We start from the raw sequence: 53,333 nt of genomic DNA, 5'->3' as shown, positions 1-53,333 counted from the left end.
CCCCCCCCCCACGGCCCCTTCCCTCTCCCCCGGCCCCTCTCCCACCAGTGGGAGAGGGGAGAACAGCAAAGGACACCACCATGCAATTCGCCCATCCCCAGGAAGCCCGCGACTTCCTCGAACAACACCCCGACGTGCGCCTGATCGAGCTGATGCTGATCGACGCCAACGGCATTCCGCGCGGCAAGCTGCTGCACCGCGACGAACTGCTGGCGATCTTCGAGAACGGCCGCCCGCTGCCCAGCTCCATCCTCTCGCTGACCATCCAGGGCGAAGACGTTGAAGAAAGCGGCCTGGTCTGGGAAGTCGCCGATGCCGACTGCTGGACCTACCCGCTGCCCGGCAGCCTGACCCTGCAGCCCTGGCGCGCCACCCCGACCGGCCAGGTGCAGGTGAGCATGCACCCGACCCAGGGCGCGCCGGCCGCCGCTGGTGACCCGCGCCATGTGCTGGCACGCGCCATCGAGCGGCTCAAGGCCGACGGCTACCACCCGGTCATGGCGGTGGAACTGGAGTTCTACCTGTTGGATAAACAGCGTGACGCCAACGGCCGCCCACAGCCGGCGCTGCAAGCCAACGGCGTGCGCCCGCAGGCGCCACAGGTGTACGGCGTGCTGGAGCTGGAACAGCAGCAGGCCTTCCTCGACGACCTCTACAGCGCCTGCGAGGCCCAGGGCCTGCCGGTACGCACCGCCATCTCCGAGTACGCCCCCGGCCAGCTGGAGTTGACCCTAGAGCACCGGTTCGACGCGCTGCAGGCAGTCGATGAAGGCATCCGCTACAAGCGCCTGGTCAAGGGCGTGGCCAACAAGCACGGGCTGATCGCCTGCTTTATGGCCAAGCCGTTCGGCGACCTGGCCGGCAGCGGTTTGCACATGCACGTCAGCCTGGCCGACGAGCAGGGCAACAACCTGATGGCCAGCGAAGACCCGCACGGCACCCCGCTGCTCAAGCACGCCATCGGCGGCATGATGGCCACACTCAACGACGCGCTGGCGATCTTCTGCCCCAACGCCAACTCCTACCGGCGCTTCCAGGCCAACAGCTACGCGCCGCTGGCCAAAAGCTGGGGCGTGAACAACCGCACCGTGTCGTTCCGCGTGCCGGGTGGCCCGGCCAAGAGCCGCCACGTCGAGCACCGCATCTGCGGCGCCGATGCCAACCCCTACCTGGCCGCCGCCGCGATCCTGGCGGGTATCCACAAAGGCATTCGCGAGCAGATCGATCCGGGCGAAGAGATCATCGGCAACGGTTACGAGCAGGCCCGCGAAACCCTGCCGACCGACTGGCTCACAGCGCTGCGCAACCTGGAACAGTCGGCCTGGGCCAAGGAAGCCCTGGGCGAGGACTTCCTGAAGATCTTCCTGGCGATCAAGTGGGAAGAATTCCGCCAGTTCGTCGGCGAAGTCGGCGAGCAGGACTGGCGCTGGTACCTGACCCACGCCTGAGCCATCCGCAGTGGTGGGTCAGGCTCTGCCCTGTCCCACCCTGCCCCGCTTTATCCTTCCGGCTGCCGTTCTGCAGCCACTCGCAGCCGCCCAGGACTTATCCGTCACTGCCCCTCTGCGCTGCCCTTTCCTGCAGCACAAGCGTGCAATAAGTGCCTAAACAGGGCGTCGGCAGCGTCAATAACCTCCCGAACACCGGCTTTTCTCCAGGTCGCGAAATTGCATGGTGTTTCCCCGCTGGCAACGCGAAGTAAACAGGCAGCACCTATAACAACAAGCAGACCCCGCAGGAACTGCAACGCCAGCGCCCTAAAAACTGCCTATGAGACAACCATGGATTTTGCCAACAACACCCTGTCGATGACCGTCCTGATGACCCCGGACATGGCCAACTTTTCCGGCAATGTGCACGGCGGCACGCTGCTCAAGTACCTCGACGAGGTGGCCTATGCCTGCGCCGCGCGCTATGCCGGCTGCTATGTGGTGACCTTGTCGGTGGACCAGGTGATCTTCCGCGAGCCGGTGCATGTCGGCGAGCTGGTCACCTTCCTCGCCTCGGTCAACTACACTGGGCGCACCTCGATGGAGATCGGCATCAAGGTGGTCACCGAGAACATCCGTGAACGCTCGGTGCGTCATACCAACAGCTGTTTCTTCACCATGGTGGCGATGGACGACCAGCGCCAGCCGATCCCGGTGCCACCGCTGCAACCGCAGACGCCGGACGAGCAGCGACGCTTCCGCCAGGCCCAGCGCCGTCGGGAAATCCGCGAGGAACTGGTGCGCCGCTACCAGTCCCTCGATGCCGAGATCTAAGGCTCAACCCGCGACTGGCTCGGCCCTACGCCGGGTCAGGCGCTGGCCGAGCCAGTCCAGCGCCAGCATCAACAGCAGCGACGCGCCGACCAGCGGGAACAGCAGGCCCAGGCCGAACATGATCGCCACCCCGCCCTTCCACAGCGGCAGATCGTGGCGCAGCGGCGGCACACCGAAACGGCCCGCCGGACGGCGCTTCCACCACATCACCAGGCCACTGACCGAACCCAGCAGGATCAGCAGGCACACCAGCAGCATGATCAGCTGGTTGGCCAGGCCGAACAGCTTGCCCTCGTGCAGCATCACGCCGGTTTCCACCGTGCGCGCCACCAGGCCGTAGTCGGCCCAACGGATATCCGCCAGCACCTGACCGCTGTATTGGTCCAGGTGCAGGGTGGCGTCGTTACGCGGGTCGTCGGCGAACAGGGCGACGGTGAACACGCCTTTCTCGTCGCCGGGAAAGCTGATGCTGTAGCCCGGCTGCACGCCAAGACGGCTGGCCGTGTCGACCACCTGCTGCAGGCCGATGCGCTCGGGCGCAACCGGCGCGCTGGGCATGGCGTGGCCATGATGCGCGGCATGCGGGTCGGACTGCGGCAGCGGGGTGTTTTCCACCGCCCAGGCCACCGTCTGCGCGGTCGCCGTGTTGAGGCTGCGCGCCTGCACAGTCGATTGCGGCACGTCGTCCCACATGGCCGCCGGGAAGTGGTTCCAGGCGCCGGCGAACTGCGCGCCCCAGAAGCCGGTCCAGGTCATGCCGGTAAGCAGCATGAACAGCAACAGGGCGCTGCCCCAGAAACCACTCACCGCGTGCAGATCGCGCCACAACAGGCGCCCGCGGGCGCTCAGGCGCGGCCACAGCACCCCGGCGCCGCCCTGACCGCGCGGCCACCACAGGTACATGCCGGACACCACCAGGACGATGCCCCAGCCGGCGGCCAGCTCGATCAGGCGGTCGCCAACGGTGCCGATCAGCAGCTCGCCATGCAGGGCGCGGGCGATGGCCTGCAGGTTGTCCTGGGCATCCTGCTGGCCCAGCAGTGCGCCGCTGTAGGAGTCGACGAACAGATTGATCAGGCGGCCATCGAGGCTGGCGACGAACTGCGCACTGCGCTCGGCGTCGACCGGTGGCAGGTATTTGCTCACCTCGGCCTGCGGCAGCACCTGCTGCAGGTGAGTCAGTTGCTGATCGGCGGACAGCGGCGTGCCAACCGGCTGAACATTGAGCAGCTCGGGGTACATCAGCTGATCGAGCTGCGGCTTGAACAGGTAAACGATGCCGGTCACCGCCAGCATGATCATGAAGGGGATGACGAACAGGCCGGCATAGAAGTGCCAGCGCCAGGCCAGGTTGTGGAAGGACACCTTGGGCTTGCTCACGGTGAATACTCCGCAATGGTCGGATCGAGGGGGCTCTGCGGCCCCTGTGCTAACGGATCAGACGTCGGAGTGCGGCGGGGCGCGCGGTGGCGCGTCGTGAGGGGCCAGCCGGCGCATGAAAGTGCCAGCCAGGGGTAGCGGAATGCCGACAGCCAGGACAGCAGCGGCGCCGCCGAGCTCGACCAGGGCGCCGGGCAGGGCCGGGCTGGACAACAGCAGGGTGCAGTAGCCGCACTTGGCCCACAGCGGCTGACTGCCGTGGTGAGCCGGCGCCGCATCGCCGCAGGCCAGCTCGTCCAGCCAGCTCGGCACACCGCCCGCCTGTGCCCGGGCCAGGCCCTGAGACAACAGCGGCGCAGCAAGCAGCAGGAACATGGCCAATAGGGCCAGGCGCGCGGTGCTGTGTAGGTGGCGGGTCGACGGCAAGGACGGCTATCCGATTCGCTCAAGAAAGGGGCGCCAACGCGCCCCGCCGGCAAGCATAGCCGTTATCGCGGCGGCGGTGGCTCGTCCTGTGCCCAGAGCCAGGCACCGGCGCCCAGCGCCGCCAGGCTGCCAAGCAGGACGATCGGCCAGAGCCTCATGGGCACCTCACTCGTGGCCGATGTAGTGCAAAAGCTCGCGGCGCTGCGGATGCTCCTTGAGCCAGGCGCGTACCTCGTCGGCACGGGTGATCGCCTCGGCGCCGGCGATGCGGGTGAAGCGCTCGCGGCGCGCCTGTTCGGCAGCCTCCTGGCGTACCCGGCGCTGCCAGGCTTCGCTGAAGATCGCCGGCATGCGCTGGCTCAGCTCCAGGGCCTTGAGCAGCTGCCATTCGCCACCGTCCAGCCAGGCCTCGTCGCAAGAGGTGCACAGGTCGAGGCGATTGCCGTGGGTGCCGCTGATCTGGAACTTGCTCATCAACTTGGCGCACTTGGGGCAGGTCAGCGCCTGCTGGGTGTCGCTGGCCGGTTCGGCCTGCAGCGGCGCGTCGCTCTCGGCAGGCGGTGCGGTGCGCTCGGCCCAGTCGCGGTAATAGAGCAGCGCCACCAGGGCGCCGGAACAGCGCTCGCAGCCGTGGGCCAGCAGGCCGTCATCGAGCTTGGTGGGTTTCAGGGTGGACGTGCGGCAGGCGGGGCAATGCATGGGAAAGTCCTTTTCGCGGAAGAGATGCCGACCGCGACCCTAGCCAACTTGGGCGAACGGCTCAAGCGCGCTGTGGTGAATCGGTTAAGCTTCTGACACACGCCGAGGATTTGTGATGATCGACCTGCTCGATGTACTGCTGCTGATGCTGTTCGCCACCTGCTGCGCCTGGCTGTGGCGCGGCCACGGCATTCGCGAGCGCGCCCTGCTGCTGGCCAAGCAGCACTGCGCCCGCCTGGATGTCGAACTGCTCGACGGCAACGTCGCCTTCCGCCGCCTCGCTCTGGTTCGCGATAACCAGGGGCGCAGACGCCTGGCGCGCCTCTACGACTTCGAATTCACCGTCACCGGCGAGCAGCGCCTGTGCGGCAGCGTGCAGATGTTCGGCCAGCGCCCAGGCCTCATCACCCTGGACGCCCATCCCTTCCACGCGCCGGAGCCGGCGGACGGCAAGGTGATCCAACTGGACGACTGGCGCCGTACCCACCCCAAACCGGACGAACAGCGCCGCGCCGACTGACCGGGGACTTTGTGAGCGGTGCGAGCATCCAGGCAAGCCTGCTGTTGGGCTTCGCTGCGCTCAACCTACGCGGCCCGACCCAACCTACATCTGACTTGCGCTGCCACTCAGCCCTGCGCCAGCTCGGCGGCGATCAATCGCCATTCCTCGATACACATAGAGGTCATCGGCCCACGCAGCAGCCGACACTTGGCCCGGTGCCAGCGCCCGCGCGTCTGGTTGCGCCGGCAGGCTTCGGCCAGCCACTGAGGATCGAATCCAGTCCATACGCCGGCCACGCTCCAGCCATTGAGCCAGACCACCGGCGCCACTTCGGTGTAGAAGATCCGTTCCAGCTCGGCCAATGGCAGGCCGCTGGCGCGCAATACACGGACGATGTGCTGGCGCCCGGCGGCATCCGGCGCCACATCCAGCCACAGGTCGGACAGCGCCAGCCACACATCCTCGCGACTGGCGCGCATGTCAGTCCTGCGCCAGCAGGAAGGCCCGTACACGCTCGGCAGTCTCTGCTGGGTGTTCCTGCATGAAGCAGTGCCCGCCCTCAACCTCGGCGATAGCCACGCTCGGGCTCAACACTGTCAGGCGCCGCGCCGACTGGCCAACGAAGGGGTAGGTCTTGCTGCCATAGAGCAACAGGCTCGGCGTGGTGATTTTGCTCAGTGACGGCCACAGGCGCTTGGGGAAGGAACTGAAGATATCCACCTCACGGCTGGGCCGGCACTTCAGTTCGACACCACCGTCCTCGGCGTCCTTCAGCGCATGATCGACATAGGCCTGCAGCGCCGCATCGGTCCAGCCACGGAAGATGCCGCGGCCTTGCAGCAGCGAGAATGCCGTGGTCCGGTCCGGCCAGTGACGGCGGCGCGCCGCCGACTTCTTCGCCATGACGTTGCGCCGATGCAGACCGAGCAGTTCGGACAGCGCCATCACGCCAATCATCGACTTGCTGAACAATACCGGGTCGAGCATGACCGCGCGGAGGAACAGCTCGGGGTGGCGCGCCAGGATCAGGCTGGTCAGCACCCCGCCGAAACTGTGGCCGAGGGCATAGCGCGGCACCTCGCCGAACAGGCCACGCCCTGCCTCGAAGGCCTCAATTGCCAGCTCGGCGCTGCGGTTCCAGCCGTGGAAGCGGCCACCGTGCTCGGTTTCGCCATGGCCCTGGGCGTCGCACAGCCACAGGTCGAAATGCTCGGCCAACAGCGCCAGCATCGGCTCGTAGGTACGCCCGCAAAAGCCGTTGCCATGCAGGAAGTGCAGCAGCGGCTTGCCGGAAGGGGCGCTATGCCAGCCGGTCAGCGTGAAGCCGGCGGAAGAGGGATGGGACCAGGGAATCAAGTGCATGGAATGAGCCGCCACCAAAATCAGCGGCTAGTGTAACGATGCGCCTGCGGCTAGTCAGGCGGGCAACGTCGGCGAATGCGCGGCGATAAGCGGCCCCGATAACCCAGGGCCATGGGGCACGAACCGCTGCGCTTGCCGGAAGCGCCTTGAACAGGGAGGATCGGCGCCTCGCAAGGAGGCGCCCATGTTCTATCTGCTGGACTCACCCGATCGGGACTTTCTCGACCAGCTGCACGCGCTGTTCCTGGCCAGAGGTCTGCAGACCCTGGTCACCGAGCAGGGCAGCCTGGACGACGGGCGACCGCGCTATGTCATGCAGGGCGTGGAAGCGCTGGACATGGCCGCCATGCGCACCCTGCTCTACCGCGACCCGGTCTTCCCCATCTTCCTGCCGCCACCCCATCGGGCGCAGTTGCTGGCGCTGCGCGAGGAACCGGTGCAGACCCTGCATGCTGCCCTGGTGTCGCCGCTGGCGCTCAAGGTTTCGGCGTTTGCCTTTGCGATGCTGCTGTTGGGTCTGCTGGCCGAGCGCTGGCTGATCTGACCCGGCACGCCTGCAGGCCGGCGGCCAAGACCGTGTTGTCCTGCGGCGCCGCACAAATCAGCTCCAGTCGCGAATCCTTGCGCCACTCGCTGGCGCGCCACTGCAGTGGCGCCCCGTCCAGTGCGTTGGCCGAGCGCCAACCCGCCTCGCCGTGCAGCACCAGCTTGGCGCGGCGCCACGGCACGGTCGCCAGCCACGCCTGGACCTGCTGCAGGTCGAACTGCTGGCTGGGATGGAAACGCCAGCCGATGCTCCAGCCTTCAGCCTGATCCTGTACCTGGCAGATCGGCTCGCCGGGGTCGCGCCAGATCTGCACCAGCGGCGCACCCTGGGCGGGAGTCGGCGGCAGGGGCGCCGCCGCGCCGTCATGTCCTGCACTGCGTGGCAGCTCGGCGAAGTCCAGCGCACCCTGGCAGGTCCAGTGCAGCGCCCGCTGCGGCAAACGCTCACGTACTCGCTGGCGCGCCGCGTCATCCAGGCCATCAGCCTTGTTCAGCACCAGCAATGCTGCAGCTTGCAACGCCGTCTGCTGACTGGGTGGCAGGGGCTTGCCGGCCGCCAGCGCCGGTGCATCCAGCACCAGTACCAGCGGCTGCAGATCCAGCACACCGGCCCAGGGTGCCTCGCCCAACTGGCGCAGCAGCTCCAGCGGATGGCCCAGGCCCGAGGGCTCGATCAGCAGGCGATCCGGCCGCTCCCTGCGCAGCAGGCGGGTTAGGCCGACCTGAAACGGCGCGCCGGCTACGCAGCACAGGCAGCCACCGGGAATCTCGGCGATGCCGATACCGTCCTCATGGGTCGCCAGCAGCGCAGCGTCCAGGCCGATCTGGCCGAACTCGTTGACCAGCACTGCCCAGCGCTCGTGCGCCGGCTTGTGCGCCAGCAGGTGGCGGATCAGGCTGGTCTTGCCGGCGCCCAGCGGGCCGCCGATCAGATGGGTAGGGATCTGGGTAAGCATGGCGCTATGGTGCGGTTTTAACGATGGGTGGAAAAGGCTAGAGTCGCCGCTTTGTTCCGAGGAGATACGTGATGCGTGCGATCGTTGCCCTGTGGCTGCTGGCAGGCCTGAGCGGCCAGGCCTGGGCCGAAGCCTGCGTGATCCACAGCGCCGGCCAGCAACTGGACGTTAAGCTGTGCCAGCAGAATCGCAGCATACCCGCCAACCTGTTCCGCGAGGGTTTTTGCGCCCCGCAACTCAAGGGGCAGAAGGTCGACGTCAGCTTTGTCGCCCAATGCCCAAGCGGCGCCTTCGGTGAATGCCGTAACGCCAAGGTGCAAGGCACGCCCTATCAGCAGGACATTTTCTACTACGGCGTGGCCAGCGATGCCCGCTACCTCAAGCCCGCCTGCGAACAGCAGAGCAAGGGCGTGTGGATGGCGCGCTAGCGGGTAGCTTGCAACGGTCTGCTAGGCCAGCCAGTCCAGGGTCAGCAGCAGGCGGCGCTCGCCGGGCGGCGGTGTCGGCGAGCGGTGAATCAGCCCGGCGCCTTCGTTACCCGCCCACTTCTCGCCCTTGGCCAGCGCCACCCAGCCAGCATCCAGGCGCTGGATACGTTCACCATCGCGCGGCTCGGCCTGGGCCTCGCCGAGGCGCCGCCGATCCATACCCCCTTCTTCCAGCCACTCGCTGGCCACCCCGGCGTAGGTGCTGATCAGGCGCAGCGGCACATGGTCGACATGAAAACGCGGGCACATCGGCTGGCTCAGGCTGCGCAGGCGTAGGCCGACGCGGCGCGCGTCGAGCAGACAGGCAAAGGCTTCGACCAGCCAGCGGACATCGGCGACAAAGGCCGCGTGCCCGTGAAAATCGGCCAGCGCGGGAAGCAGCGCCGGCATGCGCAGTGACTCGTCCTCGCCCACCTCGATGTGCAGGGTCTCCGCCACTTCCTGCGGCTGGGCCAGCAGCAGGCGACTGAAGTCTTCCACCTGCGGCGGCAGACGGCGTTGCCACACGGCCAGGTTGACCCCGTCGAGCAACGCCTTGCCCAGCACCTCATGATGCTCACCCAGCACCTGGCGTGGCGCCGGGCGCAACTGCAGGGCCTGCATCAGGCTGCCTCCTCGGTCCAGGCACCGAAGGGGTCCGGCAGGCGCTGCCAGGCTTCGGGGCCGGCGGCCATTTCGGCGTCGGTCAGCAGGCAGTCGTCCAGCTCGGCGCGCAAGCGGGCGAAATCGATGTTCTGGCCGATGAACACCAGTTCCTGGCGGCAGTCGCCGACCTCGGCGCTCCATTTGCTCATGACGGTGCGCAGGCCGTCCTCGTCCTCAGGCCACTGCGTTTTAGGCACGAAGCGCCACCAGCGCCCGGCATAGCCATGGCGCATCAAACCGCCAGCCTGCGACCAGCTGCCGGCCTCCTGGTACTTGCTGGCCAGCCAGAAGTAGCCCTTCGAGCGCAGCAGCCGGCCATTGACCCACTCACGGTTGAGGAAAGCGAAGAAACGCTCGGGATGGAAGGGCCGGCGCGCCTGGTAGGCGGTCGAGGCAATTCCGTATTCCTCGGTCTCCGGCACGTGCTCGCCGCGCAGCTCCTTGAGCCAGCCGGGCGCCTGGGACGCGCGGTCGAAGTCGAAGCGGCCGGTGTTGAGGATCTTCGCCAGCGGCGCCTGGCCCATCACCATCGGCACGATCTCGGCTTCGGTGTTCAGCCCGCGCAGGATCGCGGTCAGCTCCTCGCGCTCGGCGCTGGAGATCAGGTCGGTCTTGCTGATCAGGATCACGTCGGCGAACTCCACCTGCTCGATCAGCAGGTCGGTGATCGAGCGTTCGTCCTCCTCGCCCAGGGTCTCGCCACGACTGGCCAGACTCTCGGCCTCATGGAAATCGCGCAGGAAGTTGACCCCGTCGACCACGGTGACCAGCGTATCCAGGCGCGCCAGATCGGACAGGCTCTGGCCCTGCTCGTCGCGGAAGGTGAAGGTCTCGGCCACCGGCAGCGGCTCGCTGATGCCGGTGGACTCGATCAGCAGGTAGTCGAAGCGGCCGTCGCGGGCCAGCCGCGCCACTTCCTCCAGCAGGTCTTCGCGCAGGGTGCAGCAGATGCAGCCGTTGCTCATCTCCACCAGCTTCTCGTCGGCGCGATTGAGGCTGACGTCGCGCTGCACTTCGCTGCCGTCGATATTGATCTCGCTCATGTCGTTGACGATCAGCGCCACGCGCAGGCCGTCGCGGTTCTTCAGCACATGGTTGAGCAGGGTGCTCTTGCCGGCGCCGAGAAAGCCGGACAGCACGGTGACGGGTAGACGGTTATCCATTGGGGTTTCCTCGCATATCACGGACATGTCGCTCACGTTGTTCCTGACGCTCCTTGGCCTCGATGCACAGGTTGGCGGTGGGCCGCAGCAGCAGGCGGCGCAGGCCGATCGGCTCGCCGGTCTCGCTGCACCAGCCGTACTCGCCGCGGGCCAGGCGCTCCAGCGCTTCGTCGATCTTGTCCAGCAGCTTCTTCTCGCGCTCCAGCAGGCGCAGCTGCCACTGGCGCTGTTCCTCGGCGCTGCCCAGGTCGGCCGGATCGCTGGCCGGCTGCTGCTCGCGCAGCTGGCCGAACTCCTCGTCGATGCGCTGCTGCAACTCGGCACGTTGCTCCAGCAGGCGCTGACGGAAGAGCGCCTGCTGCACCTCGTTCATGTAGGTGTCGGCAGGCATGGCAAGCAGGTCGGCTTCGCTGATCACAGGGCGGTCTCGTCAGGGTTGTTTCTATTTTTTGTTATAACATAACATTAAAGACTCACAACGTGCCCTGGAAATCCGATGACTGCCCTGACACTCCCCGATATCGCCGCACAGGCCAACACACAAGCCCAGCCCAGTCTGGACTTCGTGGGCATGCAGCAGATCGCCTTGCCCGTGCTGCTCGATGGCAAGCCGCTGGACTGTCGGGTGGACGCCGGCGTCAGCCTGGACGACCCCAGCGCACGCGGCATTCATATGTCGCGCCTGTACCTGGCCCTGGAGGCTCTGGAGCAGCGCGAGCTGTCTCTACCCGCCATCCAGGCGGTATTGACCCAGTTTCTGCAGAGTCATGAGGGGCTGTCGCGCCAGGCCCACCTCAACCTGCGTGGCGAGCTGCTGCTCAAGCGTCCGGCGCTGGTCAGCCCACTGGCCGGCTGGAAGGGTTATCCGCTGGCCTTGAATACCCACCTGGATGACCTGGGGTTTCACGTGGAACTGCAGCTGACCCTCGGCTATTCCTCCACCTGCCCGTGCTCGGCGGCATTGGCCCGGCAGCTGATCCAGCAACAGTTCGTGGCGGACTTTGCTGATAAAAAGCTCGATCATGCCGACATCCTCGCGTGGATCGGCAGCCCCAGCGGCATTCTCGCCACCCCGCACAGCCAGCGCAGCGAAGCCCGTCTGCAGCTACGCCTAGATCCTGACCAGCAGAGCCTGCCCGTTCGCCAGCTGCTGGACAGCGCCGAGGCAGCCCTCAGCACTGCCCTGCAAACCGCGGTCAAACGTGCCGACGAGCAGGCCTTTGCCCTGGCCAACGGACAGAACCTGATGTTCTGCGAAGACGCCGCGCGGCGCCTGCACCAGTGCCTGCGCGAGCACGGCGGCCTGCTCGGTTTCAGCCTGGAAGTGGTGCATGCCGAGAGCCTGCACGCCCACGATGCGGTGGCCCGCGCCAGCTGGAGGCGGCCGTCATGATCGACTGCCAGGGCCTGCAATGGGGAGCGCCCGGACGGCCACTGACGCCGCCGCTGGATCTGCACCTGGCGGCCGGCAGCCTGACCGGCATCATCGGCCTTAACGGCTGCGGCAAAAGCAGCCTGCTTAAAGTTATCGCAGGCCTGCAGGCCCCACTGGCAGGCCTGGTGCGAGTCGATGCGCCACGTCAGGGCGGCATCGGTTTTCTGCAACAGCAACAGGCGTTCGACCGACAGTTTCCGATCAACCTGCGCGAACTGGTGGGTACTGGGCTGTGGCATAGCACCGGCAACCACCGCCAGCGCCAGGAACGCCTGGATCAGGCTCTGCGCCGCTGGCAACTCTGCGCGCTGCAACGTCTGCCGCTGGAGGCGCTGTCCGGCGGACAGCTACAGCGCGCCCTGCTGGCCCGCCTGGACCTGACCGATGCCGCCGTACTGCTGCTGGACGAGCCGGAGGCGGCGCTGGATCAAGCCTCGCAAGCGCTGTTCTGGGAGCGCGCCAGGCAGTGGCAAAGCGAGGGCCGCACCTTGCTGGTGGTCAGCCATGCCATCGGCCACCTCAGCAGCCGTCTGGACAATGCCCTGCTGGTCTCGCCGCAGGGTTGCATCCTCGCCCCCCTTGCCCAGTTGATGGGGAAATCCCTGGAGCGGGTCGCCTGATGTTTGCAGCGCTGTGGCAACCCTTCGTGGAATTTGCCTTCATGCGCCGGGCCCTGTTCGGCGGTATGGCACTGGCCTGCAGTGCCGCGCCGCTGGGGGTATTTCTCATGCTACGGCGCATGAGCCTGATCGGCGACGCCATCGCCCACGGTATCCTGCCAGGCGCTGCACTGGGCTTCTGGCTGTTCGGCCTGAGCCTGCCGGCGCTGACTCTGGGCGGCCTCGGCGCCGGCCTCGGCATGGCCGCCCTGGCCGCCTGGGTGTCGCGCCGCACCGGGCTGCGGGAGGACACAAGCCTGGCTGCCCTCTATCCCATCTCGCTGGCCAGCGGCGTGCTGCTGCTCGGCCTGGCCGGACGCAAGCTGGACCTGTTGCACCTGCTGTTCGGCTCGGCGCTGGCCGTTGACGCCATCACCCTGCAGGCCATGCTCGGCGTCGCCACCTTCAGCCTGCTGGTGCTGCTGGCGATCTACCGGACGCTGACCCTGGACAGCCTAGACCCGCTGTTCCTGCGCGGCCGCAGTCGCATCGGCCCGCTGGTGCATGGCCTGTTCCTCGGCCTGGTGATACTCAATCTGGTGGTCGGCTTCCAGGCCATCGGCGCCTTGATGGTCGTCGGCCTGATGATGCTGCCGGCAGCCGCCGCACGCTTCTGGACTCGCCGCCTGCCGCTGCTGCTGGCGCTGGCCGCACTGATCGGCGCCAGCAGCGTCTGGCTCGGTCTGTTGTTGTCCTTCTACGCCAGCCTGCCTAGCGGGCCCTGCATCGTGCTGCTGGCAGGTGCCATCTACCTGATTTCCGTCATCGCCGGACCGGTTCACGGCCTGCTGCGTACCGCCCCACTGCCCACTGCAACCTGAGGAAAGTCTCGTCATGCGCGTCCTGCTCGCCGCTCTCGCCCTGCTTTTGCCACTGTCACTGCCTGCCGCGGACAAGCCACGGGTGGTCACCAGCTTCAGCATCCTCGCCGACCTCACCCAAGAGATCGGCGGCGAGCACATCGTCCTGACCAACCTGGTCGGCCCGGAAGAGGACGCCCACCACTTCGAACCCAGCCCAGACCATGTACGCAGCCTGCTCGAAGCCGACCTGGTCGTCGCCAACGGCCTAGGCTTCGAACCCTGGCTGGAGCGCCTGCTGGCCAGCAGCGAGGCACGCGGCAAACGCATCAACGCCAGTCAGGGCGTAGTGCCGCTGCAGGTGCAAGAAGACGGCGAGACTGTCTCCGACCCGCACGCCTGGCAGAGCCTGAGCAACGCCGAGCTGTACGTGCGCAACATCGCCAAGGCGCTCAGCGAGGTGGACCCGGCAAACGCCAAGACCTATGCCAGCAACCGCGACGCCTACCTGACCAAGCTGCACACCCTGCTGAAGACAGCCAACCAGCGCACGGCCACCCTGCCGGCCAGCCAGCGCAAGGTGGTCACCAGCCATGACGCCTTCGGCTACCTGGGCCAGGCCTGGCAACTCGAATTTCTCGCCCCGGTCGGTCTGTCCACCACCGACGAGCCTTCGGCCGCCGAAGTGGCTGCACTGATCCGCCAGCTGCGCACGGAAGGCGCGCGCGCCGTATTCGTCGACAACATTCAGGATCCGCGCCTGATCGAGCAGATCGCCGAGGAAGCCGGCGCCCGCGTCGGCGGCACCCTGTATTCCGATGCCCTGGCCAGCGAGGGGCCGCCCAGCACCTACCTGGGCATGTTCCAGCACAACCTCGACACCCTGTTGGCCGCGCTCAAACCATGAACCTGTGGCTGCAACTGGAGCAGGCCGGGCTGGGCGACAGCCGCCCGCTGGCCGAGGTGCTGGCGGCCATCCCCTGGAATGCCGACGGCCTGATCGCCGCCATCGCCCAGCAGCACGGATCAGGCGAGGTGCTGATGCTGGCCTGGATGAACCGCGCGGCATTGGAGGAAACCCTTGCCAGCGGCCAGGTCTGCTACTGGTCGCGCTCGCGCCAGCAGCTATGGCGCAAGGGCGAAACCAGCGGCCACCGCCAACGGCTGGTCGAGGCCCGCCTGGACTGCGACGGCGACGCCGTGCTGCTACTGGTCGAGCAACAGGGCGCGGCCTGCCACACCGGTCGCCCCAACTGCTTCTACAACGCCATCCGCAATGAACGGGTGTGCGTGATCAGCGTGCCGCAATGAAACGCCTGCTGCTCAGCCTGGTACGGCTCTACCAGTACCTGATCAGCCCCCTGCTCGGGCCACGCTGCCGCTTCCATCCCAGTTGCTCGCACTACGCCATCGAGGCCATTGAACGCCACGGCGCGCTGCGTGGCGGCTGGCTGGCCGTGCGGCGCCTGGGCCGCTGCCATCCCTGGCATGCGGGCGGTTATGACCCCGTGCCACCCATCCATCGCTGCAATCAGGAACATCCCCATGACTGATCTGCTGATCCGCAACGCCCGCCTGATCAACGAGGGCCGCGAGTTCGAGGCTGACCTGCTGGTAAGCCACGGCCGCATCGAGAAGATCGCCAGCAGCATCAGCGGGCGCAGCGCCGAGGTGGAGATCGACGCCGCCGGGCAGTACCTGCTGCCGGGCATGATCGACGACCAGGTGCACTTCCGCGACCCCGGCGCGCCGCACAAGGGCAGCTTCGCCACGGAATCCCGCGCGGCCGTGGCCGGCGGCATCACCAGCGTGATGGACATGCCCAACACCCACCCGCCGACCCTGACCCTGGAAGCGCTAGAGGCCAAGGAAAGGCGCGCCGCCAGCTGCTCCATGGCCAACTTCGGCTTCCATTTCGGCGTCAGCCACGAAAACCTCGACATCGTCGCGGCGCTCGACCCCGCCCGGGTGGCAGCGGTGAAGGTGTTCATGGGCGCCAGCACCGGCAATATGCTGGTCGACGACCTGCCCTCGCTGGAGCGGCTGTTCCGCGACTGCCCGACCGTACTGCTGACCCACTGCGAGTACACCCCGCGCATCCGCGAGCGCGAACTGCTCTGGCTCAATCGTTACGGCCAGGACATCCCTGCCGACCAGCACCCACTGATTCGTGACGCCGAGGCCTGCTACCAGTCATCCAGCCTGGCGGTGAGCCTGGCGCGGCGCTACGGAACGCGCCTGCACGTGCTGCACCTGACCACCGCCCGTGAGCTGAGCCTGTTCCAGCCCGGGCCGCTGGCCGGCAAGCAAATCACCGCCGAGGTCTGCGCGCATCACCTGTACTTCGATGACCGCGACTACGCGGCGCTCGGCCACCTGATCAAGTGCAACCCGGCGATCAAGACCCAGGCCGACCGCGACGCGCTGCGCCAGGCCCTGCTGTGCGGGCGGCTGGACATCATCGGCACCGACCACGCCCCGCACACCCTGGACGAGAAGCAGCGGCCCTACCTGCAGGCGCCGTCCGGCCTGCCGCTGGTGCAGCACGCCCTGCCGTCCCTGCTGGAACTGGTCGCCGACGGTCTGCTGCCCCTCACCACCCTGGTGGAAAAGACCAGCCATGCGGTGGCGCAGCGCTTTGCCATCGAGCAGCGCGGCTACCTGCGCGAAGGCTACTGGGCCGACCTGTGCCTGATCGAACGCCCGGCCGAGCCACGCCCGGTGGCCGCCGACCCGATCCTCGCCCACTGCGGCTGGACGCCCTTCCAGGGCCGCGCATTCCGCCATGCCGTACGCAGCACCGTCGTCTCCGGCCAGCTGGCCTGGCACGAAGGTCAGCTGCAACACGATTGCCAGGGGCTGCCGCTGCGCTACCAGCGCGGCTGAGCGCCCTGTTAACCGACCTGATCAGAGAACCGACATGCCCAGCATCACCCTGCCCGATGGCAGCCAGCGTCACTATGCCCAACCCCTGAGCGTGGCCGAAGTCGCCGCCGACATCGGCCCCGGCCTGGCCAAGGCCGCCCTGGCCGGCCGCCTGAATGGCCGCCTGGTGGACACCAGCGCCTTGATCGACCACGACGCCCAGCTCAGCCTGATCACCGCGCGCGACCCCGAGGGCCTGGAGCTGCTGCGCCACTCCTGCGCGCACCTGCTGGCCATGGCGGTCAAGCAGCTGTACCCCAGCGCCCAGGTGACCATCGGCCCGGTGATCGAGGACGGCTTCTACTACGACTTCGCCTTCGAGCGCCCCTTCACCCCGGATGATCTGGCGCTGATCGAGACGCGCATGAGCGAGCTGGCCGCCGCCGACCTGCCCGTCAGCCGCCGTGAGCTGCCACGTGATGAAGCCATCGCCCATTTCGCGGCCCAGGGTGAGCACTACAAGGCCGAGCTGATCCGCGACATTCCGGCCGGCGAAGTGCTGTCGCTGTACCGCCAGGGCAACTTCGAAGACCTCTGCCGCGGCCCGCATATCCCGCGCACCGGCCATCTGCAGGCGTTCAAGCTGACCAAGGTGGCCGGCGCCTACTGGCGCGGCGATGCGAAGAACGCCGCGCTGCAACGCATCTACGGCACCTGCTGGGCCAACAGCAAAGAGCTCAAGGCCTATCTCACCCGCCTGGAAGAAGCCGGCAAGCGCGACCACCGCAAGCTCGGCCCGCAACTCGATCTGTTCCATTTCGACGACTGCGCCCCGGGCTCGGTGTTCTGGCACCCCAAGGGCTGGACCCTGTTCCAGCAGTTGATCGGCTACATGCGCCAGCAGCAGGATGCCGCCGGCTATGTCGAGGTCAACACCCCGGACGTGATGGACCGCAGCCTGTGGGAAACCTCCGGGCACTGGTTCAACTACCGCGACGCCATGTTCACCACCAGCACCGAGGACGAGCGCGTGTTCGCCCTCAAGCCGATGAACTGCCCCGGCGCCGTGGCGCTGTTCGCCCGTGGCCTGAAGAGCTACCGCGACCTGCCGCTGCGCATGGCCGAATTCGGCAAGGTGCACCGCTACGAGCCGTCCGGCGCGCTGCACGGCCTGCTGCGCGTGCGCCACTTCACCCAGGACGACGCGCACATCTTCTGCACCGCCGCGCAGATGGAACAGGAGTGCGCCGACACCATCGCCCTGGTGTTCGCCATCTACCGCGACTTCGGTTTCAACGAGGTGGCGGTGAAGCTGTCCACCCGCCCGGCCAACCGCATCGGCAGCGACGCCACCTGGGACCAGCTGGAAGGCGCGCTCTCCGGCGCGCTGCAGCGGATGGGCATCGACTACCAGCTCAACCCCGGCGAAGGCGCGTTCTACGGGCCCAAGCTGGAGTTCGTGCTGCGCGATGCCATCGGCCGCGACTGGCAGTGCGGCACCCTGCAGGTCGACCTCAACCTGCCGGAGCGTTTCGACATCGGTTACATCAACGAGCAGGGCGAGCGCGAGCGCCCGGTGATGCTGCACCGCGCCCTGTTCGGCTCGCTGGAACGCTTCACCGGCATCCTCATCGAGCACTACAGCGGCCTGTTCCCGCTGTGGCTGGCGCCGCAGCAGGCGGCCGTGCTGACCATCTCAGAAGGGCAGAACGACTACGCCCGCCAAGTACTCGCCGCCCTCAAGCGCGCCGGCCTGCGCGCGGCGGCAGACCTGCGCAACGAGAAGATCGGCTACAAGATCCGCGAAGCCACCCTGCAGAAAGTGCCCTACCTGCTGGTGATCGGCGAACAGGAGAAGGCCGAGGGCCGCATCACCCTGCGCAGCCGCGCCGGCGACAACCTCGGCAGCCTGCCGCTGGCCGAGCTGGTCGAGCGGCTGCGTGGAGAAGGGCGTATTCCGGGGCTGCCACAGGACTAGCCCCGGCAGCGATGAACGGTCGAACCCAGCACCAGGCAGCGACTAGCCTGAAACGGGTCGACCTCCGGAGGACGCCAACATGGGTACCTGCAACCAGCACCCGCATCACGACCACCAGCACCGCCCGGGCTGCGGGCACACCGCAATCCAGCACGAGGGGCATGTCGACTACCTGCACGACGGTCATCTGCACCATATGCACGGCGATCACGTCGACGAGCATGTGCTGGAGGTCAGCGCCCAGAACCCTGACCGCTGCACCCCCAACCATCAGTGTGCCGGGCACGCACCCGACCATGTACACGGCCCCGGCTGTGGTCATGAGGCGGTGCCGCACGGGGATCATGTCGACTATCTGGTCGATGGTCACCTGCACCACCCGCATGGCAACCATTGCGACGATCACGGCCCGGTCACACTGGTACGCTGAGTCCCCTCGGGGCGGCCCCTACCAGCCGCCACCCCCTCCGCCGCCGCCACCGCCACCCGAGGAACCGCCGCCGGACGAGCCACCGGATGAAGACGAGCTCGACGGCGGGCTGGCGGCGCTCGCGGCGATGCCGGCCAGGCCCGAGGACAGGCGGCTGGAGAACTGTTCCGGGCTGCTGAAGGCGCGCTCGCTGGCATACCAGGTCGGCCGGTAGCTGTCGCTGCTGGCACCCGAGATCAGGCCCGCCGCCAGGGCGCGGGTGAAGCGTGCACTCCATTCCTTCTCCACGCCCAGGGCCATGGCGTAGGGCAGGTGTTGTTCGTACAGGGCGATGCTCATGGCCGGGGCCTTGCCGGCGCCGGCCAGTTCCTCGCGCTCGGCCAGGCTCAGGTATTCGCGGTAGCCGGCGAGCTCGTCGAGCAACTGCCGGCCTTGCAGGGTCGGCGCCTCCAGCCACACGCGAAACAGCGCGCAGCACAGCACGAAGGCCAACACCAACAGCAGGTTCAGCGGCGCCACCGCCCCCGCCATCATGCCCAGCGCGGCGAGGCCGACGCCGAAGAACGGCAGGCCGAACAGCACCATGACCAGACCGCTGCCGACCCCGCCCTCGCCCATGCTGCGCACCCCGGTGCCGATGATGAACAGCCCGGCGCCACCGAAGCAGACCATGAACAGGCTGGCCACGCCGATCAGGGCCAGGCCGTCGCCGTCTCGGGCACCCAGCAGCAGGCAGGCGGCGATGCCGGCCAGAGCCAGCAGCACGCCGCGCCACCAGATGCCGCGATTGAGGTGGAAGCAGCGCTCGTGCTGTTCCTTGTGCAGCAGCTTGTCTAGCACGCCGACCGCGTCACCGAGACGCGGCTCGTAGTCGCTGCCGATTTCCAGGTAGCCGATGTCGCCCTTGAGCAGGCTGGCCAGGACCTTCCGCTCGCCGCTGAACAGCGCCTTGTCGTCCACCTGGCCGCGATGCACGGCGAAACCCTTGCCGCCGTTGATGTCCTCCAGGCGCACCGCCTGCTTGATCGCCATCGAGGTCAGCGCCACGGTCAGCGCGCGCACGCTGCTGTAGCCGCGCGCGAAACCACGGTGCCAGATGAAGCCGGCCGCCGCTGGCGACAGACCCTCGGGCGCGGCGAAGCGGGCGATCACCACGCCGGCCTCGGGATCGCGGCCGACCCGCCGCCACTGGTGGCCATAGAAGCCCAGCAGCGCCAGCAACAGGGCCAGACCGAGCAGCGCGCCGGGGTTGTCGTCGATCAGCCAGCCAAGTCGCTGCAATGCACCAGGCCGCTGCACCAGGCCCTCGGGCCAGGCCAGGGCGATGGTGAAACCCTCGCCGGGCTGCAATTCGCGGGTGGTCTCGTAGCTCGGCGGCGCGTCGTCGACCTTACGGTAATCCTCGCCCTGCTCGCCCGCCCAGCCGGTGTAGCCGTGTGCGGCCGACACCTCGGCACCCGCCGGCAGCAGCACGCGCACGCTGGCATGGCGAATGGGGAAGGCCCAGTCGTTGCCGGTGACGTTCCAGTACAACTCGTCCTCGCCGGGGCGATGCAGCAACTGGCGATTGCTGCGGTAGCGCAGCAGGTACTGGTAGCGCCCCGGCGCCAGCTGGCGGTCGTGACGGCCAATGTAGACCCGCTGCATCGGCCCCTGGGCCTGCTCGAAATAGGGTTCGGGCGCGCCGTCGCGCTGCACCTCGAGCAGCTCGAAGCCGACCTTGCGTTCGAGCAGCCCCGCCAGCCGCGTGCGTACCGGGAAGTCGCGATAGATGCCGCGCTGGATCTGCTCGCCCTCGGCCTGCACGGTGATGCGCTCGCTCACCAGCAGACCGCCGTCGGCCTCGACCTGCACCTCGACGGCGAAGTCCTCGATCACTTCCTGTGCCCGCGTCACGCCGGGTAGCAGGCAGCACAACAGCAACAAAGCTTTCAGCCATCCCGGCATGTTCAGAACTCCAGCTTCGGCGACAACCCGTCGCGGGCGTCGTCCAGGGTGAAATAGGCGGCGCAGCGGAACGCGAAGGCGCGCGCCAGCAGGTTGCTGGGGAAGGACTCGACCAGCACGTTGAGCTCGCGCACGGCGCCGTTGTAGTAACGCCGGGCCATCTGGATATGCTCCTCGACCTCGCTGAGGTTGCGCTGCAGGTCGAGGAAGGCGGCATCGGCCTTGAGCTGCGGGTAGTTCTCCACCAGGGCGAAGGTGCGCAGCAGCGCGGCCGTGAGCTGGGTTTCGACCACCGCGCGATCCACCGCACCGTCGCGCTCATGGGCCTGGGCCGCACCGCGGCGGCTGGTCAGTTCTTCGAGGGTTTCCCGTTCGTGGGCCATGTAGGCCTTGAGACAGGCCACCAGCTGCGGGATCAGGCTGGAGCGGCGCTTGAGCTGCACGTCGATGCCGCTCCAGGCCTCGGCCACCCGCGCGCGGTTGAACACCAGGCGGTTGTAGCCATAGATGATCGCCAGCAGCACAGCCGCCACCAGCGCCAGTGCGATCCAGCCACCCAGTCCTTGCATGCTTACGGCTCCCCCGCCCTGTCAGGCGGGCAGTGTACCCCGGCCACCGAATCAGCGACTGGGCAGCCCGCCACAGTCCTCACCCAGCCATTTCGCCTGGCTGTGCATGCTGCTGGGCTGGCCGTCGTAGACGCCGTTGACCGTGGTGGTGAAGGCGGTATCGCCCTGGAAGCGGGTCTCGCCCTTACCCTCGCCATTCGGGCACTTGAAGTGGAACTTCCAGACCTCGGCGCTGCGCTCGGTGATTTCATGGCTGCAACCGGAGTCTTCGTTCTGCAGAGGGATGTCGCCGGCCTTGAGGCGTTCGGCACTGAGACACAGCTGCACGCCGCTGCCACCGAGCTTGATGCCCTGCTGGGCCAGCATCCCCTCCATCATCTGGCGCTGCTCGGGCGGCAGGTTCTGCAGCTGCCCGAGCATCTGCTGCATGTCCGGCATGGCCTGGCCACCATGCTGCATCTGGCTGGTGAACTCCCACAGGCCAGCACGCGGCTCGGCGCAGGCGAGGGCTGGCAGGGCAAACAGCAACACGATCAAAGGGCGCATGACGGAGTTTCTCCAGAGGACAGTCCTGCCAGCTTAGACCCCAGACGAACAAAACCCCCGCAGGCGAACCTGCGGGGGTCGGGTCCATCCTGACGCTTGTGGCGCCGGGATCAGCGATGGAGCGTGCAGCTCCAGAGTTCCAGTGCCGGCCGGTCCGCTCGTGGCGGCCCCAACCACTCGCCAAGGGTATGGCAGCGCTGGTCGAAACAGAGTTGATAGTCGCCGGCCTCGGGCGTACGCCCGACACGCAGCGGTTGTAGCGGCGGCATCTGCCGGCGGTAGTGCCAGCTGCCGTCACGCAGTTCGGCGCCGTCCGGTATCTCCATGCCGGCGCCTGTCCCGCGTACCCGCGCCTCGCCGAGCAACAAGCCCTCGGCGGTGACGCGGTAGTCTTCTTCCCAGCGGATCTTCTCGATGGTGTGATTCCAGGCCAGGGTGAACCCGGCCTCCGGCAACGCCACCTGAGCCCAGACCGCTCCGGCCAGGCCCATGCACAGGCCGATCACGCGGCAGCCAGGCTCGCGCGCCGTGCCCGCCAGAAGTGCTGGACAAGGAACAGCGCCGCCAGGGCAAAGCCGATTTCATCGGTGATCGGCGCCGCGATGATCAGCGCCGCACCAGCGGCGAAGCCGAGGATGCGCTCCCACCAGCTCAGGCTGCGCTGCAGGTAGCCGGTGAACACCGCGCCCCAGATGCCGATGGCCAGCACCGCCTTGAGCACCACGTAGGCGGTGGCCAGCAGGCTGTCGCCCTGCAGCATCAGGCCGGGCGAATACACCGCCATGTACGGCACGATGAAGCCGGCGACGGCGATGCGGATCGCCCACAGGCTGATCTTCAGGCCCTTCTCCTTGGCGATCGGCGCGGCGGCGAAGCAGGCCAGCGCCACCGGCGGCGTGAGGTCGGCCATGATGCCGAAGTAGAAGACGAACATGTGCGAGACGATCAGCGGCACGCCGAGATCGAGCAGTGCCGGCGCGGCAATCGAGCTGGTGATGATGTAGTTGGGAATGGTCGGGATGCCCATGCCCAGCACCAGGCAGGTGAGCATGGTCAGCACCAGCGAGAGGAACAGGTTGTCCTGGCCGATGGCGAGGATGTAGCCGGCGAAGGTCGAGGCCACACCGGTCAGCGACACCACGCCGATGATCACTCCGACCAGGGCGCAGGCGATGCCCACCGGCACCGCGTGGCGGGCGCCTTCGACCAGCGCGTGCAGGCACAGGGTCAGGGTCTCGCGGCCGCCCTTGACGAACCAGCAGACCGCCACCAGCGCCGCAATGACGCCGAATACCACGCCGATGCCGAGCTGGAAGAAGCCGGCACAGAGCACGCCCAGGGCGATCCAGAAAGCGAAACGCATGGCCTTGGACGATACCCGCAGGATGATCGCCGAACCGATGATGACGATGGCGGTCAGGGCCAGGCCCACGGTGCCGGAGAACAGCGGCGTGCGCCCGGAGAACAGCAGGTAGATGAGGATGGCCAAGGGGATCAGCAGGAACCAGCGCTCGCGTACCGACTTCCAGGGGTTCGGGCACTCGTCCTTGGGCAGGCCGACCAGGTTGGCGCGCTTGGCTTCCAGGTGGACCATCCAGAACACCGAACCGAAGTACAGCAGTGCCGGGATCAGCGCGGCCTTGGCCACTTCGTAGAAGGGCACGTTGATGGTCTCGGCCATGATGAAGGCCACCGCGCCCATGATCGGCGGCATGATCTGGCTGCCCATCGACGAAGTGGCCTCCACCCCACCGGCGAAGCCGGCGCGATAGCCGAAGCGCTTCATCAGCGGGATGGTGAACTGGCCGGTGGTGACCACGTTGGCCACGCCCGAACCGGTGATGGTGCCCATCAGCGCCGAGGACACCACCGAGACCTTGGCCGGGCCACCGACCTTGTGGCCGAACAGGCCCATGGCGAAGTCGGTGAACAGCTTGATCATGCCGGCCTGTTCGAGGAAGGCGCCGAACAGGATGAACAGGAAGATATAGGTGGCCGAGACATAGGTCGGCGTGCCGTACAGGCCCTCGGTGCCGAAGGACAGCTGGTTAACCAGCTGATCCAGGGCATAGCCGCGGTGCATCAGGTCGCCCGGCAGGTACTGGCCGAACAGGCCGTAGACCAGGAACAGCGCGCAGATGATCGGCAGGGCGATACCCATGACCCGCCGCGCCGCCTCGAACACCAGCACGATCAGCACCAGGCCGATGACCATGTCGCTGCTGGTCAGATCGCCCGAGCGCTGGATCAGGTCGGCCTCGAAGTACCACTGGTACGCCGCCGTGGCCATGCCGGCCAGGCCCAGCAGCCAGCCCAGCGGCTGGAACGGGCGCTTGCTGCCGAAGGCCGGGATGCTGATGAACACCACCAGCAACAGAAAACCCACGTGCACCGCGCGCAGCACCTGGGTGGACACCGGGTGAAAGGCGGCGGTGACGATCTGGAAGATGGAAAACAGCAGTGCCACGGCGAAAAGCGCCTTGGGCCAACTGCTCGGACTGGCCGAGAGCCCTTCGTGGTGCTCGCTCATGAACCTAGTACCTCAATGACCATGGGACTAGAGCTGCCGGCAAAGGGCAAACGTGGGTTCAGCCTTTGCCGGTGTCTCTAAGCAGAATAGTTCTGGCCGCCCTTGGCGGGCCGACGGTGGCACGCCGGGGAGGCCGCTGAACGGCCCACCCGGCGCGCGTGGGGATCAGAGTGCGCCGGCTTCCTTGTAGAAGCGCTCGGCACCCGGATGCAGCGGAATCGGCAGGTTCTTCGCCGCGCCTTCCAGCTTGATGTCCTTGGCCGCGGAGTGGGCATTGCCCAGGCGGTCGAGGTTGTCGAACATCAGCTTGGTCATCTGGTAGGCCACCTCGTCGGACACGCCTTCGTGGCTGACCAGGATGTTGGTGATGGCCACGGTCGGCACGTCTGCAGCCTGGCCGTCGTAGGTGTTGGCCGGGATGGTGGCGGCCTGGTAGGCGGCGTTGCCGATCTTGCCTACCACGTCGGCCGGGATGGCGACGAAGCTGACCTTCATGGTCGAGGCCAGGTCACGGATGGCGGCCATGCCCAGGCCGGAGGACTGCAGGGTGGCGTCCAGCTGACGGTTCTTGATCAGCTCGACCGACTCGGCGTAGGGCAGGAACTGCACCTCACCCATGTCCTCGTAGCTCAGACCGGCGGCCTTGAAGATGGCGCGGGCATTCAGCTCGGTGCCGGACTTCGGCGCGCCGACGGAGATGCGCTTGCCCTTGAGGTCGGCCAGGGTCTGGATGTTGGCATCGGCGTTGGCCACGATCTGGATGTAGTTCGGGTAGGTGCCGGCGATGGCGCGCAGCTTCTTCAGCGGCGCCTTGAAACCGGCCTCTTCCACGCCGTTCCAGGCATCGGCCACCGAGTCGCCGAGGGCGAAGGCCAGCTCACCACGACCGGCCTGCAGCAGGTTGAGGTTTTCCACCGAGGCCTTGGTGGCCTGCACCGACGTCTTCGAACCTTCGATGCCATTGCCGTACAGCTGCGACAGGGCAACACCGATCGGGTAGTACACGCCGCTGGTGCCACCGGTGAGGATGTTGATGAAGGTCGGGGCGGCGATGGCCGCGGTGCTGGCGGTGAACGCTGCGGCGGCGGCGAACAGGCTGAGACGCTTGGTCAGGGTCATGCGGATGTCTCCATTGTTGTTGTCGGTGGGTCGCGCCCGTGGAGCTGGGCAGCAACCTGGCAACAAGAACGGCGAGCGTCCCCCGGCGGGCCGGGCTGGATCAGAAGTCGGCAGACTCCAGGCAGGCAATGCCCACTCGGTCGTTCTTGTTCTCACCCTCGAGAGGGCATGGCAGAAACCATAGCAGCCAGCGTGCCAGAGGCTGAAAAGGCCGATCTAGAGGGGTTCCCCCACAAAATCAGGGTGTTGATAAGCGGAAATCCGCCGATCACGCATCGCACATCAGCAAGAATCCGCCTACTCCTCGCCCGCCCCGCCTTCACCGAGGAAGTCCACGCGGCTCAGGCCATGGCGCTGCATCTTCTCGTTGAGGGTTCGCCGCGGCAGCTGCAGCAGCGCCATCACCTCGGCGATATTGCCCTGGCAGCGCTGCAGGGCCTGACGCAGGCATTGCGCCTCGAACGCCTCCATCTGCTCGGCCAGCGACTGGCCGCCCGCCGCCTCCACCGCCGGTGCCGAAAGACCAAGCGCATGGCGCTCGGCGGCGTTGATCAGCTCGCGTACGTTGCCCGGCCAGTTGTGGGCCAGCAGCCGCGCCAGCTCGCCCGGCGGCAGCGGCGGCGCCTCGCGGCCATGGCGCCGGGCGGCCTCGGCGGCGAAGTGTTCGAACAGCAGGGGAATGTCCTCGCGCCGCTCGCGCAGCGGCGGAATATGCAGCTCGGCGACATTGAGGCGATACAGCAGATCCTCGCGGAAGCGCCCGCCGCGTACTTCGTCGCGCAGGTCCGGCTTGGCCGCGCTGATCACCCGCAGGTCGACGGCGATACTCTTGTTCGAACCCAGGCGCTCCAGGCTGCGCTCCTGGATCACCCGCAGCAGCTTGACCTGCTGCGCCAGCGGCATGCTCTCGATCTCGTCGAGGAACAGCGAGCCGCCGTCGGCGTGCTCGATGCGGCCGATACGTTTGGCCTGGGCACCGGTGAAGGCGCCGCTCTCGTGGCCGAACAGCTCGCTCTCGAAGATGGTCTCGGGAATCGCCGCACAGTTGAGGGCGACGAAAGGCTTGGCCGCCCGCGGGCCGAACTGGTGCAGGCAACGCGCCACCCGCTCCTTGCCGCTGCCGGTGTCGCCACGGATCAGCACGTTGACCGAAGTCTGCGCCAGCTCCAGCACCTGCCGGCGCAGGGTCTGCATGGCCGGCGACACGCCGAGTAGCTCGGCTTCGATACGCCCGGTGGCAGCCACCTGGGCGCGTAGCTGGCGGTTCTCCAGCACCAGCCGGCGCTTGTCCAGGGCACGGCGCAGGCTGTCCAGCAAACGCTCAGGGGTAAAAGGCTTCTCGATAAAGTCGTAGGCGCCCTGGCGCAGCGCCTTCACCGCCATGGGCACATCGCCGTGGCCGGTGACCATGATCACCGGCAGGTCGCGGTCGCGCTGCAGCAGGGCATCGAGCAGTTGCAGGCCGTCCGTGCCGGGCATGCGCACATCGCTGACCACCACGCCGGCAAAGTCCGCCTCGACCAGCGCCAGCGCCGCGGCCGCCGACTCACAGGTGCATACCTCAAGCCCGGACAGCTCCAGCCACTGCTGCACCGCCTCGCGGATCGCCGCCTCGTCGTCGACAAAGATCACCTGGCCGTTCATGCCACCTCCCGTTGCGAAGGGCCGCAGTGTAGCCCGGATGGACTAGGCCGCCGCCAGCCGCAGGCTGAAGATCGCCCCGGCCTCACCATTGCGCGCCGTCAGGCTGCCGCCCAGTTCGTGGACGATGCCGTAGGACACCGCCAGGCCCAGGCCCAGCCCCTCGCCCACCGGCTTGGTGGTGAAGAATGGCTCGAACAGGTGCGTCAGGTGTTCCTCGGCGATGCCCGCGCCACTGTCTTCCACGTCCAGTCGCCAGGCCTCGCCTTCGCGTTCGATACGTAACCTGAGTTGCCGCTGCGCACACTCGGCCATGGCATCCAGGGCGTTGTGCAGCAGGTTGAGCAGCACCTGCTCCAGGCGGATGGCATCACCCAGCACCCAGGCCGGCTCGGCCTGCTCGCGGGTGATCTCCACGCCCTCGGCACGCATGCGTGGCGCCAGCAGTTGCAGAGCCTGGTCCAGCACCTGGCCCAGCTCCAGGCGCTCGCGCAGGCCACCCGGGCTCTTGCGCGCGAAGGTCTTGAGATGGCCGGTCAGCCCGGCCATGCGCTGCAGCAGACCCTCGATACGCTGCACGCCAACTCGTGCCGGCTCCACGCGATCCTGCTCCAGCAGCAGGCGCAGGCTGCCGAGCTGCATCTGCATGGCGGTCAGCGGCTGGTTCAGTTCATGCGCCAGCGCCGCCGACATCTGCCCCAGCGCCGCCAGCTTGGCCGCCTGCACCAGCTCATCCTGGGCCGTGCGCAGGGCCGCGGTGCGCTCTTCCACCAGGCGCTCCAGCTCCTCGCGGCTGCGTTGCTGCAGGCGCTGGGTCTTGCGCCGCTGCAGCAGCCAGAGCAGCAGGAACACCGCGGTGGTCCACAGACCGGCGGCAGCCAGGCGGTAGCTGCGCACCACGCCGGCCACGGCAGCGGGCTCGACCAGCAGGTGCAGGGTCCAGCCCTCGTCGTTCAGCTCGCGGCGCTGCCAGAGATAGTCGCGGCGCCCGTCCGGACCCTCGACGCGGCGCTGCTCGGCCAGTGCCGAGATCTGTCGCAAGGTGGTGCTGGGCAGCGGCTGCAGGTTTTGCCGGGCAAACTTGCGCGCCTGCTCCAACTCAAGCCGCTGCGCCTCGGCCAGCGGCCGCAGCTGGCGAAAGCGCCAGGCCGGGCGGTTGCTGAGAATCACCACGCCATGCCGATCACTGACCAGCAGCACATCGGTCTGGCCGACCCACTCACGCTGCAGTTCTTCCAGCTCGAGCTTGACCACCAGCACGCCGAGCACCTGGCCGCTGGCGTCCTTGACCGCATGGGAAAGGAAATAGCCGGGTACGCCGGTGGTCACGCCGACAGCAAAGTAGCGGCCGGAATCCTCGCGCACGGCGTCCTGAAAATAGGGGCGAAACGCATAGTTGTTACCGACGAAGCTGCTCCACTCACGCCAGTTGCTGGCGGCGATGGCTTCGCCGGAACTGTCGAGCAGGTACAGCACCGCGGAGCCGGCAGCTCCGTTGAGCGACTCCAGGCGACGATTGATCGCCTGGCGCAGCAAAGGGTCGCCGGGCGCGTTCAGCAGGTCGCGAATCGCCCCATCCTGCGCCAGCAGCGCCGGCACAGAACGAAAGCGCTCGACCAGGGTGTGCACCGACTGCGCATACAGCTCCAGCTGTGCAGCCGCCTCCTCGCTGCGCTGGCTCCAGGCCCGCCGCTCTGCCAACAGGCCGGCCAGCCAGACACACAGCGCCAGTCCGACCAGGATGCCGATGACGACCATAAGGCGATGACGTGGAAGGACCGAAGGCATGGAGGGGCTCGCACCGACGCAGAGCCGGCATGGTAGCAAAGGCGCCCGCAGGCCGAGCGACTGCAGCGGAACCGACGAAGAAGCCTGTCGGCATGTTCAGCCGCGCACACCAGAATCACTACAGGTTCACACTACGAGGCATTCGTCGCCACACTTTTGTGAACTGCAACTTACTAATCGGTAAGTCATTACTTACATATATCGGCGAACTTTCCCACACCTCATTAATACACTTTTTATTGACGCCATAATTGCAACTTCCCATTCGCGACATTGCGTCTTGCTAATCGCTCCGCTTGCCGAACTCATCACACTTCTTGCCTTGTCGATCCTTTCCTCCGGGACTAGGATGCCCACCCCATAAGGACTTTGCGCAATTTGTTGCGCATGGAAACTGCGCAAGAAGTTGCGCATAGCGAATGAGCCAGCGGCGTTCTTCATATATATGGAAACGCCCTCAAGTTGCTCACTGCCTATATAGAGTCAAGGAATGACTGCCTTTACCCCACTGGCCGAACATTATCTGAAATTGGCGAAAAACCCCGTTGAGGAGGGTAACTTCGCCGGTGCCGATATGCGTTATTCCAGTGAATACGAAGCCCTCGAAAGCGAGCTGGAAAAGGCCGGCGCGCTGCACCAGACCGAGGCCATCGACTGGCAAAAAATCCGCGACCTGAGCGAAGCCCTGCTGCGCCACCAGTCCAAGGACCTGCGCGCCGCCTGCTGGCTGGTCTGGAGCCTGCACCAGCGCGAGGGCCTGAACGGCCTGCAGGCCGGCCTGGGCCTGCTGCTGGAGCTGTGCCAGCAGCGCTGGGACGACCTGCACCCGCGCAAGGATCGCACCCGCGCCGCCGCCCTCACCTGGCTCATGCCACGCGTGGAGAAGGTGCTCGGCGAAGACATTCCGATCGCCGCCCAGTTGCCGTTGTTCCGCAGCCTGGCCGAACTGCTGCGCGGCCTGGAAAGCTGCCTGGGCGAACGCCTCGGCGAAGACGCTCCGCTGCTACTGCCGCTGTGCCGGCGCCTGGACGAACAGATCGCCCGCGCCGCCCAGGGCCACAGTGAGCCCGGCACGGTCGGCGCCGCCATCGCCCAGGTCAAGCAGGCCGCCGCGCAGGTGTTCAACCCGGCCACCCCGCTGGACAACGAGCGCGACGCGCACAAGTCGCTGCGCGCCCTGCAGGATGGCGCCCGACCGCTGTGTGCCTGGTGGCTGAAGCAGAAGGCCAGCGACCTGCGCGCCCTGCGCCTGTCCCGCACCCTGCTGTGGCTGCCGATCGATGGCCTTCCACAAGCCAATGCCGAACAGATCACCGCCCTGCGCGGCCTGCCAGCGGACAAGCTGGCCAGCTTCGCCGAGCGCTTCGCCGCTGGCCAGTACGCCGACCTGCTGGTGGAAGTGGAGGCCAGCATCGCCCGCGCGCCCTTCTGGCTGGATGGTCAACGCCTGGCCTGGGAATGCCTGCAGGAACTCGGTGCCGAGGCGGCCATGGTCGAAGTGGAGATGCAGCTGGCGCTGTTCCTCCAGCGCGTGCCCGGCCTGGAAGAACTGCGCTTTCACGACGGCGCGCCCTTCGCCGACGCCGAGACTCGCGCCTGGATCGGCGCCAGCGTCATGCCGCACCTGCAGGCGCCGAGCGCCGAGCCAACCGTGCAGGTCGGCTCCGGCGGCGAGCTGCCAGCCTGGGAAATCGCCCTGCAAGCCGCCTTGCCGCGCCTGCGCAAGGACGGCCTGAAGCCCGCCGTGCAGCAGCTCAAGCAGGGCATGGCACAGGCCCAGGGCGGGCGCGCGCGGTTCTTCTGGCAGCTGGCCCTGGCGCGCCTGTGCAGTGCGGCGAAGAAGCACGAACTGGCCAAGACCCAACTCGAATCCCTCGACCAGACGCTGCAGGCCTCCGGCCTCGGCGAGTGGGAACCCGATCTCGCCCTGGAAGTGCTGCGTCTGCTGCACAACTGCTACGAGCTGCTGCCGCAGAACCACGCGATCCGCGAGCGCAAGGAAGAGATCCACCGCAGGCTGTGCCACCTCGACCTCGAAGTGGTGCTGGATTGAGGCCGCAAGGCCTCCGAACGTAAAGGAGAACAACCATGGCCAAAGAAGGCTCGGTAGCCCCCAAGGAACGCATCAACGTCACCTTCAAACCCGCGACAGGCAACGCTCAGGAAGAGATCGAACTGCCGCTGAAGCTGATGGTGCTGGGCGATTTCACCCAGCGCGCCGACGAGCGCAAGATCGAGGATCGCAAGCCGATCAGCATCGACAAGAACAACTTCGACGAAGTGCTGGGCAAGCAGGAGCTGAGCCTGACCTTCGCCGTACCCAACCGCCTGCAGGACGAAGAAACCGATGACGAACTGCCGGTCGAGCTGAAGATCAACTCGCTGAAGGACTTCAACCCGGCCGCCGTGGTCGAACAGGTGCCGGAGCTGAAGAAGCTGATGGAACTGCGCGACGCCCTGGTCGCCCTGAAAGGCCCGCTGGGCAACGCCCCGGCCTTCCGCAAGGCCATCGAAAGCGTCCTCTCCGACGACGACTCCCGCGACCGCGTGCTGGGTGAACTGGGCCTCGCCGCCCAAGCCCCGCAAGACGCCTGATTTCTCGACAAGGAAGCCCGAGCATGAGCACCAGTGCAGTAGTGGAAAGTACCCGGAATGTCGCCGACGCCGGCATTCTCGACCGCATCATCGCGGAAACCCGCCTGACCCCGGACGACGAGGCCTATGACATCGCCAAACGTGGTGTTTCCGCCTTTATCGAAGAGCTGCTGAAGCCGCACAACCAGAACGAGCCGGTGAAGAAGGCCATGGTCGACCGCATGATTGCGGAGATCGACGCCAAGCTCAGCCGGCAGATGGACGAGATCCTGCACAACCCGCAGTTCCAGTCCCTGGAATCGGCCTGGCGCGGTCTCAAGCTGCTGGTCGATCGCACCGATTTCCGCGAGAACACCAAGCTGGAAATCCTCAACGCATCCAAGCAGGACCTGCTGGACGACTTCGAGGACAGCCCGGAAATCACCCAGTCCGGCCTGTACAAGCACATCTACACCGCCGAGTACGGCCAGTTCGGCGGCCAGCCGGTAGGCGCCATCGTCGCCAACTATTTCTTCGACCCCAGCTCGCCGGACATCAAGTGCATGCAGCATGTGGCCTCCGTGGCCTGCATGTCGCACGCGCCCTTCATCGCCGCCGCCGGCCCGAAATTCTTCGGCCTGGAGAGCTTCACCGGCCTGCCCAACCTGAAGGACCTCAAGGATCACTTCGAAGGCCCGCAGTTCGCCAAGTGGCAGAGCTTCCGCGAGCGCGAGGATGCGCGCTACGTCGGCTTGACCCTGCCGCGCTTCCTGCTGCGCAACCCCTACGATCCCGAAGAGAACCCGGTGAAGACCTTTGTCTACAAGGAGAGCGTGTCGGCCAGCCACGAGCATTACCTGTGGGGCAACACCGCCTACACCTTCGCCTCCAAGCTGACCGACAGCTTCGCCAAGTTCCGCTGGTGCCCGAACATCATCGGCCCGCAGAGCGGTGGCGCGGTGGAAGACCTGCCGCTGCACCACTTCGAGAGCATGGGCGAGATCGAGACCAAGATCCCCACCGAGGTGCTGGTCTCCGACCGTCGCGAGTACGAGCTGGCCGAGGAAGGCTTCATCGCCCTGACCATGCGCAAGGGTAGCGACAACGCCGCGTTCTTCTCCGCCAACTCCACGCAAAAGCCGAAGTTCTTCGGCATCAGCGAGGAAGGCAAGACCGCCGAACTGAACTACAAGCTCGGCACCCAGCTGCCCTACCTGTTCATCGTCAACCGCCTGGCGCACTACTTGAAAGTGCTGCAGCGCGAGCAGATCGGCGCCTGGAAAGAGCGCACCGACCTGGAGCTGGAACTGAACAAGTGGATTCGCCAGTTCGTCGCCGACCAGGAAAACCCCAGCTCCGAAGTCCGCAGCCGCCGTCCGCTGCGCGCCGCACAGGTGATCGTCAGCGACGTGGAAGGCGAGCCGGGCTGGTACCGCGTCAGCCTCAACGTGCGCCCGCACTTCAAGTACATGGGTGCCGATTTCACCCTGTCGCTGGTCGGCAAGCTGGACAAGGAATAAGCACATGGCCTACGGCAGCCTGTTCGAGCGCCTCGGCGGCGACACCGCCAATCGCGCCCGCCTCGACCACGAGGTGGCCGTGATGGCCTCGGTGGCTGCCCATCTGGCCAAGATGCTTAGCACCCGGGCGGGCAGCGTGCAGACGCTGCCCGACTACGGGTTGCCCGATCTCAACGACATGCGCCTGTCGCTGCACGACGCGTTGCAGCAGGCCCGCATGGCGATCGAACGCTTCATCGAACAATACGAGCCGCGCCTGAAACAGGTGCGGGTCATTTCCCTGCCGCGCGAGCACGACCCCCTCAGCCTCAACTTCGCCATCGAGGGGCTGCTGCAGGTCGATGGCATCAAGCGCCAGGTCAGTTTCGCCGCGCAGCTGGATGGCAGCGGGCAAGTGAAGGTCAGGTAAGGGCCTGTTCAAAGGAGAGCATGGATGTCCGGTAAACCCGCCGCCCGCCTGGGCGACCCCACCGCTTGCCCGATCCCCGGTCACGGCACCAACCCCATCGCCGTCGGCTCGCCCAATGTGCTGTTCGACAGCCTGCCGGCGGCCCGCCAGGGCGACGCCTCCGCCTGCGGCGGCGCCTTGAGCGGCAACGTGATCCCGACCGTGCTGATCAACGGCAAGCCGGCGACCACAATCGGCACCGTGGGTAATCACGGCAATGTGGTGGTGGCAGGGTCGGGGACGGTGTTGATCGGGGCCAGTGGGGGGGGCGCGGCGTTCAGCGCTCCCATGCCGCTGTCGATTCAAAAACTGGTTACTCACACCCAAGCGCTCAACCAAGCCTCGGGTATGACGGTACTTGGCACCCCCACAGAAAGCTTCGACATTCGAGTACAGATACTCGACCAGGCCAGCGGCCAACCGCTAGCAAACATGGCCTATACCGCCGCTCTGGAAGACGGCAGTGAAGTACATGGAACTACTGACCAGAGTGGCCTCACCCAAACCTTGGGACATAAAGGCGCACCTCAGCAAGTAGCCATTGTCGCCAAGCCAGGCTGGCTACTACGAGGCGAATGAGATGGCCAAACCACAAGCAGTCAAGGTAGGCAGCGTTGCCACCACTCCATCCGAAGATCAATCGCCGGCCCGGCTTTACCTGGTAGGGCAGGAAGACTTCGTCATACCTGTGGTTTTCCCTGACTACCTAATTCACATCGACGGTTACGAAGCCGAGCTCTTTGGCCGAAAAATCAAAATTCCTTCGCAAAAAGCTCCATATCTAGGCCACGCCGGAGTCCTGATCGTTAACGGTAAAACTGGGCTAACCAAATATTACGAATACGGTCGATACGGGCCTAACGGAAAGACACGCTCGGGGTCGATCCCGGATGTAAGCCTGAAAGGCGGAATGATCATCGAGTCTTCACTGAAGAGAACTTTGCGCGCGATATCCAGCCAGCACGGCCAAGCAGGTCGAATTGTTGGGGTCGTATTACGCGGTCAGGTATTCGACCAGGCGCTTGCCTGGCTCAAGGCCAAAGAGGCCGAGAACTCTAATCCCAAACGAAAGGCATATGACCTCAGCGATCACAACTGCATGACTTTTGTCGCGGACTTAGTCGATCACATCGGACTGGACAGCCCCTTTAGGCCACCTGTCGTAGTTCCCAGTGCCTACATGATGCAATTTCAAATCGGCAACCCTGATCTGGAGTACGACTATGTAAACGACACCCTGGAGATATCGGATTGAAGGTGCTCAAGTGGATATCTCTGATAGCAGCAGCACTGCTAATCATCCTGACGTTGGCTGTAGTGCTCTTCCTTCAGCTGGAGCCAATTGCCGCTACACCACAGCCACTGCGTGATCACCCTAACGCTCAGTGGAGCGGGGGTGTGGATGGTGGCTCATTCTTTGAAATTACGGATGTCGATCCGCCGCGTTACTTCGTTGAAATTCGCTATGAGAGCGGCACTATTTGGGCCCAAGGTTGGGTAAACGGGCAGGGCCAAGCCCTGACCAGCAGTGACTTCCTCGGCTACTACGGTGGGGATACCGTCGAGCTCAAAAATGGCCAGCAGCTTCGCCTGGAGAACAGAGATGGCAGCTCTATTCTCGCGGAGTAAGGCGATGGCCCATTTGGCAATCTCCTGTGCAGCGCCTTTGATTTTTAGCGCCTGCGTACCCTACCCCCACTCGGTCACCCGCAACCCGGCCATCGAGGGCCGTGTGCTGTCCGCCGAAACGGGCCAGGCGATGGTGGGCGCCAGGATCGAGCTGAATATCGGCAGCGACGAGTCCTGGCGCTACGAAACCCGCAGCGACGCCGAGGGCCGCTTTGCCTTCGACGAGCATAACGACTATCGCCTGTTCGCCCTGCTGGCGGATGCGCCGCGCTGCGGCACCACGCTGTCGATCAGCGCCCCCGGCTACCAAACGCGCCACTGCATCTGGATGAACATGCATTGGTGCTCGTCGACGCCAATCAAGCTGCCGCCCATCACGCTGCAGCCGAAGCACATCGCAGTCTCGCAAGAAGACTCCACAGAGGATCTCTGGCGCTGTATCGAATCGGCCAAGGAGCAGGCCCACTAATGTCCTTCAACCACCACTACCAGAGCGAACTCTCCGCCCTGCGCCAACTGGGCAAGCGCTTTTCCGAGCGCAGTCCGGCGTTGGCGCCGTTTCTCGGTCAGGCCGGGCGTGATCCGGATGTGGAGCGCCTGCTAGAGGGCTTCGCCTTTCTCACCGGGCGCCTGCGGCAGAAGCTCGATGACGAGCTGCCGGAGCTGACTCATTCGCTGATGCACCTGCTGTGGCCGAACTACATGCGCCCGCTGCCGGCCTTCAGCATGCTGCAGTTCGACCCGCTCAAGCGCCCCGGCCCGGCCCTGCAGGTTCCGCGCCATACGCCAGTGGAGGCCAAGGCCATCGAAGGTGTGACCTGCCGCTTCCGCACCGCCTACGCGACAGAAGTGCTGCCGCTGGCGCTGAGCGGCCTGGACTATTCGGTGAAGGGCGATGGCGCGCTGCTCAGCCTGCGCCTGGCCATGAGCGCCGACGGTCACCTCGGCGAGGTCGGCCTCAAGCAGCTGCGCCTGCACCTGGCCGGCGAGCGCTATATCGCCCAGCTGCTCTACCTCGGCCTGCTGCGTCATCTCGGGGGCATCCATCTGGTGCTGCTGGACGACGCCGGCCAGGCGCTGACGGACGACTACGGCCTGCCGCTACCGACCATCGGCCTGGCGGCCAATCAGGTCGAGGCGGTCGGCTTCAGCGAAGAACAGGCGCTGATCCCCTACCCGCACAACACCTTCCGCGGCTATCGCCACCTGCAGGAATACTTCGCCTTCCAGGACAAGTTCCTGTTCGTCGACCTCAAGGGCCTGGAGGCCATCGGCCGCCAGCCCGCCGAGGTGCTGGAGCGCGCCCGCGGCCTGGAACTGCGCTTCGATATCCGCAAGACCGGCCTGCAGCGCATCCGCCCGACTCAGGACAACGTGCGCCTGTACTGCGCGCCGGTGGTCAACCTGTTCGCCCACGACGCCATTCCGATCCGCCTGGACGGCAAGCAGGACCAGTACCTGCTGCTGCCGGCCGAGCTCGACCCGCAGCACTGCGGGGTGTTCTCGGTGGACCGGGTGACGGGCTGGAAGCCCGGTGGCATGGGCTACGAGGAGTACGTGCCGTTCGAGTCGTTCGAGCACGACACCAGCTTCGACCAGCCGCGCGCGCGCCCGCACTACAGCGTGCGCCAGCAACCCTCGCTACTCGGCGACGGCCTGGAAACCTGGCTGAGCTTCGGCGCGCGCAACGGCGAGGTGCAGGAGACCCTGTCCATCGAGCTGACCTGTACCAACCAGAGCCTGGCGCGCCAGCTCAAGCCGGGTGATATCTGCCTACCCAGCGAGGACACCCCGGAGTTCCTCACCTTCCGCAATATCGGCGCCGTCACCCCGAGCTATGCGCCGCCGCTGCACCGCGACTATCTGTGGAAGCTGATCTCCAACATGTCGCTGAACTACCTGTCGCTGGCCGACGTCGAGGCGCTCAAGGTCATCCTGGAGACCTACGACCTGCCGCGCCACTACGACCAGCACGCGCTCAAGGTCAGCCAGCGCATGCTCGGCGGCCTGAAGAAGATCGCCCATCAGCACGTCGACCGCCTGCATCGCGGCCTGCCGATTCGCGGCGTACGCACCGAACTGACCATGGATCCGGATGGCTACCTGGGCGAAGGGGACCTGTTCCTGTTCGCCTCGGTACTCAATGAGTTTTTCGCCCTCTACGCCAGCCTCAACAGCTACCACGAGCTGCGCGTACAGAGCACACAGGGAGAGGTGTACCAATGGACGCCGCGCATGGGGCAACAGCCCCTGCTTTGAGCAAATTCAGCTCCGGCATCCGCGAATACAGCCTCTTTCAAGGCGTATTGCGGGTACTGGAACGCCTGCGCGCCGCTCATCCCGAACTGGATGAGGAGGCGCTGTACGAGCGCCTGGAGTTCCAGGCCAACCCCAGCCTGGGCTTCCCCGGCAGCGACAGCGATCGCCTGGAGTTCTTCGAGGAGCACGGCGAGCTGCGCGCGCGCCTGCGCATCAACCTGGTCGGCCTGTTCGGTGCCGGCTCGCCGCTGCCCGCCTTCTACAGCGAGCAGGCGCTCGGTGACGGTCCGGACGGCAACACCACCCGCGACTTCCTCGACCTGTTCAATGACCGTTTGCAGCGCCTGCTCCTGCCGATCTGGCGTAAATACCGCTACTACGCGCACTACGATGCCGGCGCCCGCGACGCCTTCTCGGCACGGCTGTTCGCCCTGATCGGCCTGGGCGGCGAACAGATGCGCGCCAGCGAAGACCTCAACTGGCGCCGCCTGCTGCCCTACCTCGGCCTGCTCAGCCTGCGTGCCCACTCGGCGGCGCTGATCGAGTCGGTGCTGCGCTACTACTTCAAGCATGCCGACCTGCGCATCGAGCAGTGCGTCGAGCGCCGCGTCGAGATCATCGCCGAGCAGCGCAACCGCCTGGGCCTGGCCAACAGCCAGCTGGGCGAGAGCCTGGTGCTGGGCGAAGCGGTGCGCGACCGCGGCGGCAAGTTCCGCATCCACATCCGCCAGCTGAGCTGGGAGCGCTTCCACGAATTCCTGCCGATCGGCAGCGGCTACCAGCCACTGTGCGCGCTGGTGCGCTTCACCCTGCGCGACCCGCTGGACTACGACATCCGCCTGGCCCTGCGCCACGAGGAAATCCGCGAGCTGCGCATCGGCGCAGACAACCCCTGCCACCTGGGCTGGACCAGCTGGCTGGGCCACGAACAGGCCGACGGTGTGGTCACCATCGGCAGCAAGACTCACTAGGGAAAGAGAGAACGATGATCAACGTCGACCTACAACAGCTGGTCCAGGCACTGGACGCCGAGACCCGCCGCGAACTCGAAGCCGCCGCCGAACGCTGCCTGCAGCGCGGCGGCAGCAAGATCCTGGTCGAAGACCTGCTGCTCGGCCTGCTCGAACGTCGCGACGGCCTGCTAGCCCGTGCCCTGCAGGACGCCGAGGTGGACGCCGGCGAACTGGCCGCCACCCTGCAACCACGCGGCGAGGCCAGCGAGTCGCGCAACCCGGTGTTCTCCGCCGAACTGGTGCAGTGGCTGCAGGACGCGCTGCTGGTCGCCAATCTCGAGCTGGGCGCCAGCCAGATCGAACAGGCCGCGCTGCTCCTGGCCCTGCTGCGCAACCCTCTGCGCTACGCCGGCACCCGCTACCAGCCGCTGCTGGCGAAGATCGACGCCGAGCGCATGCGCGATTTCGCCCTGAGCCAACAGTCGCAAGCCGCCGCCGGTAAGCCGGTGGCGCCCGGCGAATCCAATCTGCAGCGTTTCACCCACAACTTCACCCAGCGCGCCCGCGACGGCAAGCTCGACCCGGTGCTGTGCCGCGACGACTCGATCCGCCAGATGATCGACATCCTCGCTCGCCGCCGAAAGAACAACCCGATCGTGGTCGGCGAGGCGGGCGTCGGTAAAAGCGCCATCGTCGAAGGCCTGGCCCTGCGCATCGCCGCCGGCGAAGTGCCGGACGTGCTCAAGGGCGTCGAGCTGCTGTGCCTGGACATGGGCCTGCTGCAGGCTGGTGCCAGCGTGAAGGGCGAGTTCGAGCGCCGCCTGCAAGGCGTCATCGATGAAGTGAAGGGCGCCGCCAAGCCGACCATCCTCTTCATCGACGAAGCCCACACCCTGATCGGCGCCGGCGCCCAGGCCGGCGGCTCGGACGCCGCCAACCTGCTCAAGCCGGCCCTGGCCCGTGGCGAGCTGCGCACCATCGCCGCCACCACTTGGAGCGAGTACAAGAAGTACTTCGAGAAGGACCCGGCCCTGGCCCGGCGCTTCCAGCCGGTGCAGCTGCACGAACCGACCGTGCAGGAAGCCGTGACCATCCTCCGTGGCCTGGCCCCGGTGTACGAGAAGAGCCACGGCATCTACCTGCGCGACGACGCCGTGGTCGCCGCCGCCGAGCTGTCCGCCCGCTACCTGGCCGGTCGTCAGCTGCCGGACAAGGCGGTGGACGTGCTGGACACCGCCTGCGCCCGTGTACGCATCAGCCTGGCCGCCGCGCCGCAGGCCCTGGAGCGTCTGCGCGGCGAGCTGGCCGAAGGCGAGCGCCAGCGCCTGGCCCTGCGTCGCGACCTGCAGGCCGGCCTGAATATCGACGAAGCGGCGCTGGCCGCGCTGGAACAACGCCTGGCCGAAGCCACCGTGGAGCTGGAGCAGATCGACGCGCGCTGGAGCGCCCAGCGCCAGTTGGCCGAGCGTCTGCTCGAACTGCGCCAGCAATGCGCCGAAGCACGCGCGAGCGACAACCAGGACGAGCTGGCCGCCCTGGAGTGCGAGCTGCGCGACGTGCAGGCCGAACTCGGCGATGCCCAGACTGCCGAACGCCTGGTCAGCTTCGAAGTCTGTCCGCGCCTGGTGGCCGAGGTGATCAGCCACTGGACCGGCGTGCCATTGAGCCAGCTGGCCCGCGAGCACAACGCCAAGGTGGCCAGCTTCGCCAGCGACCTGCGCGCCCGCGTGCGCGGCCAGGAGCAGGCGGTGCAGGTGCTCGACCGCGCCATGCGCGCCAGCGCTGCCGGGCTGAACAAGGACGACGCACCGGCCGGCGTGTTCCTCCTGGTCGGCCCCAGCGGCGTGGGCAAGACCGAGACGGCCCTGGCCCTGGCCGACCTGCTGTATGGCGGCGAGCGCTTCCTCACTACCATCAACATGTCCGAGTTCCAGGAGAAGCACACCGTCTCCCGCCTGATCGGCGCGCCACCCGGTTATGTCGGCTATGGCGAGGGCGGCATGCTCACCGAGGCGGTGCGGCAGAAACCCTACTCGGTGATCCTCCTCGACGAGGTGGAGAAGGCCGACCCGGACGTGATGAACGTCTTCTATCAGATCTTCGACAAGGGCGTGGCCAACGACGGCGAGGGCCGCGAGATCAACTTCCGCAACTGCCTGATCCTGCTCACCTCCAACCTGGCCAGCGAGCAGATCGAGGCACATTGCGCCGGCGAGCAACGGCCGCCGGTGGAGCAACTGGAAGAGGCGATCCGCCCGACCCTCAGTCGTCACTTCAAGCCGGCGTTGCTGGCACGCATGCGCGTGGTGCCTTACTACCCGGTGGCCGGGGCTGTGCTGCGCGAGCTGATCGAACTCAAGTTGCAGCGCCTCGCTCAACGCCTGGGCAAGCGCCGGCTGGACTTCAGCCACAGCCCGGCGCTGATCGAGCATCTGGCCGAGCGCTGCACCCGCAGCGACAGCGGCGCGCGGTTGATCGACCAGCTGCTGGAGCAGAGCCTGCTGCCGCAGATCGCCGACCGCCTGCTGGACGCCATGGCCAGCGGCAGCCACATCACCCGCGTGCACGCCACCCTGGACGGCGAAGGAGCGCTGAGCTGTGAGTTTGCCTGAGCGCATCCCCGAGGCCGTGCCGCTGCTGGGGCAGATCAGCCAGCCGCTGGCCTATGCCGAGCAGCTGCTGCAGCAGTTCACCCGCCTGGCCCGTCTGGCCGGCGCCGAACACCTGCCGGCGGCCCTGACCGAGGCGGCGGCGCAACTGAGCGGCTGCCGCCTGGCCCAGCTGTACCTGCTCGACAGCACCCACACGCGCCTGACCCTGGCCGCCGAGTGGCTGGACGGCCAGCTCGCCGAGCACGAAGCCAGCCTGCCCAGCGACTACGACGGCGAGCAGCTGCTGCAATACTGCCTGTGCCAGAACCGCCCGCTGAGCCTGGCCAGCCTCGACCCCAGCCTGCACGAGACCAGCTTCCTGCCGGTGATCAACAAACCCTGGCGCAGCCTGCTGTGCCTGCCGCTGCAGGATGAGCAGGCTCGGGTCGCCGGGCTGCTGCTGGTGGCCAGCAGCGGCACCCGCGACCTGGAAGGTTTCGCCGCCTCGCTGGCCAATCTGGGCACCTTCGCCCTGGCCCAGCACCAGCTGCTGCAGCGCCTGCGCGCGCCCCAGGCGAGCCAGCCCGAACCGAGCCCGGCGCTGCCCAGCGACTACGGCCTGATCGGCAGCAGCCCGGCCATGCGCGGCGTGTATCAGCTGATCAGCAAGGTGCTGCACAACCCCACCAGCGTGCTACTGACCGGTGAGACCGGCACCGGCAAGGAACTGGTCGCCCGCGCCATCCATGACTGCGGCTTCCGCCGCAGCCAGGCGTTCATCGTGCAGAACTGCGCCTCGCTGCCGGAGAACCTGCTGGAGAGCGAGCTGTTCGGCTACCGCAAGGGCGCCTTCACCGGCGCCGACCGCGACCGCAAGGGCCTGTTCGACGCCGCCGACGGCGGCACCCTGTTCCTCGACGAGATCGGCGACATGCCGCTGGCCCTGCAGGCCAAGCTGCTGCGCGTGCTGCAGGAAGGCGAAGTCCGCCCGCTCGGCAGCACGCAGACGCACACCGTCGACGTGCGCATCATCGCCGCCACCCACCGCGACCTGCGCGCCCTGGTCGAGGAAGGGCGCTTCCGCGAGGACCTGTTCTATCGCCTGTCGCACTTCCCCATCGAGCTGCCGCCGCTGCGCGCCCGCGCCGAGGACATCCTGCAACTGGCCCGGCACTTCGCCACCGAAGCCGCCTGTTTCCTGCAGCGCGATCCCTATCGCTGGTCCGAGGCGGCGCTGGACCACCTGGCCGGCTATGCCTTCCCCGGCAACGTACGCGAGTTGAAGGGGCTGATCGCCCGCGCCGTGCTGCTGTGCGAAGGCGGCGAACTGCTGCCCGAGCACTTCAACCTGCAACCGACCCACCTGCCCGAGGACAGCGGCATGAACCTGCGCGAACGCCTCGAACAGGTCGAACGCAACCTGCTGCTCGACTGCCTGCGCAAGAACCGCGGTAACCAGAGCCAGGCCGCCCGCGAACTGGGCCTGCCGCGCCGCACCCTGCTGTACCGCATGAGCCGGCTGCAGATCAGCCAGGCCGATGTTTAAGGAAGAACACTCATGAGCAAAGCCAAGGACATTCTGTTTCTGCTGACCCTGGAGCCGCTGGTTTCCAGCGGGCGCATCGGTCGCCTCAAGTACCTGCTGTTCTCGATCTGGAGCTGGTGGGCACTGGTTTTCGCAGTCCTGCTCGCCCAACTTCTTCCGCAGTCCTGGACTGACATTGGCGACGAGCTACTCGCCGCTGCCGCACTCTTCTACATCTTCGCCGCCGGCCTCTGCCTGGGTATCCGCCGCCTGCATGACATGGGCACCAGCGGGGTGCTGGTAGTGCTGTTAGGCATCATCTGGCCGCTGCTGCTCTGGCCGGGTCAGCCCAAAGACAACCGCTACGGCCCCCGGCTATCGCCAGTGACCGCCTGAATCCGACTTCCTCAAAAACGCCAGTGGAGAACCCGCGATGTCCCACCGCCTACTGACACTCACCCTGCTCGCCGCCCTGCTCGGCCTGGCCGGCTGCAATGGCAACTACAAGTCCAGCGACGACGACTATCGCCCGCTGGGCGACTCGCAAGTGCAACAGCGCGACGACTGAGCGCAAGGAGCCCCTACCATGGAACTGGTATTCGATATCGTCAGCGCCCAGCAGTACGCCCCGGGCCTGCTGACCAGCAAGAGCTTCCTCAAGGCCGGCGGCGTGATCGGGCGTGGCGAGGACTGCGACTGGGCCATCCCGGACAGCAAGCGCATCCTCTCCAACCGCCACGCCCAGGTCAGCTACGCCGACGGTCACTTCTACCTGACCGACACCAGCAGCAACGGCGTGACCCTCAAGGACAGCGGCGCCCGCCTGCCCAAGGGCGAGCCGCAGCGCATCGAACACGGCAACGTCTACTGCCTCGGCGAACTGGAGATCCGCGCCCGCGTGCTGCAGGACCCGTCGCAGTTCGAGGACAGCATCGGCCAGCGCCAGCACGCCGGCAGCATCATCCCCGACGACGCCTTCCTCGACCTCGACCCCATCGCCGCCCTGCAGCAGCAACCACGCGGCTACACCCCGCTGGACGAGTTCGCCGGCCTGGTGCAGTCGCCAGAAGAACAGCAGGCACGCACCCAGTACGCGCGCATCGACATGGAAAGCCTGCTGGTGCCCGAGCTGGTCGAGGACGTCACCCCCGAACCCGTGGCGCCGCCCCAGCCACAGCCGCGCCCGGCCCCTGCCGCCGAGCCACTGCCGGACGGTTTCTGGCAGCGTTTCGGCGAGGCCCTCGGAGTCAAGCTCGACGATCTCGATGCGGCCGCGCGCGAAGCCCTGGCCGTGCAGGCTGCACGCCTGCTCAAACAGAGCGTCGGCGGCCTGCAGCAGAGCCTGCGCACCCGCAGCGAGCTGAAGAACGAGCTGCGCCTGGCCCTGACCACCGTGCAGAGCGCCGGCAACAACCCGCTCAAGCAGGTCGGCGATGCCGGCGAAACCCTCAGCGCCCTGCTGCGCGGCAACAAGCCCGGCCAGCTGCCCGCCGAACAGGCCGTGGGCCGCGCCTTCCGTGACCTGCAGGCACACCAGGTGGCGCTGTACGCCGCCAGTCGCACGGCAGTGCAGGGCCTGTTCGAGCAGTTCGCCCCCGAGCAGCTCGCCCTGCGCTTCGAGCAGGAACGCAAGCCGCTGATCGCCACCGCCGGCAGTCGCTGGCGTGCCTACCAGCGCCACTTCCGCGCGCTGGAGAAGGACGACGACTGGAGCCAGCGCCTGTTCGCCCGCGACTTCGCCAAGACCTACGAAGAGCAGGTTCGCCTGATCGCCACCCTCAACACCGACTACCAGCCTTCCTAAGAAGCAAGGATGAATGCCATGCGCCGTCTTATCAGCCTTAGCCTGTTGACTCTGCTCGCCACCCTCGGTGGCTGCTCCAGCCTGTCGCCGTTTTCCGACACCACCAAACTCGACCTGAAGCTTGCGGCCAGCGAGGACCTCAACCCCGACCTGCACGGTCGCCCCTCGCCCATCGTCGTGCGCCTGCTGGAGCTGAAGAATCCCTCGTCGTTCAACAACAGCGACTTCTTCTCGCTGTACCAGCGGCCCAAGGAATCGCTGATGCCCGACCTGGTCAGCTTCGAGGAACTGGAAGTGCGCCCCGGTGAAGCCCGCGAGCTGAAGCTGTCGGTACAGCCCGGCAGCCGTTACGTCGGGGTGATCGCCGCCTACCGCGACCTGCCGGAGGCCAGCTGGCGCTTCGTCGTCAGCCTGCAACCCAGCGAAATCAACCGGGCCGGCCTGCGCCTGGACAAACACGGCATCGCGCCGCTCAAGGAAGAGGACTGAGCAATGGAAATGCTCAAGGTTGTCTGGCAGGAAGGGATGCTCCTGCGCCCGCAGCACTTCCAGCAGAACGATCGCTACTTCGAGCACCAGCTCAAGTCGCGCTCGCGCCTGCAGGACGTCTATCCCTGGGGCTTCTTCAGCCTGGAGATCGACCGCCAGTTTCTCGGCATGGGCAAGCTGGTGCTCAGCCAGGCCAGCGGCGTGCTGCCGGACGGCAGCCTGTTCGAACTGGACGCCAGCCGCGAACCGCTGGCCCTGGACGTGCCGCCGAACACGGCGGCCACCCCGGTGTACCTGGCCCTTCCGCTGGTCACCGGCAACCATATCGAGAGCCGTCGCCCGGAGCAGCAGGACGTACTGGCGCGCTACCGCGCCCATGATCTGGACGTGGCCGACTCCAACGCGGGGGACGCTATCGTCAGCCAGGTCAGCTGCGGCCGCCCAGACTTCCGCCTGCTGCTCGGCGACCAGCAGCACGACCAGGCCTTCGTCACCCTCAAGGTGGCGGAGATCTTCGACACCAGCCCGGACGGGGTGATCAGCCTCGACCCGGAATTCAGCCCGACCTTCCTGCACACCCAGGCCTCCAGCTACCTGCTGTCGTGCCTCAAGGAAGTGATCAGCCTGCTCGGTCACCGTGGCGACATCCTCGCCGAGCGCGTGCGTGCCGCCGGCAAGCTGGGCAATACCGAGGTGGGCGACTTCCTCATGCTGCAGCTGGTCAACCGCTACGAGCCACAGCTGCGCCACTACCTCAGCCTGGAGCAGATGCACCCGGAGCTGCTCTATCGCGAGCTGGTCGGCCTGCTCGGCGAGCTGGCCACCTTCGCCGCCGACCACAAGCGCCCACGCCTGGACAGCCGCTACCTGCACAACGACCAGGCCGGCAGCTTCCGCAAGCTGATGGAGGCCCTGCGCCAGGTGCTGTCGATGGTGCTGGAACAGCACGCCATCGAGCTGCCGCTGCAGCAGCGCCAGTACGGCATCCAGGTGTCGCCGCTGCAGGACCACAAGCTGCTCGGCAGCGCCACCTTCGTCCTCGCGGCCAACGCCCAGTGCGAGTCCGAGGAACTGCGCAAGCGCCTGCCGGCGCACCTGAAGATCGCCGCGGTGGAGCGCATCCGCCAGCTGGTCAACCTGCACCTACCGGGCATCAAGGTCAAACCGCTGCCCGTGGCACCGCGGCAGATCCCTTTCCATGCCGGCAAGAGCTACTTCGCCCTGGAGTTCAGCGCCGAGGAACTGGCGCAGCTGGAAAGCTCCGGCGGCTTTGCCTTCCACGTGTCCGGCGACTTCGCCGGGCTTGAGCTGAAATTCTGGGCGATCAGGAGCTGAACATGATCAGGGAAGCACAGGACACCACCGTCGTCCTCAGCCGCCAGGGCGAGAGCAGCGCACCGCGCGGCCCGCTCACCGACTTCAATGCACCGCGCTTCGAGCAGCTCGAAGAGCGCATGGTCTACGCCGCGCGCATGCGCCCGGCGGAGGTCTTCAACATCAGCTTCAACCCGCTGGTGGCCGCCGCCTCGCTGCTGCTCTCGGAGGTGGTGCGGCTGAAGACCAGCGCCGCCGCGGAGAACTTCGACGCGCTCAACGAGCGCCTCAACGTGGCGATCAAGCTGTTCGAGCATCGCGCCCTGCAGGAAGGGGTCGACGGCGGCCAGGTCATGGCCGCGCGCTACGTGCTGTGCACCGTGGTCGACGAGGCCGTGGTCACCACCCCCTGGGGCAACGAGAGCGCCTGGTCGCAGATGAGCCTGCTGTCGACCTTCCACAACGAGACCTTCGGCGGCGAGAAGTTCTTCCAGCTGCTCGAGCACCTGTCGCGCAACCCGGTCAAGCACCTGCCCATGCTCGAGCTAATGTACATCTGCCTGTCGCTCGGCTTCGAGGGCAAGTACCGCGTGCTGCCACGCGGCATGCTCGAACTGGAGGCGATCCGCGACAGCCTGTACCGGCAGATCCGCCAGCTGCGCGGCGACATCCCGCGCGAGCTGTCGCCGCACTGGGAAGGCCTCAAGGAAGGTCGCCGCCGGCTGGTACGCATCGTCCCCGGCTGGCTGGTGGCCGTCGCCACCGTCGCCGGCCTGGCACTGCTCTACGCCGGCTTCAGCTGGGTGCTGCACGAGCAGCGCGGCACCGTGCTGCAACCCTATCAGGCGGCCGAGGTTGCCCCGGCCCCCGCACAAAACCATCAGGGATGATCTGAGATGAAGGACTTTCTCAAGAAAACTGCGGCCTTCTTCCGCAAGACCTGGGTCTGGAGCCTGTGCCTGGTCCTGGTGCTGGCCCTGCTGATCTGGTTCGTCGGCCCGCTGCTGGCGGTGGCCGACTCCAAGTTCTGGGAATCGGCGGCCAGCCGCCTGGTCAGCATCAGCCTGCTGTTCCTGGCCTGGGGCCTGTTCATCGTCTTCATCAGCTGGCGCGCCAACGTGCGCAAGAAGAAGGAAGCCGAGGACGTCGACGCCCAAGAACGCCTGCGCCGCGAAGGCCTGATCAGCGAGGAGCAGGTCGAACTACGCGGCCGCTTCAAGCAGGCCCTGCGCACCCTGAAGACTTCCAGCCTGTACCGTGGCCGCAGCGAAAAATGGCGCAACGAGCTGCCCTGGTACCTGCTGCTCGGCGCCGAGGGCAGCGGCAAGACCAGCCTGCTGGAGTTCTCCGGCCTCGACTTTCCGCTGAACAAGGGTGACGAGCGCCGCCTGACCAAGGACGTCGGCGGCACCCGCTATTGCGACTGGTACTTCGCCGACCACGCCGTGCTGCTGGACACCGCCGGCCGCTACCTGACCCAGCCCGACGTGGCGGTGGACAGCCGCGCCTGGCACACCCTGCTCAGCCTGCTGCGCAAGCGCCGCGCGCGGCCGCTGAACGGCGTGCTGGTGGCTGTGCCGGTCGACACCCTGCTCTACGCCAGCGAGCTGGAGCTGGAGAACTTCGCCCGCCAGTTGCGCCAGCGCCTGCACGAGTTGCACGCCGAGCTGCGCGCCGAGGTGCCGGTATACCTGGTGCTGAGCAAGGCCGACAAGGTCATGGGCTTCGACGAGTTCTTCGACCAGCTGAGCCGCGAGGAAAGCGACCAGGTGCTCGGCGCCAGCTTCCGCAAGGGCCAGGTGGCTACCGACGCCAACGTGGTGCGCCAGGAGTTCGAAGAGCTGCTGCGCCGCCTCAACAGCCAGGTAATCATGCGCCTGCACCAGGAGCGCGACACCCAGCGCCGTGGTCATATCCTCGACTTCCCGCACCAGCTCGGCCAGCTCGGCGAGCGCCTGTGCCTGCTGGTGGAACTGGCCTTCAGCGGCAACCGCTACCAGCGCGCCAGCCAGCTGCGCGGCTTCTACCTGACCAGCGCGCCGCAGCTGCAGGAACTGCTCGACCCGAGCACCACCGGCATCGGTCGCAACCTCGGCCTGGCCGGCAGCAGCCTGCCGACCTACCGCAGCGGCCGCGCACGTTTCATCCATCAGCTGCTCAGCCGGGTGATCTTCCCCGAGGCCGAACTGGCCGGGCTGGACGACAAGGAAATCCGCCGCATCGACTGGCGCCAGCGCGCCCTGTACGCCGGTGCCGCCTGCTGCCTGCTGCTGTTCGGCCTGCTCTGGGGCACCAGCTACTCGGCCAACCACGGTCGCCTGGAGCAACTGCGCGAACTGGCCCTGCAGCTGGGCCGCGACGGCGAGAGCCTGAGCGCCCAGGACGAAGCCAAGCAGGTACTACCGCTGCTGGACGGCAGCTACGCCGCGACCCAGGTGTTCCCGAGCAGCGACGACGCCCACCTGCTGGAGCGCGGTGGCCTGTACCAGGGCCCCAGCGTGCAGCCCGAAGTGCATGCCGCCTACCGCCGTCAGCTGGAAAGCGAACTACTGCCACGCGTGGCCCGTCAGCTGGAAGGGCAGATCCGCGCCAACCGCGACGACCGTGAGCTGCTGCTCGGCAGCCTGCGCGCCTACCTGATGCTCAACCTGGAAGAGCGCCGCGAAGCGCCGTTCATGCAGGACTGGCTGGCCGCCGACTGGTCGCTGCGCTACGCCGGCGACGAGCCGACGCAGAAAGGCCTCAACGGCCACTTCCAGCGCCTGCTGGGCGAACCCTTCAGCGCCTATCCGCTGAACGATCAGCTGGTGGCCGAGGCACGGCAGATCCTGCGCAGCGAGTCGCTGGCCAAGGTGGTTTACCGCATGCTCCGTGACCAGGCCCGCAGCCTGCCCGAGTACCGCATCGCCCAGGCCCTCGGTGCCCAGGCACCGCTGCTGCTGGGCAGCGACTACGCGATTCCCGGCCTGTATACGCAGAAGGGCTACCAGCAGTACTTCGTCGCCCAGGGCCTCAGCCTGGTACGCGACATCCTCGAAGACAACTGGGTGCTGGGCGAAGGCAACCAGCTCAGCGACCGCGACCTCGGGCGCCTGATGGTCGAGCTGGAGCAGCTGTACTTCCGCGACTACGCCAACTACTGGGGCGAGGCCGTGGCCCAGCTGGGCCTGGAACCGATCGGCAACACCGCCCAGGGCATTGTCACCCTCACTGCGCTCACCGCGGCCAACTCGCCGCTGCTGCAGGTGCTGGTGGAAGTGCGCGACAACACCCGCTTCGACCTGCCGGCCGCCGCCGACCAGGTCGACGACCTGGCCGCCCAGGCCAAGCTCGGCAAGAAGGGCAAACTGGCCGCTGCTGCAGCCGGAAAAGGCCTGGATGCCGTCGCCAAAAGCCTGCCGGATACCGCACGCAAGGCTCTGCAACGCCGTTTCGAGCCGCTGCACCACCTGCTCGACAGCAACAGCGGCGCCGGCCCGGAACTGGCCGCCACCCTGCAGGCGCTGGATGCCCTGCAACTGCAGCTGAGCAGCCTAGCCCATGCCAGTTCGCCGGAACAGGCCGCCTTCGAAATGGCAAAGGCGCGCATGCAGGGCCGTCCGGATGCGATCAATCAGGTGCGCGGCAGCGCCGCACGCCTGCCGCAACCGGTGGCCAACTGGCTGACCCTGGTCGCCGACGACAGCTGGCAACTGGTGCTGAATGACGCCTACGGCTACCTGAACAAGCGCTACCGCAGCGAGCTGTACGGCTTCTACAAGGAGTCGCTGCTCAAGCGCTATCCGTTCAGCGCCAAGAGCGAGAGCGACGTGGCCATCGCCGACTTCCGCGAGTTCTTCAAGGCCGATGGCGTGGCCGATGCCTTCGTCGATCGCTACCTCAAGGCCTTCGTCAGCGACAGCGACGGCAAGTACCAGCTGCGCCGCATGGACGGCCAGGGCCTGCCGTTGTCGCCGGTGTTCCTCAGCCAGATGAACCGCACCCAGGTCATCCGCCGCAGCTTCTTCGCCGAGAACCCGGCCGAGCCGCAGGTGCTGTTCAAGCTGGAGCCCTTCGCCCTGGACTACAGCCTCAACCGCGCCGACTTCAAGTTCGGTGGCCAGCAACTGGAATATCGCCACGGCCCGATCGTCGCCAGCGCCTTCCGCTGGCCGGCCGAAGGCGCCAGCGAGCGCACCAGCCTGGTACTGGAAGAACAGGGCGGGCGCCGTGTCGGCATCGAGAAGAACAGCGGACCCTGGGCGCTGTTCCGCCTGATCGACATGATGCAGGTGGAGCAGCACAGCGGCCGCGACGTGCTGCTGCTCAAGGCCAATCTGGACGGTCTGCAGGCCAAGTACCTGCTGCACAGCCAGCGCTCGCCGAACCCCTTCGATGCCAGCCTGCTGCGCCAGTTCAAGCTGCCGGCGACCCTCTGATGAAGGTCGCCCAACGCCTCTGGTCCAGCGCCGCGCGCAGCGATACCGGCAAGGTGCGCGCACGCAACGAGGACGCCTTTCTCGACCAGCCGCAGATGGGCCTGTGGGTGGTCGCGGACGGCATGGGCGGGCACCAGGCCGGCGACCTGGCCAGCCGCCTGATCGTCGAGAGCCTGGCCGAGCTGCCCGCCGGCCTGGATTTCGAAGACCGTCTGGACGCGGTGCGTGACAGCCTGCACCGCATCAACCGCCACCTCAGCCTGGGCCTGACCCTGACCGGCGAGACCCAGGACCTGCTGGTCGGCAGCACCGTGGTGGCGCTGCTCGCCGAGGGCAGCCAGGTGGCTTGCCTGTGGGCCGGCGACAGCCGCTGCTACCTGTTGCGCGGGCGCCAGCTGTTCCAGCTGACCCGCGATCATTCGCTGCTGCAGCAACTGGTCGCCGAGCGTGGCATGAGCCCGGAGCAGGCCGTATGCCAGCCTGGTGCGCACGCCTTGACCCGCGCCGTCGGCGCGGCCGAGGAGCTGCAACTGGATATCCTCGAACTGGAAAGCCTGCCCGGCGACGTGTTCCTGCTGTGCAGCGACGGCCTTTACCAGGACCTCGACCATGACCTGCTGACCGCGGCCCTGCTGCGCCCCAGCCCGCAGCTGGCCCTGCAGCGCCTGTTCGAGCTGGCCCTGGCCGGTCCGGCACGCGACAACCTAAGTGCCGTGGTGATCAACCGATGAATGCCGAAGCCCAGGCCTGCAGCGCCGATCTCACCGTCATGGCAGGGGCCAGCCCGAAGCGCATCGCGCGGCCGCTGCCCGAGGGCTTGCCGCAACTGCTCGGTGGTCGCTACCAGATCGAACGCCTGCTCGGCGTCGGCGGCATGGGTGCCGTGTACCGCGCCCGCGACCTGCTGCGCGAACAGTTCGGCGAGCCACAACCCTGGGTCGCGCTGAAGACCCTCAGCGAAGACTTCGCCGAATACCCGGACGCCAGCGCCCTGCTCTACAGCGAGTTCGCCCTCACCGCACGCCTCAGCCACCGCAATCTGGTGCGCTTCTACAGCTTCGAGGTCGACCCGGCCTGCCAGCGCGCCTTCATCACCATGGAGCTGCTCAGCGGCAACACCCTCGACCACGTGCTGCACCAATATCCCAGCGGCCTGCCCTGGGCCGAGGCGCAGCGCATCATCGTCAGCCTGCTCGAAGCCCTGCGCTACGCCCATGAACAGGGCGTGCTGCACGGCGACCTCAAACCGAGCAACCTGATGCTCGGCGACGACGATATCCGCTTGTTCGATTTCGGTCTCGGCCAGGCCCGCGAAGGTTTCCTGCAGGGCCTGCCACGCCTGGCACGCAGCCGCTTCGCCGCCTGGACGCCGCGCTATGCCGCCCCGGAACTGCTCGATGGCGCGCCGCTCAACGCCTGCGCCGACGTCTATTCCGTGGCCTGCGTGATCTACGAACTGTGCAGCGGCCAACATCCTTTCCGCCGGCAAAGTGCTAAACAGGCACTGGCAATGGAACTGCCGCTGGAAGCCCCCGCAGACCTGCCCCGTGCACACTGGCCGGCCCTGCGTCGCGCGCTGGCATTCGACCCCGCCCAACGCGGCACTCTGGGCGAACTGCTAAGCACCTTCAGCCCCCAGCGCCCGACGACTTCGCTGCTCGCGCGCCTGCTGCGCCGCCCGGCCTGACGCGGCCCCTCGACAAGGACGATCACATGTTCAACCCCGCCAACCAGACCCACTTCAGCCTGACCCTCGACGGTATCGAGCACGACCTGCAGGTGCTCGAGTTCAGCGGTCGCGAGTCCCTCGACCAGCCTTACCGCTTCGAGGTGGAACTGGTCAGCGAACGCCCCGACCTGGACCTGGCCGAATTGCTCGGCAAACCGGCCTTCCTCGCCTTCGCCCCGGACGGCAGCGGCATCCACGGCCTGGTTCACAACGCCGGCCAGGGCGAGTCCGGCAAGCGCCTGACCCGCTACCGCCTGACGCTGAGCCCCAAGCTGACCTGGCTCGGCTATCGCAGCAACCAGCGCATCTTCCAGCACCTGACGGTGCCGCAGATCATCGCGCAGGTGTTGGAGGAGCACGGCATCCTCGGCGGCGCCTACCGCTTCCAGCTCGGCCCGACCGTCTACCCCGAGCGCGACTACTGCGTGCAATACGACGAGACGGACCTGCACTTCATCCAGCGCCTATGCGAGGAAGAAGGTATCCACTACCACTTCGAGCATGCGCCCAAGCAACACGTGCTGGTGTTCGGCGACGACCAGACCGGCTTTCCCAGACTCGGCCAGCCCACCGCCTATGTTCAGGACAGTGGTATGGTCGCCGACGAGCCGGTGATCAAGCGTTTCTCCTTGCGCCTCGCCACCCGCACCAATCAGGTCAGCCGCCGCGACTACGACTTCGAGCAGCCGCGCCTGCTGCTGGAGACCAGCGCCAAGGCCGAGTTCCAGCCCAAGCTGGAAGACTACGACTACCCCGGCCGCTACACCGAGCGCACGCGCGGCAAGCACCTCAGCCAACGCGCCCTGGAGCGCCACCGCTCCGACTACAAACTGGCCGAAGGCGAGAGCGACCAGCCACGCCTGGTGAGTGGCCATCTGCTGGAAATCTCCGACCACCCGCGCCGCGAATGGAACGACCTGTGGCTGCTGCAGGAAGTACTGCACGAGGGCAAACAGCCGCAGGTGCTGGAAGAGTCCATCACCAGCTTCCTTGGCGGCCGGCTCCCCTCTCCCCCCGGGAGAGGGGTCGGGGGTGAGGGTCAATCCACCAACGCGGACGACTTCAAGCAGGGCTACCGCAACCGCTTCACCGCCACCCCCTGGGATGTGCTGCACCGGCCCGCCCTGCGCCATCCCAAACCCAAGGTACTGGGCAGCCAGAGTGCCGTGGTCACCGGCCCCAAGGGAGAGGAAATTCACTGCGACCCGTACGGCCGCGTGAAGGTGCAGTTCCACTGGGACCGCGAAGGCCAGGCCGACGACACCACCAGCTGCTGGCTGCGCGTCAGCTCCAGCTGGGCCGGTGACCGCTATGGCGGCATCGCCATCCCCCGCGTGGGCAT

53 protein-coding genes are annotated in these 53,333 nt (G+C 66.9%); 36 read left to right on the top strand and 17 right to left on the bottom strand.

Translation table 11 applies throughout. The features are described from left to right. Positions 1-80: 80 nt before the first annotated feature. Positions 81-1,448 (top strand): glutamine synthetase family protein, encoded by a 1,368-nt coding sequence (locus P7A97_RS19345; RefSeq protein ID WP_277692040.1) that lies wholly within the window; start codon positions 81-83, stop codon positions 1,446-1,448. 333 nt (positions 1,449-1,781) lie between these two features. Beyond that, entirely contained in the window at positions 1,782-2,264 is a 483-nt protein-coding gene (locus P7A97_RS19340) for an acyl-CoA thioesterase (RefSeq protein WP_277692039.1), read from the top strand. A 3-nt stretch (positions 2,265-2,267) separates the two neighbouring features. Here the strand turns inward: P7A97_RS19340 and P7A97_RS19335 are convergent, their stop codons facing one another. The 3 genes from P7A97_RS19335 to P7A97_RS19325 form a co-directional block, all read right to left on the bottom strand. Continuing rightward, positions 2,268-3,644: a PepSY domain-containing protein gene (locus P7A97_RS19335; RefSeq protein ID WP_277692038.1), complete on the bottom strand. Its 1,377-nt coding sequence runs from the start codon at positions 3,642-3,644 to the stop codon at positions 2,268-2,270. A gap of 57 nt (positions 3,645-3,701) precedes the next feature. After that, positions 3,702-4,070, bottom strand: coding sequence for a DUF2946 family protein (locus P7A97_RS19330; protein ID WP_277692037.1), 369 nt, complete (start codon positions 4,068-4,070; stop codon positions 3,702-3,704). A gap of 165 nt (positions 4,071-4,235) precedes the next feature. Beyond that, the gene (locus tag P7A97_RS19325) at positions 4,236-4,769 is read right to left on the bottom strand and encodes a zf-TFIIB domain-containing protein (protein WP_277692036.1); all 534 of its coding nucleotides are present in this window, start codon (positions 4,767-4,769) and stop codon (positions 4,236-4,238) included. Positions 4,770-4,884: 115 nt separating this feature from the next. On the opposite strand from P7A97_RS19325, the gene P7A97_RS19320 reads away from it, so the two are divergent. Then, positions 4,885-5,289 (top strand): DUF3301 domain-containing protein, encoded by a 405-nt coding sequence (locus P7A97_RS19320; RefSeq protein WP_277692035.1) that lies wholly within the window; start codon positions 4,885-4,887, stop codon positions 5,287-5,289. A 107-nt stretch (positions 5,290-5,396) separates the two neighbouring features. On the opposite strand, the gene P7A97_RS19315 is transcribed toward P7A97_RS19320, so the two are convergent. Together P7A97_RS19315 and P7A97_RS19310 are read right to left on the bottom strand one after the other, a co-directional pair. Next, complete coding sequence (locus P7A97_RS19315) at positions 5,397-5,750, bottom strand: hypothetical protein (RefSeq protein WP_277692033.1); 354 nt, start codon at positions 5,748-5,750, stop codon at positions 5,397-5,399. Between the two features lies 1 nt (position 5,751). Then, the gene (locus P7A97_RS19310; protein WP_277692032.1) at positions 5,752-6,633 is read right to left on the bottom strand and encodes an alpha/beta hydrolase; all 882 of its coding nucleotides are present in this window, start codon (positions 6,631-6,633) and stop codon (positions 5,752-5,754) included. 184 nt (positions 6,634-6,817) lie between these two features. Here P7A97_RS19310 and P7A97_RS19305 point away from each other — a divergent pair, with 184 nt between their 5' ends. Beyond that, positions 6,818-7,177, top strand: coding sequence for a hypothetical protein (locus P7A97_RS19305; RefSeq protein WP_277692030.1), 360 nt, complete (start codon positions 6,818-6,820; stop codon positions 7,175-7,177). Here the strand turns inward: P7A97_RS19305 and P7A97_RS19300 are convergent. Continuing rightward, entirely contained in the window at positions 7,110-8,135 is a 1,026-nt protein-coding gene (locus P7A97_RS19300; RefSeq protein WP_277692028.1) for a CobW-like GTP-binding protein, read from the bottom strand. The genes P7A97_RS19305 and P7A97_RS19300 overlap by 68 nt on opposite strands. A 71-nt stretch (positions 8,136-8,206) precedes the next feature. Here P7A97_RS19300 and P7A97_RS19295 point away from each other — a divergent pair, with 71 nt between their 5' ends. Then, positions 8,207-8,563: an NADH:ubiquinone oxidoreductase gene (locus P7A97_RS19295; RefSeq protein ID WP_277692027.1), complete on the top strand. Its 357-nt coding sequence runs from the start codon at positions 8,207-8,209 to the stop codon at positions 8,561-8,563. A gap of 21 nt (positions 8,564-8,584) precedes the next feature. Here P7A97_RS19295 and P7A97_RS19290 read toward each other — a convergent pair whose 3' ends face one another. From P7A97_RS19290 to dksA, 3 genes are read right to left on the bottom strand one after another with little or no spacing between them, the layout of a single operon-like run. Beyond that, positions 8,585-9,226 (bottom strand): DUF1826 domain-containing protein, encoded by a 642-nt coding sequence (locus tag P7A97_RS19290; RefSeq protein WP_277692025.1) that lies wholly within the window; start codon positions 9,224-9,226, stop codon positions 8,585-8,587. Then, on the bottom strand, positions 9,226-10,431 hold the full coding sequence (gene zigA / locus P7A97_RS19285) for a zinc metallochaperone GTPase ZigA (protein WP_076423576.1): 1,206 nt from the start codon (positions 10,429-10,431) through the stop codon (positions 9,226-9,228). Before zigA ends, P7A97_RS19290 begins: the two co-directional genes overlap by 1 nt. Then, positions 10,424-10,846: an RNA polymerase-binding protein DksA gene (gene dksA / locus P7A97_RS19280; protein ID WP_277692044.1), complete on the bottom strand. Its 423-nt coding sequence runs from the start codon at positions 10,844-10,846 to the stop codon at positions 10,424-10,426. The genes zigA and dksA overlap by 8 nt, the downstream gene beginning before the upstream one ends. 81 nt (positions 10,847-10,927) lie before the next feature. Here dksA and folE2 point away from each other — a divergent pair, with 81 nt between their 5' ends. The 9 genes from folE2 to P7A97_RS19235 all read left to right on the top strand — a co-directional run bounded on the left by folE2 (position 10,928) and on the right by P7A97_RS19235 (position 18,598). Further along, positions 10,928-11,824 carry a GTP cyclohydrolase FolE2 gene (gene folE2 / locus P7A97_RS19275; protein WP_277692022.1) on the top strand — a complete coding sequence of 299 codons (897 nt, stop codon included), beginning with the start codon at positions 10,928-10,930 and terminating at the stop codon, positions 11,822-11,824. Next, positions 11,821-12,486, top strand: a complete 666-nt coding sequence (locus P7A97_RS19270) for an ATP-binding cassette domain-containing protein (protein WP_277692020.1) — start codon at positions 11,821-11,823, stop codon at positions 12,484-12,486. The genes folE2 and P7A97_RS19270 overlap by 4 nt, the downstream gene beginning before the upstream one ends. Then, positions 12,486-13,346 (top strand): metal ABC transporter permease, encoded by an 861-nt coding sequence (locus P7A97_RS19265; protein WP_277692019.1) that lies wholly within the window; start codon positions 12,486-12,488, stop codon positions 13,344-13,346. Before P7A97_RS19270 ends, P7A97_RS19265 begins: the two co-directional genes overlap by 1 nt. Positions 13,347-13,359: 13 nt before the next feature. Next, positions 13,360-14,232, top strand: a complete 873-nt coding sequence (locus P7A97_RS19260; protein WP_277692018.1) for a metal ABC transporter substrate-binding protein — start codon at positions 13,360-13,362, stop codon at positions 14,230-14,232. Further along, positions 14,229-14,636 (top strand): phosphoribosyl-AMP cyclohydrolase, encoded by a 408-nt coding sequence (hisI, locus tag P7A97_RS19255; RefSeq protein ID WP_277692016.1) that lies wholly within the window; start codon positions 14,229-14,231, stop codon positions 14,634-14,636. Before P7A97_RS19260 ends, hisI begins: the two co-directional genes overlap by 4 nt. Beyond that, entirely contained in the window at positions 14,633-14,878 is a 246-nt protein-coding gene (yidD, locus tag P7A97_RS19250; protein ID WP_277692014.1) for a membrane protein insertion efficiency factor YidD, read from the top strand. The genes hisI and yidD overlap by 4 nt, the downstream gene beginning before the upstream one ends. Then, a complete protein-coding gene (locus P7A97_RS19245) occupies positions 14,871-16,211 on the top strand; it encodes a dihydroorotase (protein ID WP_277692013.1) in 1,341 nt (446 codons plus the stop codon). The genes yidD and P7A97_RS19245 overlap by 8 nt, the downstream gene beginning before the upstream one ends. A gap of 34 nt (positions 16,212-16,245) precedes the next feature. Beyond that, positions 16,246-18,168: a threonine--tRNA ligase gene (gene thrS / locus P7A97_RS19240; RefSeq protein WP_277692012.1), complete on the top strand. Its 1,923-nt coding sequence runs from the start codon at positions 16,246-16,248 to the stop codon at positions 18,166-18,168. Between the two features lie 79 nt (positions 18,169-18,247). Then, entirely contained in the window at positions 18,248-18,598 is a 351-nt protein-coding gene (locus P7A97_RS19235) for a hypothetical protein (protein WP_277692011.1), read from the top strand. An 18-nt stretch (positions 18,599-18,616) separates the two neighbouring features. Here the strand turns inward: P7A97_RS19235 and P7A97_RS19230 are convergent, their stop codons facing one another. From P7A97_RS19230 to P7A97_RS19195, 8 genes are all read right to left on the bottom strand, one after another. Then, positions 18,617-20,545 (bottom strand): DUF2207 domain-containing protein, encoded by a 1,929-nt coding sequence (locus P7A97_RS19230; RefSeq protein ID WP_277692010.1) that lies wholly within the window; start codon positions 20,543-20,545, stop codon positions 18,617-18,619. A gap of 2 nt (positions 20,546-20,547) precedes the next feature. Continuing rightward, a complete protein-coding gene (locus P7A97_RS19225) occupies positions 20,548-21,114 on the bottom strand; it encodes a LemA family protein (protein WP_277692008.1) in 567 nt (188 codons plus the stop codon). A 51-nt stretch (positions 21,115-21,165) separates the two neighbouring features. After that, positions 21,166-21,660: a DUF3617 domain-containing protein gene (locus tag P7A97_RS19220; RefSeq protein WP_277692005.1), complete on the bottom strand. Its 495-nt coding sequence runs from the start codon at positions 21,658-21,660 to the stop codon at positions 21,166-21,168. A 110-nt stretch (positions 21,661-21,770) separates the two neighbouring features. Then, positions 21,771-22,166: a DUF1850 domain-containing protein gene (locus P7A97_RS19215; RefSeq protein ID WP_277692003.1), complete on the bottom strand. Its 396-nt coding sequence runs from the start codon at positions 22,164-22,166 to the stop codon at positions 21,771-21,773. Next, positions 22,163-24,190, bottom strand: a complete 2,028-nt coding sequence (locus tag P7A97_RS19210; RefSeq protein WP_277692001.1) for a TRAP transporter permease — start codon at positions 24,188-24,190, stop codon at positions 22,163-22,165. Before P7A97_RS19210 ends, P7A97_RS19215 begins: the two co-directional genes overlap by 4 nt. 165 nt (positions 24,191-24,355) lie before the next feature. Next, complete coding sequence (locus P7A97_RS19205; protein ID WP_277692000.1) at positions 24,356-25,309, bottom strand: TAXI family TRAP transporter solute-binding subunit; 954 nt, start codon at positions 25,307-25,309, stop codon at positions 24,356-24,358. 297 nt (positions 25,310-25,606) lie between these two features. After that, positions 25,607-26,953 carry a sigma-54 dependent transcriptional regulator gene (locus P7A97_RS19200; RefSeq protein ID WP_277691998.1) on the bottom strand — a complete coding sequence of 449 codons (1,347 nt, stop codon included), beginning with the start codon at positions 26,951-26,953 and terminating at the stop codon, positions 25,607-25,609. 42 nt (positions 26,954-26,995) lie between these two features. After that, a complete protein-coding gene (locus P7A97_RS19195; protein ID WP_277691997.1) occupies positions 26,996-28,738 on the bottom strand; it encodes an ATP-binding protein in 1,743 nt (580 codons plus the stop codon). A gap of 490 nt (positions 28,739-29,228) precedes the next feature. Between P7A97_RS19195 and tssA the strand changes: the two genes are divergently transcribed. The 22 genes from tssA to tssI form a co-directional block, all read left to right on the top strand. Then, a complete protein-coding gene (tssA, locus tag P7A97_RS19190; protein ID WP_277691995.1) occupies positions 29,229-30,791 on the top strand; it encodes a type VI secretion system protein TssA in 1,563 nt (520 codons plus the stop codon). A gap of 35 nt (positions 30,792-30,826) precedes the next feature. Further along, on the top strand, positions 30,827-31,333 hold the full coding sequence (gene tssB, locus P7A97_RS19185) for a type VI secretion system contractile sheath small subunit (protein ID WP_277691994.1): 507 nt from the start codon (positions 30,827-30,829) through the stop codon (positions 31,331-31,333). Between the two features lie 23 nt (positions 31,334-31,356). Beyond that, positions 31,357-32,832 (top strand): type VI secretion system contractile sheath large subunit, encoded by a 1,476-nt coding sequence (gene tssC, locus P7A97_RS19180; RefSeq protein WP_277691992.1) that lies wholly within the window; start codon positions 31,357-31,359, stop codon positions 32,830-32,832. Between the two features lie 4 nt (positions 32,833-32,836). Continuing rightward, positions 32,837-33,241: a type VI secretion system baseplate subunit TssE gene (tssE, locus tag P7A97_RS19175; RefSeq protein ID WP_277691991.1), complete on the top strand. Its 405-nt coding sequence runs from the start codon at positions 32,837-32,839 to the stop codon at positions 33,239-33,241. A 24-nt stretch (positions 33,242-33,265) separates the two neighbouring features. Then, positions 33,266-33,859, top strand: a complete 594-nt coding sequence (locus P7A97_RS19170) for a PAAR domain-containing protein (protein ID WP_277691990.1) — start codon at positions 33,266-33,268, stop codon at positions 33,857-33,859. A gap of 1 nt (position 33,860) precedes the next feature. Next, entirely contained in the window at positions 33,861-34,535 is a 675-nt protein-coding gene (locus tag P7A97_RS19165; protein ID WP_277691989.1) for a hypothetical protein, read from the top strand. Beyond that, positions 34,532-34,909 (top strand): hypothetical protein, encoded by a 378-nt coding sequence (locus tag P7A97_RS19160; protein ID WP_277691987.1) that lies wholly within the window; start codon positions 34,532-34,534, stop codon positions 34,907-34,909. Before P7A97_RS19165 ends, P7A97_RS19160 begins: the two co-directional genes overlap by 4 nt. 4 nt (positions 34,910-34,913) lie before the next feature. Further along, complete coding sequence (locus tag P7A97_RS19155; protein WP_277691986.1) at positions 34,914-35,378, top strand: carboxypeptidase-like regulatory domain-containing protein; 465 nt, start codon at positions 34,914-34,916, stop codon at positions 35,376-35,378. Next, positions 35,378-37,168, top strand: coding sequence for a type VI secretion system baseplate subunit TssF (gene tssF / locus P7A97_RS19150; RefSeq protein ID WP_277691984.1), 1,791 nt, complete (start codon positions 35,378-35,380; stop codon positions 37,166-37,168). The genes P7A97_RS19155 and tssF overlap by 1 nt, the downstream gene beginning before the upstream one ends. Further along, positions 37,132-38,139, top strand: coding sequence for a type VI secretion system baseplate subunit TssG (tssG, locus tag P7A97_RS19145; RefSeq protein WP_277691983.1), 1,008 nt, complete (start codon positions 37,132-37,134; stop codon positions 38,137-38,139). The genes tssF and tssG overlap by 37 nt, the downstream gene beginning before the upstream one ends. Positions 38,140-38,153: 14 nt before the next feature. After that, positions 38,154-40,733, top strand: coding sequence for a type VI secretion system ATPase TssH (gene tssH / locus P7A97_RS19140; RefSeq protein ID WP_277691981.1), 2,580 nt, complete (start codon positions 38,154-38,156; stop codon positions 40,731-40,733). Positions 40,734-40,755: 22 nt separating this feature from the next. Further along, on the top strand, positions 40,756-42,258 hold the full coding sequence (locus P7A97_RS19135; protein ID WP_277692043.1) for a sigma 54-interacting transcriptional regulator: 1,503 nt from the start codon (positions 40,756-40,758) through the stop codon (positions 42,256-42,258). 12 nt (positions 42,259-42,270) lie between these two features. Beyond that, the gene (locus P7A97_RS19130) at positions 42,271-42,633 is read left to right on the top strand and encodes a DUF805 domain-containing protein (protein WP_277691980.1); all 363 of its coding nucleotides are present in this window, start codon (positions 42,271-42,273) and stop codon (positions 42,631-42,633) included. 37 nt (positions 42,634-42,670) lie between these two features. Then, entirely contained in the window at positions 42,671-42,805 is a 135-nt protein-coding gene (locus P7A97_RS19125) for a type VI secretion protein (protein WP_277691979.1), read from the top strand. Between the two features lie 18 nt (positions 42,806-42,823). Then, the gene (tagH, locus tag P7A97_RS19120; RefSeq protein WP_277691978.1) at positions 42,824-44,041 is read left to right on the top strand and encodes a type VI secretion system-associated FHA domain protein TagH; all 1,218 of its coding nucleotides are present in this window, start codon (positions 42,824-42,826) and stop codon (positions 44,039-44,041) included. A gap of 18 nt (positions 44,042-44,059) precedes the next feature. Then, a complete protein-coding gene (gene tssJ / locus P7A97_RS19115; RefSeq protein ID WP_277691976.1) occupies positions 44,060-44,530 on the top strand; it encodes a type VI secretion system lipoprotein TssJ in 471 nt (156 codons plus the stop codon). Positions 44,531-44,533: 3 nt separating this feature from the next. Next, positions 44,534-45,865: a type VI secretion system baseplate subunit TssK gene (gene tssK, locus P7A97_RS19110; RefSeq protein ID WP_068828714.1), complete on the top strand. Its 1,332-nt coding sequence runs from the start codon at positions 44,534-44,536 to the stop codon at positions 45,863-45,865. Between the two features lie 2 nt (positions 45,866-45,867). Further along, the gene (gene icmH / locus P7A97_RS19105) at positions 45,868-46,734 is read left to right on the top strand and encodes a type IVB secretion system protein IcmH/DotU (protein WP_277691973.1); all 867 of its coding nucleotides are present in this window, start codon (positions 45,868-45,870) and stop codon (positions 46,732-46,734) included. 6 nt (positions 46,735-46,740) lie between these two features. Further along, positions 46,741-50,262: a type VI secretion system membrane subunit TssM gene (gene tssM / locus P7A97_RS19100; protein WP_277691972.1), complete on the top strand. Its 3,522-nt coding sequence runs from the start codon at positions 46,741-46,743 to the stop codon at positions 50,260-50,262. Beyond that, positions 50,262-50,993: a PP2C family serine/threonine-protein phosphatase gene (locus P7A97_RS19095; protein ID WP_277691971.1), complete on the top strand. Its 732-nt coding sequence runs from the start codon at positions 50,262-50,264 to the stop codon at positions 50,991-50,993. Before tssM ends, P7A97_RS19095 begins: the two co-directional genes overlap by 1 nt. Positions 50,994-51,031: 38 nt before the next feature. Then, positions 51,032-51,949 (top strand): serine/threonine-protein kinase, encoded by a 918-nt coding sequence (locus tag P7A97_RS19090; RefSeq protein ID WP_277692042.1) that lies wholly within the window; start codon positions 51,032-51,034, stop codon positions 51,947-51,949. 26 nt (positions 51,950-51,975) lie between these two features. After that, on the top strand, positions 51,976-53,333 hold a 1,358-nt coding region (gene tssI / locus P7A97_RS19085; RefSeq protein ID WP_277691970.1), incomplete at its 3' end, for a type VI secretion system tip protein TssI/VgrG.

It is taken from the genome of Pseudomonas sp. GOM6 (genome assembly GCF_029537485.1).
In the GTDB taxonomy this organism is placed as follows: domain Bacteria; phylum Pseudomonadota; class Gammaproteobacteria; order Pseudomonadales; family Pseudomonadaceae; genus Aquipseudomonas.
Note: the sequence above shows the minus strand (reverse complement) of the source record. Positions and strands in the feature narration are given on the sequence as shown.

Bases quoted from the DNA above. Each gene is read 5' to 3' on its own strand.
- tssJ (WP_277691976.1), top strand. From the start codon at position 44,060: ATGCGCCGTCTTATCAGCCTTAGCCTGTTGACTCTGCTCGCCACCCTC.
- P7A97_RS19210 (WP_277692001.1), bottom strand. From the start codon at position 24,190: ATGAGCGAGCACCACGAAGGGCTCTCGGCCAGTCCGAGCAGTTGGCCC.
- hisI (WP_277692016.1), top strand. From the start codon at position 14,229: ATGAACCTGTGGCTGCAACTGGAGCAGGCCGGGCTGGGCGACAGCCGC.
- tssG (WP_277691983.1), top strand. From the start codon at position 37,132: ATGGACGCCGCGCATGGGGCAACAGCCCCTGCTTTGAGCAAATTCAGC.
- P7A97_RS19165 (WP_277691989.1), top strand. From the start codon at position 33,861: ATGGCCAAACCACAAGCAGTCAAGGTAGGCAGCGTTGCCACCACTCCA.
- tssB (WP_277691994.1), top strand. From the start codon at position 30,827: ATGGCCAAAGAAGGCTCGGTAGCCCCCAAGGAACGCATCAACGTCACC.
- icmH (WP_277691973.1), top strand. From the start codon at position 45,868: ATGATCAGGGAAGCACAGGACACCACCGTCGTCCTCAGCCGCCAGGGC.
- P7A97_RS19095 (WP_277691971.1), top strand. From the start codon at position 50,262: ATGAAGGTCGCCCAACGCCTCTGGTCCAGCGCCGCGCGCAGCGATACC.
- P7A97_RS19225 (WP_277692008.1), bottom strand. From the start codon at position 21,114: ATGCAAGGACTGGGTGGCTGGATCGCACTGGCGCTGGTGGCGGCTGTG.
- P7A97_RS19170 (WP_277691990.1), top strand. From the start codon at position 33,266: ATGTCCGGTAAACCCGCCGCCCGCCTGGGCGACCCCACCGCTTGCCCG.
- P7A97_RS19220 (WP_277692005.1), bottom strand. From the start codon at position 21,660: ATGCGCCCTTTGATCGTGTTGCTGTTTGCCCTGCCAGCCCTCGCCTGC.
- P7A97_RS19320 (WP_277692035.1), top strand. From the start codon at position 4,885: ATGATCGACCTGCTCGATGTACTGCTGCTGATGCTGTTCGCCACCTGC.
- P7A97_RS19155 (WP_277691986.1), top strand. From the start codon at position 34,914: ATGGCCCATTTGGCAATCTCCTGTGCAGCGCCTTTGATTTTTAGCGCC.
- P7A97_RS19340 (WP_277692039.1), top strand. From the start codon at position 1,782: ATGGATTTTGCCAACAACACCCTGTCGATGACCGTCCTGATGACCCCG.
- P7A97_RS19315 (WP_277692033.1), bottom strand. From the start codon at position 5,750: ATGCGCGCCAGTCGCGAGGATGTGTGGCTGGCGCTGTCCGACCTGTGG.
- P7A97_RS19310 (WP_277692032.1), bottom strand. From the start codon at position 6,633: ATGCACTTGATTCCCTGGTCCCATCCCTCTTCCGCCGGCTTCACGCTG.
- P7A97_RS19265 (WP_277692019.1), top strand. From the start codon at position 12,486: ATGTTTGCAGCGCTGTGGCAACCCTTCGTGGAATTTGCCTTCATGCGC.
- tssK (WP_068828714.1), top strand. From the start codon at position 44,534: ATGGAAATGCTCAAGGTTGTCTGGCAGGAAGGGATGCTCCTGCGCCCG.
- zigA (WP_076423576.1), bottom strand. From the start codon at position 10,431: ATGGATAACCGTCTACCCGTCACCGTGCTGTCCGGCTTTCTCGGCGCC.
- tagH (WP_277691978.1), top strand. From the start codon at position 42,824: ATGGAACTGGTATTCGATATCGTCAGCGCCCAGCAGTACGCCCCGGGC.
- P7A97_RS19195 (WP_277691997.1), bottom strand. From the start codon at position 28,738: ATGCCTTCGGTCCTTCCACGTCATCGCCTTATGGTCGTCATCGGCATC.
- P7A97_RS19345 (WP_277692040.1), top strand. From the start codon at position 81: ATGCAATTCGCCCATCCCCAGGAAGCCCGCGACTTCCTCGAACAACAC.
- P7A97_RS19205 (WP_277692000.1), bottom strand. From the start codon at position 25,309: ATGACCCTGACCAAGCGTCTCAGCCTGTTCGCCGCCGCCGCAGCGTTC.
- tssA (WP_277691995.1), top strand. From the start codon at position 29,229: ATGACTGCCTTTACCCCACTGGCCGAACATTATCTGAAATTGGCGAAA.
- yidD (WP_277692014.1), top strand. From the start codon at position 14,633: ATGAAACGCCTGCTGCTCAGCCTGGTACGGCTCTACCAGTACCTGATC.
- tssH (WP_277691981.1), top strand. From the start codon at position 38,154: ATGATCAACGTCGACCTACAACAGCTGGTCCAGGCACTGGACGCCGAG.
- folE2 (WP_277692022.1), top strand. From the start codon at position 10,928: ATGACTGCCCTGACACTCCCCGATATCGCCGCACAGGCCAACACACAA.
- tssF (WP_277691984.1), top strand. From the start codon at position 35,378: ATGTCCTTCAACCACCACTACCAGAGCGAACTCTCCGCCCTGCGCCAA.
- P7A97_RS19245 (WP_277692013.1), top strand. From the start codon at position 14,871: ATGACTGATCTGCTGATCCGCAACGCCCGCCTGATCAACGAGGGCCGC.
- P7A97_RS19325 (WP_277692036.1), bottom strand. From the start codon at position 4,769: ATGCATTGCCCCGCCTGCCGCACGTCCACCCTGAAACCCACCAAGCTC.
- P7A97_RS19270 (WP_277692020.1), top strand. From the start codon at position 11,821: ATGATCGACTGCCAGGGCCTGCAATGGGGAGCGCCCGGACGGCCACTG.
- P7A97_RS19125 (WP_277691979.1), top strand. From the start codon at position 42,671: ATGTCCCACCGCCTACTGACACTCACCCTGCTCGCCGCCCTGCTCGGC.
- P7A97_RS19235 (WP_277692011.1), top strand. From the start codon at position 18,248: ATGGGTACCTGCAACCAGCACCCGCATCACGACCACCAGCACCGCCCG.
- P7A97_RS19230 (WP_277692010.1), bottom strand. From the start codon at position 20,545: ATGCCGGGATGGCTGAAAGCTTTGTTGCTGTTGTGCTGCCTGCTACCC.
- P7A97_RS19305 (WP_277692030.1), top strand. From the start codon at position 6,818: ATGTTCTATCTGCTGGACTCACCCGATCGGGACTTTCTCGACCAGCTG.
- P7A97_RS19295 (WP_277692027.1), top strand. From the start codon at position 8,207: ATGCGTGCGATCGTTGCCCTGTGGCTGCTGGCAGGCCTGAGCGGCCAG.
- P7A97_RS19130 (WP_277691980.1), top strand. From the start codon at position 42,271: ATGAGCAAAGCCAAGGACATTCTGTTTCTGCTGACCCTGGAGCCGCTG.
- tssC (WP_277691992.1), top strand. From the start codon at position 31,357: ATGAGCACCAGTGCAGTAGTGGAAAGTACCCGGAATGTCGCCGACGCC.
- thrS (WP_277692012.1), top strand. From the start codon at position 16,246: ATGCCCAGCATCACCCTGCCCGATGGCAGCCAGCGTCACTATGCCCAA.
- P7A97_RS19300 (WP_277692028.1), bottom strand. From the start codon at position 8,135: ATGCTTACCCAGATCCCTACCCATCTGATCGGCGGCCCGCTGGGCGCC.
- P7A97_RS19090 (WP_277692042.1), top strand. From the start codon at position 51,032: ATGGCAGGGGCCAGCCCGAAGCGCATCGCGCGGCCGCTGCCCGAGGGC.
- P7A97_RS19200 (WP_277691998.1), bottom strand. From the start codon at position 26,953: ATGAACGGCCAGGTGATCTTTGTCGACGACGAGGCGGCGATCCGCGAG.
- tssE (WP_277691991.1), top strand. From the start codon at position 32,837: ATGGCCTACGGCAGCCTGTTCGAGCGCCTCGGCGGCGACACCGCCAAT.
- P7A97_RS19290 (WP_277692025.1), bottom strand. From the start codon at position 9,226: ATGCAGGCCCTGCAGTTGCGCCCGGCGCCACGCCAGGTGCTGGGTGAG.
- P7A97_RS19260 (WP_277692018.1), top strand. From the start codon at position 13,360: ATGCGCGTCCTGCTCGCCGCTCTCGCCCTGCTTTTGCCACTGTCACTG.
- tssM (WP_277691972.1), top strand. From the start codon at position 46,741: ATGAAGGACTTTCTCAAGAAAACTGCGGCCTTCTTCCGCAAGACCTGG.